The sequence below is a fragment of the Belliella buryatensis genome (assembly GCF_900188245.1).
Classification (GTDB): Bacteria; Bacteroidota; Bacteroidia; order Cytophagales; family Cyclobacteriaceae; genus Belliella; species Belliella buryatensis.
Genome location: NZ_FZOK01000001.1, coordinates 288358 through 346028, shown reverse-complemented (window position 1 = coordinate 346028; position 57671 = coordinate 288358). Strand labels below are relative to the sequence as shown.

Genomic DNA, 57671 nt, shown 5'->3' with positions numbered 1-57671 from the left:
GTTCTGGAATTGTCAAGGTTTTTAAAACAGCCTCAAACGGTAAGGAACAAATCATTCGGCTAGCTCAGAAGGGAGATTTTCTTGGATACTCGTCTATGCTTGGAGAAGAAGCTTATTCTAATACAGCCACAATTGTCGAGGATGCCAAAATATGTTTTGTTCCTAAGGAAGTCTTTTTGAAAGTCTTGGTAGAGGATAACAATTTCCATAGAAGATTGACAAAAGCACTCTGTAATGATCTCGGCATGATGGAAGAAAAACTAACTGATGCAACACAAAAAACAATCAGGGAGAGACTTGCTTTTACGCTTCTGAAACTCAGTGATACTTATGGTGTAGATGGAGGTGAAGGTGAAAAAATTGATGTAGTATTGACTAGAGAAGAGATAGCAGGCTTAGTTGGTACTGCTACAGAGACTGTCATCAGGTTGCTTTCTGAATTTAAGAAAGATAATTTGATTGAATTTGAAGGTAAAAAAATCATTGTCAATGATAAAAAAGGACTTGCTAGGCTAAGTGATTTTTATGGGTAATATTCATTGTCGTGTAGATAAGGGCATAAGTTGATTTAAACTTTTCCAAAGTTTGATTAAAGTTAAATTGAACTTATTTCACATACATAAACTTTGGAAATGTTATCCTAAATTAATATCATTTGTTGATGAGCAGCAATTAATTATACCATCAAGAAAGTCTCATGTCGATCACATACGAGGCTTTTGTTTTTTATTTTGGATTTGAACTTTAGGAAACCGCGAATGTTTGAGTAGTATGAAATTCATTTCCTCAGTATTTCTCTTGATTTTCACAACTTATACTATGGCCAATGCTCAGAGTTTTGCCTACAAGACCTTATTGAAGGGTGTGTATGATTCAGAATTCCCTGTTATTTATCCCGAGAATGACTCTCTGATCCGTAAAGCGGTTTTGTTGGATACACGAGAAAAGAGAGAGTATGAGGTGAGTCATTTAGAAAATGCCAAGTGGGTAGGTTACGAGACTTTTGATCTTGATTTGGTCAAAGATATCCCCAAGGATCAAGTAGTCATAGTCTACTGCTCCATAGGGGCAAGGAGCCAAGATATTGGCAAAAAACTTCAAGCATCAGGTTATTCTCAGGTGTACAATTTATATGGAGGGATTTTTCATTGGGTAAATGAAGGGAACAGGGTCTACAACCAAAATGGTCAGACCACAGATATTCATCCATACAGTAATACTTGGGGGATTTGGTTGAATAAAGGAGTAAAGCGATACTAAGCGAGCAATTGTCTTGTAAAATACAATAAACTTGGTTTCATCAAAGTGTCTTTCTAATCCGAATGCTATCTTAATTCGTTAATTGAGTAAAAAAATGAAAGTTTCAATCTTCCTTGCTTGTATTCTACTTTTTAATTTATCCTGTAATGCATCAGATTTGGGTACATTAGGTAGTAGTTCACCATCTCATGACATATTTGATCAATTGCTCAAGAAGCATGTCTCTAAAGAAGGAATGGTGGATTATCAAGGTTTTATTAAAGACAAAGCTAAGCTGAACCAGTATTGTGACTTATTAAGTAAAAATGCACCTGACAGAAAGACTTGGACTAAGGATGAGCAATTAGCCTACTGGATCAATGCTTATAATGCTTTTACTATCAAATTGATCGTGGATAATTATCCAGTCAAAAGTATTCAAGACTTGCATCCAAAAATCAAAATTCCGCTCATCAATACAGTATGGCACATTAAATTCTTCCAAATAGGAGGGCAAGACGCAAGCTTAGATGAGATTGAACACAAGATTTTAAGGAAGGAATTTGAAGAGCCACGCATTCACTTTGCCATCAATTGTGCATCATATTCCTGTCCACCACTGCTCAACGAGGCCTTTGTGCCAGCTAAGATTGATACTCAGTTAGATAAAGTAGCAATTACATTTATCAATGACTCAAAAAGAAATAAAATCAGTAAAGACAAGGTTGAGATTTCAAAGATTTTTTCATGGTTTAAGGGTGATTTTACAAAAAATGGGAACATTATTGACTATCTTAACCAATATTCCAAAGTAAAAATCAACCCAAAAGCCAAAGTCTCACACCTAGATTATGACTGGTCACTCAACGAAAAGTAAATCCAAGCATTTTGTAATCATTGGTAATGGAATCGCAGGAGTCACTTGTGCAAGACATTTGAGAAAGGCAGATCAAACCTGTCAAATCACAATTATTTCAGGAGAAAGCAAGCATTTTTTCTCAAGAACTGCCCTGATGTATATTTACATGGGACACATGAAGTACGAGCATACCAAGCCTTATGAAGATTGGTTTTGGGAGAAAAATAGGATAGCCCTCAAACAAGCTTGGGTAAGTCAGGTGGATACCGATAAAAAGACTTTGATTTTTTCAGATGATTCTACTTTTGATTATGATGTGTTGATCATTGCCTCAGGCTCAAAGCCAAATAAATTTGGGTGGAAAGGAGAAAATCTCCAAGGAGTTCAGGGACTCTACAGCATTCAGGATTTGGAATTGATGGAGAAAAATTCTCAAGCCGTAAAAAGAGCAGTGGTCGTGGGAGGGGGATTGATCGGGATCGAAATGGCAGAGATGTTTTCAAGCCGAAAGATTCCTGTGACTTTTTTGGTCAGAGAGAAGAATTTTTGGGATACTATTTTGCCAGAAGATGAAGCCAAATTGATCAATAGACATATCAAAGAACATCATATTGATTTGCGATTAGAGACCGAACTTGATGAAATCCTAGACGATGGAACAGGCCGAGTGAAAGCCATAAAAACCAAATCAGGTGACTTGATTGATTGTCAATTTGTAGGATTGACCGTAGGCGTGAGGCCAAATGTAGATTTTCTAAAGGAATCCAAAATTCAAATCAATCGGGGTGTTGTCATAGATGCATGTTTCAAAACAAATATGGAGGATGTCTATGCCATCGGAGACTGTGCGGAATTCCAAGAAGCACCGGCTGCTGATCGTAAAAACATCGAGCAGGTCTGGTACACGGGCAGAATGCACGGAGAGACACTCGCCTACAACCTGAGCAACTCCAAAAAAGTACCGTATCAGCCAGGAATCTGGTTCAACTCAGCCAAATTCTTTGACATCGAATATCAGACTTACGGATTTGTCCCACCGATTTGGGGAGAGGAGATAGAGAGTTTTTACTGGGAAGATTCCAAAGGGAAAATCGCCATCAGAATTCTCTATCAAAAATCAAATCAAGCGATAATCGGCGTGAATGCATTCGGGTGGAGACTTCGCCACGAATATTTCGATTCTGCCATTGAGAAAGGATATCACCTAGAAAAAGTGCTCGGAGAACTGGGTCAAGCGAGTTTCAATCCTGAGTTTTACAAATCCTTGCATAAAGAAGTTCTGAAGCAGTACAATCAGGAAAATAAGAGGTCTATCCAAATCAAAAAACAATCATTTCTCCAAAAGCTAATCGGTTCCCGCGCATGAAATTCATTCAAAAAATAGGCTTGGTAATTTTTATTTTGGCATTGGCTGGTTTCAGTCTTTTGCCATTTTATGGTTCTTATCAACTCGAAAAAGAATTAGTCATTTCGGAGACCAAGGATATTCACCAAGAAGCAATGGTAGACATCCTCCAACCGATGTATGGCAAAGTTTATACCTCCAATATCAAATTCATTGCTGACTTCAATAGGTATTTTGATGGGTACAATGATGAATTGAAAAGTGCTGAAGAATGGGATAAGGTGATTTGGGATGACTACACTTTTTCTTTGACCAAAGCCTCAGCTACAGGCCCTGTGAGTGAAAGTCCGAGTTTATTTCTTGCTGTGACCATTTTACTTGGAGCATTTGGCGCTTTATTGTACATCCTCCCGCTCTACCGAAATCAACCCAATGGAATCAAAAATGATGGAATCTATCATTCTTCTATGAAGTCGAGGGGGCTACTTGGAATGATCACAGGCTCTTGGTTGCTTCTATTCTACATTGTTCTCTATTGGTTTCCAGCCTATTTGACCAATCTGGTTCTGATGGTCGATCCCTTATCAATGGCGCTTTCGGGCAATCCTGCCTCACAGTGGTTTTTATATGGGTTGATCTACACCCTGGCCATTTTAGTCATGGGAATCAGGATGTTTAGGAAATATCGGGGCAATAATTACCAAACGATTCGAACGGCATCGGTGATGTTTTTCCAATTGGCTTTTGCTTTTATGCTTCCAGAAATCTTGGTTTTGTTCAATATGCCCTGGCATGATTTTAAGAATATCTGGCCATTGGACTACTCCTTTTTCTACGATTACAGACTAGAAGGAATGCTAGGTTCTGGAGCCTTGGGGATGTTTATGTTGGTTTGGGGGATAATTTTGATTGTGGTGGGTGTGCCGCTATTCACATATTTTTATGGAAAAAGATGGTATTGCAGTTGGGTCTGTGGATGTGGTGGATTGGCAGAGACTCTGGGTGATCCTTACCGTCAGCTTTCTGATAAGTCCCTGAAATCTTGGAAAATTGAGCGGTATTTGATCCATGGCGTATTGGTTTTTGCGGTGGTGATGACTGCAGTTACGCTGGCGAATTATTTTATGGAATTTGAGCTATTGGGTTACGCCACCAATGAATTGCATACGGTTTATGGCTTTTTGATTGGCTCTGCTTTTGCAGGAGTGATCGGAACTGGTTTCTATCCCTTGATGGGGAACAGAGTTTGGTGTAGATTTGGGTGTCCTTTGGCAGCATACCTAGGATTGGTACAGCGCTTCAAGTCCAGGTTCCGAATCACCACCAATGGCGGACAGTGTATCTCTTGCGGCAATTGCTCCACTTATTGCGAAATGGGAATCGATGTTCGCTGGTATGCGCAAAGAGGCCAAAACATCGTCAGGTCTTCTTGCGTGGGTTGTGGAGTTTGCTCTGCCGTATGCCCAAGAGGAGTCTTGAAATTAGAAAATGCAGGTGAAGAAGGCAGAATCAATGACATGCCCATCATCATCGGCAACAAATCCATAAGCATAAAATCTTAATGATCTTTATTTATATCATCATGGGCATTTACGCCCTAGCGATGCTGTTTATCCTCTTGTATAGCTTTGCTCAAGCAAATTTGCTCTATCATTTTTTTCAGTTTAGGAAAAACATCCCCAAGGCAAGTCCACCTGCTTGGGAAAAGCTTCCTTTTGTGACGATACAGCTCCCGATTTTCAACGAAAAATATGTAGTTGAGAGACTTATTGACGCTGCTGCCAAATTCAACTATCCAAAGAATAAACTTGAAATCCAGCTGCTGGATGACAGTACAGATGAAACGGCAGCTATTATCAAAAGCTATATTCAAAATTATCCTGAGATAGATTTTCAGTATATCCACAGAACAGATCGGAGAGGATTCAAAGCCGGTGCACTTAAATCGGGCTTGGAACAGGCAAAAGGTGAATTTATCGCTGTTTTTGATGCAGATTTTGTGCCTTATCCTGACTTTATTCTCCAGACTATTGGACATTTTGCGAATGAAAAAATCGGCATGGTACAAAGTCGCTGGACGCATCTGAATGAAGGCTATTCTATTCTGACAAGGCTTCAAGCTTTTGCTTTGGATGCCCATTTTATGGTGGAGCAGATGGGGAGAAATCATCAGCAAGCCTTTATCAATTTCAATGGAACGGGTGGGATTTGGAGAAAATCCTGTATCCTCGATGCGGGAAATTGGCATGATGATACCTTGACAGAGGATTTGGACTTAAGTTACAGAGCGCAACAAAAAGGTTGGGAATTCATCTACAGGCCAGATGTAAAATCACCTGCTGAGTTGCCGCCTGTGATGTCAGCCATCAAGTCTCAGCAGTTTCGCTGGACTAAGGGTGGTGCTGAGTGTGCAGCCAAACACCTGAAAAGTGTGTGGCTACAGCCCTTGGGCCTGAGAAAAAAATTGCATGCATCGGCACACTTACTAAATGCAGCGATTTTTATCGCGGTGGTGCTGGTGAGTTTGTGTAGTATCCCACTTTGGTGGGCTTTTCAGCAGGATATGATTCCTGGAGAGATTTTTAGAGGAGCAGCGGTTTTCTTGGTGGGTTTCGTGATTATCGCTTTGGTGTATTTCTTTGCCAACTTGAGCTTGGTGGAATTTTCTACCAAAGGAATATTGAGATTCCTGTGGGAATTGCCCTTGTTTCTCTCCGTGTCTATGGGACTTTCCATTCACAATGCCCAAGCGGTATGGGAAGGGTTGACGGGCAAGAAATCCCCTTTTATCCGCACGCCAAAATACAATCTGAGCGAGACAGAATCTTGGAAGAAAAATAGCTATCACCAACTCAAGGTTCCCATGACAACTTATCTAGAGGGAATAATGGCAGTAGTATTTTTCTTTATGGTTGTCATGTCTATTTATTTTCAGACCTACGAAATGCTTGTGTTTCATGCGATGCTGGCTTTAGGTTTTACGCTAGTCAGTATTGAATCTTTCAAAAGCTACAGGTTGAAATAATATCATTCAAACCCTTTCTTTTCACCAAATCAAAAATTTTGCAATTGAATCAGCCTATCATCGACGTCATTATTCCAGCTTTCAACGAGGAGGATTCCATTGGAAAAGTTATCCGAGATATTCCCACTATTGTCAGGCATGTGGTGGTGGCAAATAATGGTTCTTCAGATACCACAAAAAAAGTTGCTGAAGTAGCTGGCGCAATTGTTCTGGATGAACCGCAGAAAGGCTATGGCAAAGCTTGTCTGACAGCCATGGATTATTTATCGAAAGTTGAAGAACAGGCAGATATCGTCGTGTTTTTAGATGGAGATTATTCTGATTATCCCGAACAGCTGCTTGATCTAATAAAGCCGATTATAGAACAGGATTATGATATGGTCATTGGTTCTCGGGCTTTAGGGAAAAGAGAAGGCGGATCGATGACCTTGCCTCAAGTTTTTGGGAATTGGCTAGCGACGACGCTGATGCGCTGGATTTACAAGACCAACTATACCGACCTTGGCCCATTCAGAGCGATCAAGTGGAATCAATTGAAAGCCTTGGGAATGGTAGATGAAAACTATGGATGGACCATAGAAATGCAAATCAAAGCCGCCCAAGCAGGCCTCAAAACCACAGAAATCCCCGTAGATTACAGAAAGCGCATAGGCGTCTCAAAAGTAAGTGGTACGGTAAAAGGAGTATTCGGAGCAGGATATAAAATTCTTTGGACGATTTATAAGTATTGGTAAAAAATGTATGTATCTGCTATCACACTAGTAACCCTATTTAATCAGGTACATACTTTTGATTCAGCTGCTGTCGACTGTCATCCGTCGACGATTATCCGCTTGATACAATTGTTTTATTTAGTTCGGCCGTCATTACGGATAATCATAATAAAATGTCATTTTTAATCAAATATACCCTGTAGTAGGTATTTTTTTAAAGTGAAGAAGTTGGTAGTTTTAGTGGGGAACAGATTTGGGGAATTTTACTCAAACTCGATTTTAAACCTGTCTAATTCGATACCTTTAAAACGCTAGACTACGAAACATGAATTTACTGGACAATACATATAAGCATTGGCTAGAAAACATTAAGCACAAAATAAAAGCTGCACAGGTAAGGGCAGCGGTGAGTGTGAGTTCCCAAATGTTAGAAATGTATTGGCAATTGGCAGAAGAGATAGTTGCCAAACAAAAAACAGCCAATTGGGGTGAGGCTGTTTTGGAACAACTCTCTATTGACTTAAAGTTGAGTTTCCCTAATATAAATGGATTTTCTCGGAGAAACCTTTATGCTATTAGACAGTGGTATCTTTTTTATAGTACACAGCATGAATTTGTGCCACAAGCTGTGGCACAAATTCCTTGGGGGCACAATAGGCTGATAATTAGTAAAGTAAAAAATATTGAAGAGGCTATATTTTATTGTAAAGCCACTTTAGAAAACGGTTGGAACAGGGATAATTTAGCGTTAGCCATTAAAAATAAGTATTACGAAGCCAAAGGGAAATCAATTAGCAATTTCAAAAATACCTTGCCAGAGATACAATCAGAATTGGCACAAGAAACCCTCAAAAACCCCTTCAATTTTGATTTCTTAGGTTTAGAAGACGATGCTTTAGAAAGAGAAATCGAAAATGCTATGATGGAGCATATTACAAAATTCTTGATAGAATTGGGTAAGGGATTTGCTTTTGTAGGAAGACAGTATCAATTAATAGTGAGTGAAAACGAGTATTATATTGACTTGCTTTTTTACCATCTTCAACTGCGTTGCTTTGTTGTGGTTGAGTTAAAAGCAGGAAAGTTTAAACCAGAATATGCAGGCAAGCTCAATTTTTATCTTTCCGCAGTAGATAGCCAACTCAAACTTCCTAGCGATAATTCAAGCATTGGATTGATTTTGTGCAAGGATAAAGATAAAATAGAGGCAGAATATGCATTGCGGGATATTCAAAAACCCATTGGCATTAGCGAATACCTTTTAACACAAAACTTGCCTGAAAACTTCAAAAGCCAACTGCCCACCGTAGAGCAATTAGAGAATCAACTAAATGAAAACGATGATGAGGGATAATTATAAGTTATAAGACTATCAAGTGGGATCAATTGAAAGCCTTGGGCATGGTAGATGAAAACTATGGATGGACCATCGAGATGCAAATCAAAGCCGCCCAAGCAGGCCTCAAAACCACAGAAATCCCTGTAGATTACAGAAAGCGCATAGGCGTCTCAAAAGTAAGCGGCACGGTGAAAGGAGTCTTCGGGGCAGGCTATAAGATTCTTTGGACGATTTATAAATATTGGTAAAATGTCGTTTTTGATCAAATATACCCTGTAGTAGGTATTTTTTTAGAGTGAAGAAGTTGGTAGTTTTAGAGGAAGATAATTAAGAAATATCCGCCACTTACTTGCGCAAAGGATTCAATATGGAACAAATAGCGCAATGATTGCGGATATCAAACCGTTGGGCAACATTTAAATAAATGACATTGGAGACAGCAACATCAAAGGACAAAGAAATTCCCTTCGACAAGTTAGTAGCACTTGACGATGAAGTGCGTGCTTCAATCAATCTCATTCATTCTGGACTCGCTGAGCTACAAAACATCAACGGAGGTAATGACTTTTACTACCTTCCGTTCAACCTACTATCTAACGGCTTTGAGAAACTTCTAAAGCTCATCATTTGCTTTTATCATTGGGAGCAGTACGGACAATTCCCGACAATGGACGACTTCAAAAAGAGTAAAAAAGACAACGGACACAATCTCCTTTACTTGAAGGACAAAGTAACCGCTGACTACTTTGTTGCGAGTACTCCTGCACTCAAAGATGACCTGGACACATTAACAAACAACCCGACCCTCAATCAACTTGTTGATTTTTTGGGGGAGTTCGGACAATATTCGAGATACTACAACCTTGACGTAATCATATCCAATCCAAAGCAAAAAAGCAAGGATATCAAACAACTCTGGGAGCGACTGGAGACCGACTTATTGCTCGCAGACAAGGAGTTGTTTGATAAATTCAAGGACAACCACAAGGACATTGACAAGACCAAACTTGACGAGATAAGAAAGATAAACGACCAAGTTCGCACCAAGACAATTGTATTGCTTGAGATTTTCGCAAGAGCCCTGACAAGACAATTCACATTCGGTAAATTGGGACAAGCACAAAGGTTTACCGGGACAATTAGAACTTTCTTATTCCTCAACGACAGCGACCTTGGACAGAGAGATTACAGAGAATTAAAAAAATAAAAAAGAAAAACGTTGCCCAACAAAGGCTAAGAAAACATGCGGGCTGACAGGGTAAAATGAAATTTAGTACACGTTATGAAACTTGGTTCTCGGTTGACAAATACGTGTTCCAAAACCCGCACGTTTCTTAGCCAGGGCCAACGTAAAGTACCATTTACCAAGAATTGAAAATCCTTTGACCTAAGCAGATTTTCCATCATCAAATAGCTTCCCCAGCAATCTGTAAAATAATCTACATATCCGCTTTCACATCAGTAAGCAAACAAAATGGTGTACTTTAAATCATTTGATGCACTGATAACTGATCGACTGATACCTGTTAAACCTTATCCACAAGATTATTTGTGATATAATTGCATGCGGGTGTCATTGCGGAGAATCATATAATTATTAATCGTAAATTAGAGTGCGAATAAAAACTATATGTTATGAAAAAATCACTCACCATTCTTTTTTTGATTGCCACCATCAGCTTTTCTTGTTCAAAAGCGCCTCAGCGTGAAAATATTAATTTTGAGGAGTGGGGGAAGTATTGGTTTCAGGGGAAAGCCGAAATCAGCAGTTTTGACTTGGAGCAATATCGATATGGTGAAGCGAGAGCAGGAGAGGCGGTCTTGATATTTGTGACGGAAGATTTTTCTAGGAAGAAGCAAGTGAAGCTAGACAATCCACAGGAAGCCGGAAAGGATAAGATTTCTGTGTTGAAGATGAATCAGACGAGAGATTTTGTTACGGGGATCTATCCCTATCATATGATGCTGTCTGCTTTTACCCCGACGAAGGAGAAATCACAAGGACTCAAATTTACTTCATCTGTTCAGGAGTGGTGTGGGCAGAGTTTCACCCAACTTAATCTGAATGGGCAAGATTCCTATTCAGGAAAGTTATTCTCTTATTTTGAAAAGGAAGGAGATCAATCGATCAGTTTGACAGGCATGGCTGAGGATGATTTATGGAATTTGATTCGAATTTCACCCAATGAAATCCCTATTGGAGGGGTGACCATATTCCCATCTTTATTTTATCAACGCTTTTCCCATCAGGAATTGGCGGCGGAAGAAGCATTTATCAGAGTGCAAGACATCAGCAATGACCGCAAGCAGTTAGAATTGACTTACAGCTCAGGATCACGTGTATTGAAGATAGATTTCGAGAAAGATTTTCCACACGAAATCATGGCTTGGGAAGAAAGCCAAACCAAATCCAATGGTCAGAAAGAAGTTACCAAAGCACGGAGAAAAGCTGTGAAAGTGATTGATTATTGGACGAGAAACGGGGTGGAGGATGAGTTTTTGAGGGAAGAGTTGAAATTGAAGGAATGATTGAGGAGATGTGAGATATGAGATGTGAGATGTGAGACACAAGATATAAGATACAAGACGCAAGACAAAGGAGGAAGGTGGAGGGATGAAGATGAATGAGGGAGTATAAAGGATGAAGGATGAATGAGGGACGATGAAGTAAGAGTCGAGAATCAATGCCCTGAAGGGGCAAATGATACTAACATTGGGTTTCAACCCAATGCAATAATGAATATCTATGTGCTTTTGCCCTGAAGTGCCCGTCCCGAACATCGGGAGGCAATTGAATAGCTAAAAAAAATCAACAAAAAATTATCAACTATTCTTAAGGACGAGACAGAGTTGGTAATTAATATCATTAAGGCCAACTGTAAAAAATAATTCAAAACACTTTAAAAGCTTCTTTTTGAAAAACAGCATACAGTTCTACATGGTCATTTTGATCTACTCAATAGCGCTATTTTTTTTGGGCTACTGCTTAGATCGAAGTGACTTTTTCATTCAATTGACGCTTTATATGCTCTGTTTTGGAGTAAGTTTGATCATCTACCAAAATGCTGAAAAATGGGGAATTTCCTTAAAATTGGGATTGATGTATGCTTTTTTGTTGAGAATGATTCTGATAATTTCAGAACCTGTTCTTTCAGATGATTTTTATCGCTTTATTTTTGATGGGCAGCTGATTAGAAATGGAATCAACCCTTATCTGTATCTTCCTCAAGAAGCATTTGAATTGTTAAAAATTGGTGATTCCGAGTATTGGAATCAGCTCTTGACTCAAATGAATTCTAGTGGGTATTATTCAGTTTATCCACCTTTGCATCAGCTATTTTTCTGGTTAGCAGCATTGGGAGGGGAGCATTTGAGTATGAATATCCTGATTCTTCGACTTGCTGTTTTGCTTTTTGAAATCTTGAATTGTCTTTTATTAATTCAAATCCTAAAACAATGGAATCTTCCAAAGTCCAAAGTCCTTTTGTATGCCTTCAATCCACTTGTGATCTTGGAGCTGACAGGCAATCTTCATTTTGAAGGAATGGTGCTTTTTGGCTTACTGGGAATGGCGTACTTCCTAGGCAAAGTGAATCGAGCTTCAATATTTTGGACTTGGGCAGTGGGGGTGAAGTTAAGTCCTTTGATGCTGGGTCCTATTTTACTGAAGTTTTTTGGTGGAAAGAGTAGACTGGTTTTTCTTTTACTTTCTGCGCTCGTTATTGTGGTGTTATTTATCCCATTATTCTTCGAGGGAGCCTTTTTGAATTTTTGGCAGAGCTTCAGATTGTATCAAAGTAGTTTTGAGTTCAATGGGTCCATTTACTATTTACTCAGATGGATTTCTAGTTTTTGGTTGGATTATAACCCGATTAGAACCCTTGGTCCAGTGTTGAGCATGTTGTCTCTCGGTTTGATTTTATGGCTTAGTTTGGGCGTTAAAAAAGCCAATTTACCAGATTTAGTACAGCGCATCGTATGGGTTTATTTGGCCTACTTACTTTTTCAGACGACTGTTCACCCTTGGTATCTGATTCCTGCATTTGGTCTCGGGATTTTGGTGGGGGACAGAGTTTTCTTAGCATGGACTGCTTTGGTGTTTTTGTCTTATCATGCTTATAGGGAGTTTGGCGTAGATGAAAAATGGCCTATTCTTTTGTTTGAATACACTATTCTTTATTCAATGATATTTCTTGCATTTAAAAAGGTCCTAAAGCAGAATAGGAAGTCAAATTTTGGAAATATTATTAAAAATTGATTCTAATATTAGATTCTTATTTCGACTAATTCTAATTTTTGTATTGTCGATCATTTCTACAATGCCTCCATCAGTTTTCAATACTCTTTTGAGGTGGGTTGGATTTATTAAGTGAGAATGATGTATTCTGAGAAATCCGTTGCAGGTTAAAGCATTTTCAAGCTCTTTTAAGTTTTTAGAAACCAAAAATGATTTGGAGTTATCAGAAAGGTAGATGTGGCTGTAGTTTCTTTCAGCTTCACATCTGATTATTTTTCTTATTTCAATAATTTCATAGCCATCCATAGTTGGAACAGCCAACTGTTCTGGTTTTTTGTGTGGGGCATCAAAGAGCACGCGTAATAATTCAATTTGTATTGGGTCAATTTTTTGAATCTTTTTGTGTTTCCATTTTTCTAAACAGCCTAAAAAATCATCAATCATCAAGGGTTTTAGTAGATAGTCGATTGCGTTATGTCTAAATGCATCTAATGCAAAATCATCATAAGCTGTGAGAAACACAAGGTCAAAATTAAACGTGGAATTAATTTTTTTCATCTCCAGTAATAGCTGAATTCCATTCAAAGGGAACATCTCTATATCCAAAAAAAGTAAATCAAAACTTAATTCTCCTTGTTTCCATTCTTCCAAGAATAAGTCAGGTCTTTTGTATCTTTTGAAAAGTATAGCCCCACTTGTATTCTTTTCTATCATATACTGAAAAGTATCCAAGGAATGATCCTCATCATCAACATAAATAATTTTTATAGAATCTGTCATGTCTTCAAATTCAGTATGTTGTTTTGAATATGTGAAGTTACTTAAAAAAATATTTTTAAAAATACCCTCAACAGGGTATTTTATTGATTTTGAACAGTCAGTGTGGCATAGGTTTCAAAGTCATTTTCGGAACTATAGTTTTGATGGACTTCAAAATGTATTTGTTGTTGAAACTGTTCATTGAATAACCTCAATCTTTCTTCAATCAAACTTAGACCAAATGATTTTCTATTGGGTTCTGTTGTCAATTTTGATTTTAAACCCTTTTCATACCCTATACCGTTATCTTTAATTCTTATTTTCAAGCCATCTATTTCTTGGCAGACTGATATTTCGATCAGTTTAATCGGTTTGGCTGATGGTAGAAGTCCGTGTTTGATGGCGTTTTCTACAAGGGGTTGGAGAATTCTAGGGGGGATCTGAATTTGTTCAATGCAAAGTCCTTTTTCAATGATGATCTTGAAGTTAAAGTCATCATTGAATCTCAGTTGTTCAATTTCCAAATATAGCTCTGTGATTTTCAGTTCCTCTTGAAGGTCTATAGCTGGAAGTTTGTTATAAGAAAGTGTTTTTCTCAAAAGTGTTGCAAAAGCATTGATGTAATTCACTGCTTTGGTTTCTGAATGTTTCAGAACCAAATCTCTAAATGCACTAATGGCATTAAAAATAAAATGTGGGTCCATCTGAGCTTCGAGGGTTTGAAGTTTTAGGCTTTGAATTTTATTCTCGAAGACAGTTTTCATCAGCATCATTCTTTGTTCTTCTTTTTTTTGATGCTCTTTTTGAATGGTTTCTTTTGCTTCTTTGATAAGCTTTTCTAGCCTAATACTCTCTTCCTGAACGAGCTGCTTGTTTGTCTCTAGTTGTTTGATATAAAGGTTTTGATTTTGAATACTTTCTTTTTTTACTAAGCTGTTGTAGTAGGCTAGAATCATGGCATTGATCGTAATTTCTATAAAAATAGTAATGACTAAAATATCTCCATCATTGATGATAGCTCTCCCTATGGTGATACTTCTATCATGGAACATAGCCAGGTAAATTGCAGTAAAAGTGCCTATCAACATCACTCCTGCTGCCATTACAAAGTATTTTTTGACTGGGCTTTGTATAGTAGCTATGATATAGACAAGTAATCCAATATAAATTGGCATAATCAAAACCCTAAATCCATTATAGATTAGGGGTATTAATTGGTCATTTATACCCGAGATATTCAAAAACATAAATAGCAAGCTGTATAAAAAAAGTATCCAGCAGAGCCCGTTAAGTGTTTTTGCTAGCGTGATATTTTGTTTTTTGATTTCTAAAAGGTCTTTGATAAAAAGAATATAAAAGATATAAACCCAAATGGTAGAAGCTTCAAAGGTGTAATGCTTGAGAAATACCAGTCCATGAAAATAACCATAACTCACAAATGGGATATGCGCCCAAAATTGGAGAGAAAAAAACCAGCTAGATATTATATAAAGTAAATAAATGAAGTAGAGTCTTTGCCTATTGATTAAGGCATAAGCAAAAAAGAAAATAGCTGCAAAAGTAATCAGCCCCATGGAAATGGTATGAATCACTCTCACGAATTCAGCCTGATAATCTCTATGATAGAACTCCTCGTACGTAGCTAATCGATCTTTTACTGATAAGGATGCTCTTTTAGGATTTGATCTCAAAATATTGGCCTTGATAATAAAAGTAGTTGTATCATTTGCTGGTAAGGGTAGGAAAGTGATTTCAGGGAAATGTTTGAAATATGAATTTTTTGCTTGTACCCAAGTTCCAGCTGTATCTATTGGAACTAGCATACCTTTTTTATTGATATGAAGTGAATAGAGTAGGATTGGTTTTGGGTTTAGAAAAACAAAAGCTGTGTCATTCTCCTTGGGATTGTAAATGTCTATTTTGAACCAAACATGATTTCCTCTTTTTTCTTTTATTTGAATGACATCTGTAAGACTAGATTGCAACCATACAGTATCGGGTCGGTCTCCTTCATATCGTTCTAATTGAAGGATTGAAGGTTTATTAACAGAGGCTGGTGAGATCTCTTTAAACCCTTGTTGGGTTGGGAAGGTGGTTATATTAGTGATTAGTAAAAATATAAGTATCAACATATCTTCAATACTTTAGAGTATCTAGTGAGGGTTTGATCAAAATTGGTAAAGCGCTCAATAACTGATGCTTAACTATTGATAAATATAAGTAATTACTCAATCTGTTTATATTTAGATATTTAAAAAAGTTTTTCAAATACAAAAAAAGTTATTTTGTTTTCGGTAGTTGTACATTCAGATGGTGCAACCGTCCCTGAAAGTAGGTCTATTGTATATTCTATATTTTTCAAAAAGTATCCTATACCTAGCTTAGAACTTAATTATTTGAGTGATCAATTTCGATTCATTCGACTTTTTGATTCTACTCTCGTGCTTGGTACAGCTGAGGCTGTTTTGAATTTTAGATCCCATTTATTTACAAATCAAATGTTAAGTTTTATGAAAAATTTACAACACAACATCTTTAAGATTGCCAGTCTGGCAATTCTTTTTTCTACATTTTATGCCTGTCAAGATTTAACAGATATTCAGCAGGATGTGAATCAATTAAATCAACAAATCGAAATAGATATGTTGAGTAACAATTTTGAAGGGGAGTTGCCTCCTTCGATGGTTCCTTTAAAGGATTACATTTTTAAACAAAAGTCGAACGCCTTCATGTCAGAGTCAGGGAATAGTCTGGAGTCAGAAATTGAAGCTACCCTCAAACCTACAGAAAGTCATACTCAGACATTGACTGGTAAAATCAATGGGGCACCCTCATCGGGAGATGTGATGTTCATTTTGGATTTGACAGGAAGTATGGGGGGAGTTTTGAATACTGCCAAGGCAAATTCAATAAACATTATGAATTCCTTGCGGAGTTTGATTCCAGATACCAACTTCGGAGCTATCTCCCATATGGATTATAATGGAGTTTTTGGAGGTTGTGGATATGGACCAACAAATTACGGATCTGGAATTGACTATCCATATAGATTGGATGCAAATCTAAGTTCAGATTTATCTAATACAGCAAATGGGATTAATTCCATGGTATTAGGTTTTGGAAATGATGGTCCAGAGAATTTTACGAGACCTTTATGGGAATTATACAATGATGAAACTTTAAATTGGAGAGCTGGATCTAAGAAAATCGCGATATTTTGGTTGGACAATCTCCCTCACGATTGTAATGTTTATAGTCTTTTAGGAATCAATGGATTTACAACAGGTCCTGATCCAGGAAGAGATGAAATCGTAGGTACAGCTGATGATTTAGAGTTTGCAAAAACGATCAATGAATTGAAAGAAAATGGCATCACTTTAATTACATTATTTTCAGGTGGAACAAGTGGGAATCCATTTGCATTATGGAAAGCAGCTTCACAATTGACAGGAGGCGATGCTTTTCCTTTTAACTCCTCTAGTCCAGATGTGGCAGATTTTATTTCAGCGATTATTTCTGAAAATTTAAGTAAGATCGATAATTTGAGTATTACTTCTTGTGATCCCACTTTTGCTTCTTGGTTGACAGATGTAGATCCAAGCTCTTATGAAGATATTATATTGGATGAACCAATCGAGAGATTGTTTGATGTAACGATCACTGTTCCGGAGGGTACAGAACCAGGGGTATATACTTTTGATCTTTGCCTTGTAGGTGATGGAGCAGAATATGCCAAAACTTCGGTAACAATCACTGTTCCCGATCAAAATATAACTGTGGCATTTGATGTACATCCGGGAAGCTGTCCTAATCCAATTCAACTAAGAAGAAATGGAGTGATTCCTACTGCCATACTTGGGGCTGAGGGTTTTGATGTCAATGATATAGATGTTTCTTCTATCACACTTGAAGGCGTTTCCCCTATTGGTTTTGCTTACGATGATGTAGCTACTCCATATGAATCTTCTAATGGTGAATCTCTTGATGCCAATGCATGCCATACTTTAGGGGAAGATGGTTATACAGATTTGACACTTCGTTTTAATAGCTCAGATATTGTCAAAGCCTTAGGCAATGTTTCTTCTGGTGATGTTATTAAAGTTAAGATCACTGGTAAGTTGCTCGATGGTACTGATTTCGAAGGTGAAGACGTTATCATCATACGTTAAATAAGCCGATTTTTATTTTTTATAAAGGAGGTTGATCACTAATCAACCTCTTTTTCTTTTTAACTTTATCATCAAAGAAAACTAACACTGATGAACAAAGTCATTTATCTTATATTGTTTGCCTCTTTTCTGCTAAACTCTTGCTCCCCATCTCCAGAGAAGCAAGCTCAAGGTATTATCGATGCCTCTGTGCTATTTCATGATGCAGAGAGAAATTGGGGAGATACTGAATTGATCAAAGTCAATCGAGTTGTCAAAAACTATAACCAAGAAGCTGAGGAAATTCCTTCACAAGTATTCAATCTGGAATTTAGGCTGAAGCCTTTTTTTGAAGCGAAAAGCAATTGGGAAAAGGATAGCGTTTTGCATCGAGTTACTTTTGATGGCTTGAAAGTAAGCTATTGGATGGGACAGAATGAAGTGCTCAATGAAAGTTTTCTAGCCAACAAGAAGTCAGAGTTGGAGTCTTTTTATCATGATTTTACTTTTCCACTAAGCTTGGATGGAAATATAAGCTCAGCACATTATCAGAATAAAATTCAACTTTCCGATAATCGAGAGGCGGAAATAGTGCAAGTGGAACTTCAAAATGGTCAAAAGCTGGCATTATTCTTTTTACCAGAAAATCACCAATTCATTGGTTATAAAAGAGCCAATCGAGGGGAGTATGAAGTGATCAATACTGTAGAACTTCAAAATTACAAAGGACTTATTATTCCTGCCAAAAAGGAAGTATTTGCCGCTGATAGTTTAGGGAATCACCTCTTCCTCAAATCAATTATTACCTACCAATTGACAAATTGATTGCTTAACTTTCGGTCGTTCTTAATCTACCCTAAATATGAAATCTTATATACTTTACTTGCTTGGTGCGCTCTTGCTTTTCTCTTGCGATTCACGAACAGAGGCCGAAAAGTTGATAGACCAATCAATAATGGCTCATGGAGGAAAGAAATTTGAGTCTGCCAAGATTAGTTTTGACTTTAGAGATCGCTCATATCAAATATTCAAATCACCTACTGCTTTTGAATATATCAGAGCATTTTCAGACAGTACAGGTCAAGTAAAGGATGTTTTGAATAATACAGGATTCACGCGATTTGTCAATGGTAATGCCGTAGAATTGGATGAAAAAAGAGAGCGGGCATTTACTAACTCTGTCAATTCAGTAGCCTATTTTGCTTTTTTGCCTTATGGACTCAATGATCCGGCTGTATTTAAAACGTACATTGGTTCGACTGAAATTGATGGCAACAAGTATGATGTAATCAAGGTGACTTTTGCCGAAGAGGGTGGAGGAGAGGATTTTGATGATGAGTTTTTGTACTGGATCAATCAAGAGAACCATTTGATCGATTATCTAGCCTATTCATACCATACCGATGGTGGAGGTGTTCGATTCAGAAAAGCCATCAAAAGGCATGAAATAGGTGGCTTGATCTTACAAGATTATGAAAACTACAAGCCATCTGATAAATCCGCAAAACTTGAAGAGATGGAAGCATTGTATAAAGCAAGAAAATTGGAATTGCTCTCTGAGATCTTATTGGAGAATGTAGTAGTGGAATAGAGGTGTGATTGGAGGTCAAGAGGTTTAAGTGGGTATTTGTTTTTCTTAGCTTAATTTTGAAATTAGACTAATTACAGGTGTACCCGATAACTAATTAACTCAATAACTATCTAAAGCTCCTCAAATGCCGGTTTCATATTAGCCCAAAAAGCATCTAAGGCAATGATTCTAGGTTTAAGAAAAGAGATGATTTTTGGCCAATCATTTTGGTTCATCACATTGACATTGGGTAGTGTTTTTTGCGTGCGGGAAATGACTTTCCCCAACTCATCTATTTGATGCAGTTCCCAGTCCCAAATTTCTCCGACTTCTGAGTGAAGCATGCTTTTAAATTCCTCCAATTGTTCAAAAAATATCTGTTGTAGTTCGATATCCGAATGTGTAAGCTCGATGGCTATGGAAGCAAAGCCTTGTTCAGCTTTCATCTTAAAAAATAAATGCTTCACTCCTGTTTTATAATTAGGCCAATTTACTTTGGTACCTGATGTGGAAGGAACGGGCTTCATATATTGGCCAAAAGCTGTCCAAAAATCTTTCCTGATTTTGGATCTTTCTGCTTTACTGTACATGAATTAATAACTTTTTTGACTATCTGTTGGCAAAACTAAGATAAAATCAGCGATCCACTTTGAAGCTTCTTCCAACTTACTGATATCATTTTGCTCTACAGTTGCTATGGTTAATATTTTTACTTCTGGATATTCCTGTTTGACATACCATACGATCCCTTCATAATTATTGGAATGGTAGCTACCATTGATATGGTAGACTTTTTGCTTTTTTTCAATCGCATCAAAAAGTGAATATGCCATAGTAGCGTCTTTGATAGCTTGTGCCTCTACCATATAGTCAACATTCATTCCTGATCCATGCATCATGTTTTTCATACCTACATAGCCAGGAAGCTCTTTATCCACAACAATCGGCAAGGGAGCTATATATGCTTTTGCTTCTTTTGACAATTCTTCCAGAGCTCGCAATCCTTCTCTGCTGACTAAGGAAGCGTATTTCCTTGGTATATTAGAGGCTATAAAAGGAATGTTGTTTTGCTTTGCATATTGCATCAAAGGTTTGTAGTCAGTACTGTAATTGTTCCAGAGTTTAGCCTCTGCTTCAAAATTTTTGTCTGTAATTTTTCCTGCAAACCATTCATCAATATTCAATTGATCATCTCTTTCAAAAAACTCTCCACTTAAGACTAAATCAGCCCCTGACTGATTCAATGATTTCAAAAGTTGCAACTGCACCCAATGTGCCATGGAGTTGTTATGAAGCTCTCCGAAAAATATGAGCTCAGAAGATGAAGAAGCTTCCAATATTTGTTCAATCTTGACAGCCTTTCCTTCTTTGTCAAATACTTGATGTGTTAATATTTGCGCTTGAAGAAAATTTGCTAGGAATAACAAAAATGTCAGCATTGTGAAATTTCTAATCATAGTCTTCAGGGTAGTTAACAGTGATCACTGAGTAATTGACTACACCTCCTATAGAGGGGTTATGCTTTTTGATAGTGATGGAAATTTGCTTGGAAGCAGGGTATATTTTAAGAATATCCTTGATCATCAAGTGAGCGAGGTGTTCAAGTAGTTTTACTGGTTCCAGCATATGCGATTTGGCAATTTGATAGATTTTAGCATAATCTACCGTATCCTTCAAAGTGTCGTGTAGCATTGCTTGCCTGAAATCTGTTTCCACATGTATGTCTACAGTAAATCGGTTGCCAAGTTTATTTTCTTCCGAAAATACCCCATGATAAGCGTGGAATTCAATTCCTTCTAAAGACACTTTTCCCATTAACCTACTTCGTCAAAAAATGAATTTCCTTTATTTCCTTTGTTTTTATCTTCTTCGGCTTCTTCTTGAGTAAAATTCTCTGGATCTTCCTCAATTTCTTGTTTCGCAACTGTTTCTGAAATGTCTGAATTTTTTATTTCAGCTACATTTTCTTCTTCTAGCTCGTCATTACTTTCTATTGGTGGATTTTTTGTTTCCGATACTTCCTCTGAGGTCTCGATTGAAGGCGCTTCTATAGTCTCCAATGTCATTTCACTATGCTCAATGCTGTCTACATTAGCTATCGTAAAAGCCTCAGTTTTTGTCAATGTTTCGACCATCTCTAAGTGTGCATGCACATTGATTTTTTCAAGATTACCATTGGAAACACTGATGTTGTCTTGGATGTCATCTGAGAGACTTTTAAGATTTTTCAGGATCAATTCACGCTGCTGAACCAGTGTTTCATACCCTCGTACCAATGAGCTGACATCATTTTTAAGCTCTTCCATGATTTGCTTGGCCTTGGATTCAGCTGTTTCAATCAGGTTTTGAGATTTGGTTTTTGCATCATTGAGCATGGCATCAGCATTTTGATGCGCCTCTCTGACGATGTATTCAGCTGCTTCATTAGCCTCTTCGATGATACTAGCTCCAGTGTCTTCAGCTGTCTTTAAGGTTCTGAAAAGAGAAGCTTCTACTTCTTTCATTTTATTAGCTTCCTTGATGCTGTCGTCTAGCTTTTTCTGAAGTTCCTCTGTCGCATTGTTTACCTTTTCCCACTCTTCTGAAAGCTCTTTTAAGAAAGCATCAACTTCTTCTTTATCATAACCTCTGAAGTTTTTCTCAAAGGATTTTTTACGGATTTCTAAGGCTGTTATCTTCATATGGTTAAAATTCTACTTTCCAAATTGAAATACTTCTATCGTCACTGACTGAGATGATAGATTGGTCATAACTGCTCCACAATACCTTATTGATAGAGGTACCATGACCAGCATGCCGGGCTTTGTCTATCACTTTCAAGAGTTTATGACTCTCTGCATCCCATACTTTTAAGGACTTGTCCATGCTACAAGTCACAAAATACTTACCATCTTCTCTGAAGGACAGGTAATTGATGGCAAACATGTGCGCAACCACCTGATCTGAAATATCATAAGATTTAGTGTTCCAGATTTTTAAGTGAGCATCTCTACCCCCAGAGATCAATTTCTCCTCTATCGGGGAATAAGCCAAAGCAAATACAGAATTGCTATGGGACTCTAGATTGTGAAGTGCTTTGTAATCTTTAGTACTAATGATTTTAATGGTATGATCACTAAAACCCACAGCCAATGATTTTCTATCATTGTCAAATGCCATGACCCGAGCACTTTTTGAGCTTAATTTCAAATGCTTTTTGACTGCTTTTTGATCTACATCGACCACGATAACTACTCCATCGGCAGCTCCTACATAAAATTCCGTTCCCAATGATTTGATATCAAATATAGATTGATCAGTGAGCTTGAGAGACCATATCTCCCTGTTTTCATTCAAATCAATCACATGAATTCCTTCAAAATTGTGGCCAATGATCAAAAGGTTTCGCTCTCGATCTACTTCTAAAGCATAGACAGAATGTGGAAGCTTGGCGATGAGTTTGCCATCCTTTGGGTTATCCAAGTCCCACTCGACCACCATTCCATCACCAGACCCTGTATAGAAATACCTCGGGTTAGCTCCCTCTGCAAGAGCATAGATACAATCATTGTGTCCTGTTAGTGTATGAAGTTTATTAACTTGGATTTTTGACATATATTGCGTTTTATGCAAAACAAAACCCTCAATGGGCTATGCAAACAAAAATAGAAAAAATAAGTACTTTATCGGCCTTGGCTGTAAATAATATTCAGGAAGTCTGTTATCAAGAGGTTGATTTTTTGAGTTTTCGCGAGAAGTTGTCACTTGCAAACATTTCCAAAATAGAAAAAAGAGATGAATGGAAAGCAGCAAGATTGGCTATCAAAGCGGCTTTAGACTGCATTTCCTTACCTTATCCAGGGTTTTACAAGGATGAACACGGGAAGTCTCATGCTATGGATGGATATGGACATGTTTCATTGACCCATACCAAGGGAATAGCAGCAGCAATCTTCCATAAAGATATGCCAGTAGGAATAGATTTGGACTATACAAGAGAAAAAGTGGTGAGACTAGGGCCAAAGTTTCTTGATGCTTCAGAAATAGATTTTCTCAACAATGATCCATTACTATTTACAATGGCTTGGTCTGCTAAAGAATCGATCTATAAATGTCAAGGTAGAAGAGGCATCAGCTTAAAGGAGAATATTTTATTAAAACCTTTTGGAAAAAAAGATCAAGTTATTCATGGTAAGGTCTATGATTCAGAATTTTCTGATCATTTCTATACCGTGAAAGTTGAAGTTTCTGGTGAAATGGTACTTACTTATACAATTTGGTAGAGACTTTGTATATATTTAAATATTATTATCATTTAGATCCCGCAAACTATGAAAAGGCTCTCTATATTACTGCTAATAGGATTATTGTCTACTTCTACTGTATTTGCACAGCGAGTAGATAATTTCATCCTTGAAGATATTTTGACAGGTCAAAATTTTGAGCTTGATACGCATCAAGATGCAAAAGCAGTAGTGATAATTTTCACTACTTTATCTTGTCCTTTTTCAAAGCTTTATGAAAATAGGATTATCGAACTTTACGAAAATTTTAAAGCGGATGGTTTTGTATTTGCATTAGCCAATCCACACTTTGGTAACGACCCTGATGAAAATAAAAAAGCTGTAGAAGAAAGGTTCAAAGGAAGGGTAGAAGAGCTTCGAATTTTGAACGATGGTAATCAAAATTTAACCAGACAGCTGCAAGCAACCAAACTGCCCGAGGTAGTAGTGATTACGCCTAGCCCGACGGGATTTGCTATTGCTTATAGAGGTGCAATAGATAATAATCCACAAGTGCCAGAAAGTGCGAATATGCGATATTTAGTCTCAGCAATTCAAAGTATACAAAATAAAAGAAATCCTAGCCCTAGCACTAGCAGACCTGTGGGATGTAATATAAGAATGAAATAAAGAAAGGCCGATGCCTTTTTTTCAATCGATTATCTGTAAGAGTCCCTTTACTTCTTCTACTTTTTCAGTTTCTCCAAGTTTTTCAAAGGCAACAATCAAGTTTCGAATCATTCTGGTGACAATATCCTTGTTGCTACAAGGTTCAAAAAAAACTTCTCTAGGAGCTATTTTTAAATGCTCTAAGTAGTTGTGTATGTCTTGCTTATTGAATACCAGCCCTTTGTTGAATGCGTTGATATAAAAATTTACATCTGAGGATTTGTAGGTCAAAACAAAAAGGTTGGGCAAGTTCACACCATAAATGGGTAAGCCTAGCTTTTGAGCAACGAGTAGGTAAATAGCACATAGACTAATTGGATTGCCTTTTCTGTTTTCTAAGACATTGCTTAGCATACTATTTCCAGGGGAATGGAAATTTTTGGTATTTGCCGAAAACCTCAGGTTACTAAAAAGCACATGATTGATTGCTTTGATTTGTTCATGAGGGAGTAGGTCATTTTTGAATCCTGTCCAAACTTCAAAATAAATTTGATGCATATCAGCATTGAGTTTATCAAATTCTAAGTCTGGATACTGATAAGTATTGATGATCCAAAGTCCAGTCAATAAGTCTTGATCTGGTGAAGCAATCCAATCTTGAAGTCTTTCTTTGAGTTGTGACAGTTGTAACTTGTGGACGAGGTCTTCGATTTCTTTTTGAATCTCTGGATTGAAACTATCTTCCCATTTTTTTTCTAGAAAAGGAATAATACCATGTCCCAAAGAGATGATTCTGTCCTGTACATGTGACTTGACTTCTTGATCTTGATCGTCAAGAAGAGAAACCAAAGCATGCAATTCTTTGTCTGTCAATTCTTCCATGAAGTTTTCCCATTGTGCTCTTACTAAAATACGGGTTTTTAATTTTTTTGCTCAAAATTTCTTCAAGAAGTTTTCTTTGTAATAATGATAGCGCACGATGGATTTCTCCCATGTGCGCTATTATAAAAGTTTAATTTTTAATTTCTGATCAATCTACTAGCCATAGATAATCACCATATCCTTCGCTCTCCATATCTTTTTTGGCTATAAATCGCATGGCTGCTGAGTTCATACAATACCTCAATTGAGTGGGTTTAGGACCATCAAAAAAGACGTGACCCAAGTGAGAATCTCCAAGTTTGCTTCTAACTTCAACCCTTACCATCCCATATTCATAATCCAAAGGCTTATCAATTAGTCTAGCATCAATAGGTTTTGTAAAGCTTGGCCAGCCAGAATAGGATTCATATTTGTCTTTGGAGCTAAAGAGAGGTGCGCCAGAAACTATACATACATATATTCCTTCTTCCTTGTTTTCGTTGTATTTATTATTGAATGCCATCTCTGTTTCATTATTGATAGCTACTTCATATTGCAATGGTTCCAATAATTTCTTCAATTCTTCTTTAGAAGGGCTTCTATATTGTTTTTCCAAGTCAGAGGGCCAGTGTTTGGTAATAAAGGCATCTCTACCCGAACCCCTTCTGTAAGCATAATACTCATCCGGATTTTTTTTATAATAGTCTTGATGATAGGCTTCTGCTTCATAAAAACTGGTGTATTTCACAATCGGAGTTACAATGGGCTTATTAAACTTGCCTGACCTCCCCAATCTTTTTTTAGATTCTTCGGCTACTTGTTTTTGGATGTTGTTGTGATAGAAAATTGCTGACTCGTATTGAGTACCTCTATCATAGAATGATCCGCCAGCATCTGTTGGATCAAATTGCTGCCAGAAGATGTCTAGTAATTCTGAATAACTGATAACTTCGGGATTATAAGTGATTTGAACAGCTTCTTTGTGACTGGTCTTGCCAGAACTCACATCTGAATATGTTGGATTTTTTTCTTTTCCACCGGAGTAGCCTGATACTACCGAAACTACCCCTTGAATTCCTTCAAATGGTGCCTCAATGCACCAAAAGCATCCTCCTGCAAAAGTCGCTAGTTCAGTTGGACCATCATAATTGAGTCCTTCCTCTGAGGTTTCTATTGATTCCTCCTTGTTATTAGCTTGAGAGCATGCAATCATTCCGAAACTAAAAACCTGAATTAATACCAGTGAAAGGGTGAATTTTAAATTTTTCATAATGCTTTTTACTAATAGTTATATTGGAGTGATTTAAAGGGCACGATTTTAGATAATTTGAGATTTATCATTTATCAACAGTTAAAACAACACAGGACTCAGATTGTTCTCTGCAAGGTTTTAACTTGATTGAAATCAAATACGATTTAATATCTAATTCAGATTGGATTTGCAAGATCAAAGAATTCTAACTTAATTGGTGAGATTTTGATCAATCAAAATTCTGAAAAAAAAGAGCTTTAACTTAATCGCCCAATGAAAAAGCTAGTTCAGATTACATTAGTCCTGATAAGTATGCTATTTTTCAGCACTGAAATCAATGCCCAGTCTAAGACAGGTTGGGGTATAAAAGGAGGACTTAATTATAATTCCAATGGAAAGTATTTCAGAGACGCTGAACTTGTATTGAGTGACCCCTTGAATAATTGGGGATACAATGTAGGCCTTTTTGGTAAGATAGAAGTAGGGCCACTATTTGTGAGACCCGAACTAGCTTATACGCAACTTAACTCTGAAATCAATTCTACTCAGTTAAGAACAGAACGATTGGATATGCCCCTTTTGGTAGGCCTGAATGTGTTAGGTCCTGTAGTTTCTTTTTTTGGAGGGCCAGCGCTTCATTATACCATTCAAGACGACCTCAAGTCTCTGGAATATGACAAATACAATATGGGGTATCAGTTTGGGATAGGATTAAATTTCAATAATCTTGGGCTTGATATCCGATATGAACGGGAGCTTAATGATCAAAAAATTAATATTGATAATGTTTTTACAGGTCAAGGAGATTTCAAATATCAGCAGATTACTTTGAACATGAGTATCAAGTTTTAATCCAAAGAAGGAAATAAGATTATCCGCAATGACTTCAGCATGCAAATTTGTTCACAAATGATCTAGAGGATAATCGTTATTGGTTTTTAGTTGACTTGTTTTCAATTTATTAATTGTATTAGGACATACCACTATTTTTTGGCTACTGAGGTGGAAGTGAAAATGTGTGGAATGAAAAAACTTTATTCTTTTGAAATTAGCTTTTAGGTATATCCGCTTTCGCACCAGTAACCATATTTTATTACGCACACACCTTAAATTCAGATGTTGTCGACTGTCGACCGTCGTCCGTTGACGATTATCCGCTTGATCCTTTCGTTTTATTGAATTACTGGTGTCATTGCGGATAATCATATTAGCTTTTATTTGAAATTCACTTTTTAGCTATTTATTCCACTTTTCCGTTGAAAAATAACGATATTTAGAATTAACCGTTTTTTAAATTAAGATTTTAAACTTAAACCGATTCTAATTATGTCACAGAACCCTTTTGACGCTAAAAAAACCCTAAACTCCTCCAAAGGATCTTTTACTTACTGGAGCTTAACTGCTTTGCAAGAAGCTGGATTTAAAATTGATCAACTACCCTTCTCTATAAGAATTCTATTAGAAAACGCACTAAGGAATTATGATGATTTTGCTATTACTAAGGAACATATTGAAACACTTGCCAACTGGTCTCCAGAGCCCTCTGATAAGGATATCCCTTTCAAGCCCGCCAGAGTCTTGATGCAAGACTTTACAGGAGTGCCAGCTGTAGTAGATATTGCATCTTTGAGAGCAGAAGCTGTTAGGAAAGGCAAAGACCCCAAAAAAATCAACCCCCTGATACCAGTTGATCTAGTCATAGACCATTCTGTGCAAGTGGATTATTTTGGTACCAATTATTCTTATCAGAAAAATGTAGATGTAGAATATGAACGGAATGGTGAGCGCTACCAATTTCTGAAATGGGCTCAAAAAGCATTTGATAACTTTTCTGTTGTTCCTCCAGGAATGGGAATTTGCCATCAGGTTAATTTAGAATACTTAGCCCAGGGAGTGATTGCTAGAGATGGGAATGTTTTTCCAGATACACTTGTGGGAACAGATTCCCATACTCCTATGGTGAATGGGATAGGTGTAGTGGCTTGGGGAGTCGGTGGTATCGAAGCAGAAGCAGCTATACTTGGTCAACCAATTTATTTTATTATGCCAGAGGTAGTAGGTTTAAAACTTACTGGAAAGCTTCCTCTAGGGACTACTGCTACTGATATGGTGCTTACAATTACACAATTGCTTAGACAGCATGGTGTGGTAGGTAAGTTTGTAGAAGTATTCGGTTCCGGTCTTGATCATTTGACAGTTCCAGATAGAGCTACAATTTCTAATATGTCACCTGAGTTTGGTTGCACAGTGACCTATTTTCCCATAGATGATCGCACGCTGGATTACATGGATAAAACCAATCGAGCCAAAGATCAAATTCAATTAGTAGAAGATTATACCAAAGCAAATATGCTTTGGAGAGCTGATGAAGATAAAATCAAGTACAGTTCCGTAGTAGAATTAGATCTAAGTACAGTTGAACCAACTGTTTCAGGTCCAAAGCGGCCGCAGGATAAAATTCTTGTTCGTGAGTTCAAGCAAAAGTTCGGGGAACTTCTCGAAGAAGTGCATGGAAGAGCTTATATTCCAATAGATAAAAGAGACGAGGGACGCTGGTATGCTGAAGGAGGTAGTCAGCCTTCAGATCGAGAGGGAAGTAATGTAGCCGAAGTAGAATATGAGACAAAAGTAAAAAACGGACTTAAAACCGTTGTCGTCAAACTCCATAATGAAAAGTTTGCATTGCACGATGGTTCCATTGTGATCGCCGCAATAACTTCTTGTACCAATACATCCAATCCTTCAGTCATGATAGGAGCAGGATTGGTAGCTCGTAAGGCAAGAGAAAGAGGATTAGATGTCAAGCCTTGGGTAAAAACATCATTGGCGCCAGGATCCAAAGTAGTAACTGATTATTTGGAGACTGCTGGGCTTTTGGATGACTTAGAGGCTTTGAGGTTTCACGTAGTGGGTTATGGGTGCACTTCTTGTATTGGGAATTCAGGTCCACTTCCTAGGCATATTGCTAAGGCTGTAGAAGAGAATGATCTGGTAGTGAGTTCTGTTTTATCAGGAAATAGAAATTTCGAAGCTAGGGTTCACCCTCAAGTAAAAATGAACTACCTAATGTCACCTATGCTCGTTGTAGCCTATGCTTTGGCAGGTAGGGTAGATGTCGATTTGAATGAAGAGCCACTTGGCTACGATCCAAATTTGGAGCCTGTTTATTTAAAAGATATTTGGCCAAGCAATGATGAGATTTTTGAGGTGATGAGTAAAGTGCTTTCTCCTGCTGATTTCGAAAAAAGCTATGGAGAGATCTTTGAAGGAAATGAGCAGTGGAAAAAACTAGAAGCGCCCAAGGATGAAATTTATCAATGGTCTGATCAAAGCACTTATATCAAAGAAGCCCCATTTTTTGAAGGACTATCTGAAAATGTGCTTGAACCCAATGACATTTTAGAAGCAAAAGTGCTTTTGAAGTTAGGAGATAGTATCACTACAGATCATATTTCACCAGCAGGATCATTTGCAGAACACAGTCCTGCAGGTCAATATTTGGTTAGTCGTGGAGTAGAAAAAAAGGATTTTAATTCATACGGCTCCAGAAGAGGTAATGATGAGGTAATGGTGAGGGGAACTTTTGCCAATGTTCGTATCAAAAATCAACTTGCTACAAAAGAGGGTGGATATACCATTCATGTGCCAAGTGGTAACGAGATGAGTGTTTATGATGCAGCTATCAAATACAGGGAGGCAAACACCCCCCTGATTGTATTAGCAGGTAAGGAATATGGGAGCGGTTCGTCAAGAGACTGGGCGGCCAAAGGTACCAACCTTTTAGGAATCAAGGCCGTTTTGGCTGAGAGCTACGAGAGGATTCATAGAAGTAATCTTGTAGGAATGGGTGTACTTCCTTTACAATATATGCCGGAAGATACTGCAGATAGTCTTGGGCTGACTGGTAAAGAGAGTTTCAGTATCAAAGGAATCTCAGAGGGACTATCGCCTCTTAAAAAACTGGTAGTAGAAGCTAACCTCAATGATGAGAGATCAACGAGTTTTGAAGTGATATGTCGCTTAGATTCAGCGATTGAGATTGAATACTTTAAAAATGGCGGAATCTTACATTATGTGTTGAGAGATTTCCTTAAAAAATAGAGCATAGATCTAAAATAAGACAAAATAGTTATGAGTCTATGGGCTGGCAAAGTGTTTTTCATATTAAAATACTTTACTAGCCCATTCGATTTCTGATTTTTATTCAATTTCTAATCTTAGACATTTTTTCTATATTTAAGCTCTTAGATCACTCCTACTTATGAAATATATAAGTTTTGCTTTAGCCTTGATTATTACCATTTCACTTGGCGTAGCACTTTCCCTTCAATTTGGCAGCATTCCACCACTTGGCAAGTTATTAGATCCAAATCATGGATTTTGGCAGAATTCCTATTCAGAAGATCAGCTTGTAAAGGAAGAAATTAGGCTTACTGGACTAACTTCACCTGTGACCATACAGTATGATGAGAACTTGATTCCCCACATTTTTGCTCAAAATGAAATAGATCTATACAGAGCTCAGGGGTATGTCACAGCTCAAAACCGCCTATGGCAAATGGAGTTTCAGACTATGGCTGCCGCAGGTAGAATCTCTGAAATTGTGGGTCCAATAGCTATTGATTTGGACAGGATGACAAGAAGAAAGGGTATGCCATTTGCAGCTGAGCAAGGGATACAGTTTTTGGAAAATAATGATCCTGAGACTTTCAAACTTGTGCAGGCCTACTCTGAAGGAGTCAATCAGTACATTGATGGACTTACTGTCGCAAGAATGCCGATTGAATACAAGATACTCAATTACAAACCCGAAAGATGGTCGCCTTACAAATCTCTTCTTTTGCTGAAGTACATGGCAGATATGTTAGTTGGAGATCGAGACCTAGAATATACCAACTTGAGAACTATTCTTGGGCCTGAATTGCTAGAAAAGCTATTCCCCCTATTTCCAGAGGAAAATGATCCAGTAATTGAAGCTGAAAAGCTTTGGGATTTTACACCTTTGGAAGTCTCCAAGCCAGAAGGAATTAATTACCCCAATGATTCGATTTTTGTAAAAACCATGCCTCAACCTGAGCCTGGTGTAGGTTCAAATAACTGGGCAGTATCAGGAAGTAAAACTGCATCAGGCAGAACAATCCTAGCGAATGACCCACATTTGAGTTTAAATTTGCCTTCACTCTGGTATGCAATGCAATTGACTACTCCTAATCATTCGGTCAAGGGTGCTACCCTTCCTGGGGCGTTGGGGATCATTTCGGGATTCAATGAAAATATTGCTTGGGGTGTGACCAATGCCACCCGAGATACCAGAGATTGGTATGCAATTACTTTTAAAAACGATGATCGTACAGAGTACCTATACAACGATCAATGGATCCAAAGTACTTTTAGAATTGAAGAAATCAAAGTTAAGGGAGAGGCATCTTATCTCGATACTGTAGTTTATACCCATCATGGCCCCGTGGTATATGACCAATCTTTCAGGGCAGAAAGACAAGATGTGAATTTTGCACTGAAATGGACTGCACATTTACCTTCCAACGAGCAGAAGACTTTTATTTTATTGAATAAAGGAAAATCTCATGATGATTACATCGCAGCATTAGAATACTATACCTCGCCAGCCCAGAATTTTGTTTTTGCATCCAAATCAGGCGATATAGCCATGAAAGTACAAGGCAGGTTTCCGCTAAAATGGGAGGATCAGGGCAGATTTTTGATGGATGGAAATGATCCTAGAATGGAATGGAAGGACTTTATTCCAAATGAACACCATGCAGCAACTCTAAATCCAGCGAGAGGGTTTGTTGCTTCTGCAAATCAACACTCCGTAGACCCTTCTTATCCGTATTATGTTTTCGATAATAGTTTTGAGCATTATAGAAATAGAAGATTGAATCAGCGTTTGAGTGAAATGAATCAAATCACTGTTGGTGATATGATGGAACTTCAGTTTGATAATTTTCATCTTCATGCATACGAAGCACTGCCGATCATGATGAATTACATCAAAGCTGACTCTTTGATCAATGCTGGTGCGGAAAATGTAGCTTATTTGAAGGATCTGGCTGATTGGAATTTCTTTACCTTTCCTAATCAAACTGCACCGACTTTATTTCACCTTTGGTGGAGGTATTTGCATCGAAGCATATGGGAAGATTTGAGAAAATCAGACCTTCCAGTTGTACTTCCTAACAATTATCAAACGGTCAAATTACTAACCAATGAGCCAACTTCCTTTCTCTTTGATAAAAAAACTACAGCGCAAATTGAGTCAGCCAAGGATCATGTTTTAGCAAGTTTTGATTCCATGATTGTACAGGTGAAGAAATTGAAGGAGGAAAAAGGTGATTATACTTGGGTGAATCATAAAAATACTACTATTCAACATTTGGTGCCCAATTTCAAATCTTTCTCTTTTGAAGGTATTTATACTGGTGGAGGGGCAGGAATTCTCAATGCAACTTCTGAGCGCCATGGAGCGAGTTGGAGAATGGTGGTAGAACTTGGGGACGAACCTGAAGCTTTTGGGATCTATCCAGGAGGACAATCTGGAAACCCTGGTAGCAAATATTATGATTCATTCCTAAAAAAATGGGCAAACGGAGAATATGTGAACTTCAAGCTCCAGAAGATCCAGGATTCTCAAAGCACCCTTTTTTCAACAACATTAAAGCCATAGAAATTATGAAGTTCACAGCCTTATTAATCTTAACAGCTATATTAGTTTTATTTTTAGGACCATACTTTAGCTATCCCTATTTGATGGGAATCATTGTAGTTTTGTCTTACTTGATGTCATCAAGTGGGGCATCCTCTTTTTTTGCGGCAGGTTTGGGAATGGGTTTGGTTTGGCTCGGTAAAGCGATTTTTATTAGTATTGATACAAGTTCTTCACTTCCCGATAAGATGGCTGATTTGATGGGAATGGAACAAAGTAATCTACTTTGGATAGCCACTGGAGTTTTAGGAGTATTACTTGGCGGATTTAGCGGATTAACTGGCGCATTGCTAAGAAATCTATCCAAGCCAAAAAGATCGCAAGGAATGTACAGGTATTAATTTAATTCTTTGTAATTGAGCCAATAATTGAATTTGTTACTTCAACTATTGAGAGAAACTGCCAGTCTACTGACAACAGTTCGCAGAGAACTATACAATTGCTAAAAACTTTAGTTATATATCGCCTAATGCTAATTAAGGTCGAAATGGGAATACAAAATAAAAAAGTCAGCAGATCAATTTGCTGACTTTTTTATTTTTTGTCTTCAAATATGAATTAAGTTTGAATCACACCTACGTTGAATTTTTCAGTGATAGGAGCGTGATTGGCTGCTTCGATACCCATACTGATGACTTTTCTAGTTTCAAGCGGATCGATGACACCATCTACCCAAAGCCTAGAAGCGGCATAATAAGGACTTAATTCTTCATTGTATTTGGCAGTGATCTCTTCTAGTAGTTTCTTTTCATCTTCAGGTGTAATTGTCTCTCCTGATTTTTTCAGAGAGGCTACTTTGATTTGGAGCAAAGTTTTGGCGGCAGAAGCTCCCGACATTACCGCCATTTGTGCTGTTGGCCAAGAGTAAATTAGCCGTGGGTCATAAGCTTTGCCACACATCGCGTAATTTCCTGCACCATAGGAGTTTCCAATCACAATGGTGAATTTAGGGACTACTGAATTTGCCATCGCATTGACCATCTTTGCACCATCTTTGATGATTCCACCATGTTCGGCCTTACTGCCAACCATAAACCCGGATACATCTTGTATGAAAAGAAGGGGGATTTTTCGCTGATTACAATTCATTATGAATCTAGCAGCTTTGTCAGCAGAGTCAGAGTAGATAACGCCACCCATCTGCATTTCTCCTTTCTTATTTTTGACAATCTTTCGCTGATTTGCGATGATTCCTACTGCCCATCCTTCAATTCTTGCTGTACCACAGAGCAAGGTTTTGCCATAATCTTTTTTGTATTCATCAAATTCTGATTCATCCACTAAACGCTCGATAATTTCTCGCATATCATAGGGCTTTACTCTATCAGATGGAAAAACTCCATAAAGTTCAGTTTCATCTTTTTTAGGCTTTGCGGCTTCTTTTCTATCAAACCCAGCCTTTTCGTAAGCACCTATTTTGTCAAAAATATTCCTTATGGCATCAAGACATTCTTGATCAGTATCATATTTATTATCGGTGACTCCTGATATTTCACAATGTGTAGTAGCACCTCCAAGTGTTTCGTTATCTACACTTTCTCCAATAGCAGCTTTGACCAGATAAGAACCAGCCAGGAAAATAGAGCCAGTCTTGTCTACAATCATGGCCTCATCTGACATGATAGGTAGATATGCTCCCCCAGCAACACAGCTACCCATGATAGCGGCAACTTGAATGATACCCATGGAAGACATCTTTGCATTATTTCTAAACTGTCTTCCAAAATGCTCTTTGTCAGGGAATATCTCGTTTTGCATGGGCAGAAATACTCCAGCACTATCTACCAAGTAGATGATAGGTAGTCTGTTTTCCATAGCTATCTCTTGAGCTCTAAGGTTCTTTTTTGCGGTCATTGGAAACCATGCTCCTGCTTTGACTGTCGCGTCATTGGCAACAATCATACACATGCGACCTTTTACATATCCGATTCCAGTCACCACCCCAGCAGAAGGACACCCCCCTTCTTCTTCATACATTCCGTCAGCGGTAAGCGCACCAATTTCCAAAAAATCTGAATCAGTGTCTCTCAAGTAATCAATTCTTTCTCTTGCAGTCAATTTGCCTTTTTCATGCTCTTTGGCAATTCTCTTTTCCCCACCACCTAATTTGACTTTCTCTATTTTTTTGCGCAGCTGAAAAAGTAGTTGTTTGTTTTGATCTTCGTTTTTATTGAATTCAATATCCATAAAGTTATTCGGGTTTAATTTTCAAAGCTAAAATAAGGTAATATGTTGATAAGTTTCAAAATAGCATGGGAGTTTTGATATGTGGGACTTAATAAAAGCAAATCGCCTTCACAAAACGAGTTTGTGAAGGCGACAATAGAAAGTTTTATGTTTTGGACAAGGCAACGATCATAGAGACTCTATTTCCTCTTTGTATGCTTTTACCGAACGATAGATGGCGGATGCTAAATAGGTTTGTCCATCTTTACTGTTGAGATATCTTTCTTCATTTGGATTGGATATAAAACCTAGCTCCACCAAAACGGATGGCATGCTCGTGGTCCACAGAACGTAGAGGGGTGCTTGTTTTACACCCCGACTATGGCGATTAACTCTGCTAGTAAAATCATTTTCAATCTTCGAGGCGAGAGAAAGGCTATTGGAAAGGAAAGCTTTCTGCATGATGTTGAACATGATATAAGATTCTGGTGAAGTAGGATCGAATCCTTCGTAATTTTCTTCGTAGTTGTCCTCGAGTAGGATTACGGAGTTTTCTCTTTTCACGATATCGAAATTTGCCTCAAAGTTTTTGGTACCCATCACGAAAGTTTCTGTCCCATAAGCAGATCGATTAGCGGCTGCGTTGCAATGAATAGAAATAAAAAGATCTGCCCTGTTTCTATTAGCTATATTAGGCCTTTCCTTCAAGTCCACGGCTACATCAGATTGCCGGGTATATATGACCTTCACATCTGGTAAATATTCTTCTATATATTTCCCTACTTGTAAAGCTACTTTTAGTGTGATGTCTTTTTCCTTACTGAAAGCGCCTAGTGCACCCGGGTCCCTGCCACCATGTCCAGCATCGATTACAACAGTCCTCAATTTGAACTCTGGAGCCTTTTCTCCTGTGGGTTGGAAACCCATGAAAAGAAAGGAAAATGTAATTAAAGTAATTGCAAGAATATTTTTAACTTGAAGTCGTTTCATAAGCACTAAATACCATTAACTTTGCTCGTTCGAAATTTAGAAATTTTTAAACAAATTTGATTCAATCGGTGCGGAATAACAGGCTCCACTTCATAATATTCCTACTATTTTGGGTAATTCCCCAACTTGTGTTCTCTCAAGAGCGAAGAACAAGGAGGGTGGAAAATCCAATTGTTGCTCCTGATTCTATTCTAAGAGCACCAGCACAGACGCTTCCAGAAGTGGAATTACCAGAAATTTATCTACCTGACAGCCTTCCAGAAAATGACTCTACAAAGGTAGTGCCTAAAGGAGATATAGAAACCATTATCAATTATTATGGGGAAGATAGTATCATCACTGATTTTGCACAAAATAAAATTTATCTTCATAAAGAAGCTTGGTTTGAATACGGGAATATTAGACTTGATGCAGACCTGATTATCATTGATTGGGATAAGAGTGAGCTTTTTGCTTCTGGCGTGACAGATTCATTGGGAAACATTAATGGAAACCCCATTTTCAAAGAGGGTAACTCCACTTATGAAATCCGAAAAGAGATGCGTTATAATTTCAAAACGCAAAAGGCAATTATCAAAGACGTAGTGACAGAGCAGCAAGATGGATTGCTGAGAGGAGAGACGATCAAGAAGACCACGGATGGCAGCATTTACATGGATAAGGGGTATTACACTACCTGTAATTTGGCAGAACCTCACTTCCATATTTCAGCAGCCAAGATCAAATCTATACGTGGCAAGCAAGTTGTGACAGGGCCATTTAATCTTTATTTTAATAATATACCTACTCCATTAGGGCTGCCTTTCGGGATTATACCTGATACACCAGAAGAAAAGGCATCAGGAATTGTTTTTCCCTCTTATGGGCAAGAGCAGCGACGAGGCCTCTTTTTGAGAGATTTCGGATACTACTTTGCTTTCAATGATTTTATCCATACCCGATTGACCGGGGATATTTACTCCAATGGAGGATGGGGAGCCAAAGCTGCTTCTATTTACAAGAAACGCTATCGGTACAATGGTAGCTTTAATGTGGATTATCAAAGTTTTAGAAGTCCTGAAACAGAGCTCAATCCTCTAGACTTCACATCTGTATGGGTGAGTTGGCAGCACACACCAGAATCTAGAGGTAATTCTAGATTTTCTGCATCGGTTAATGCAGGTACGCAGAATTATAATAATTTGGTCATTAACCCTAATAACTTTGCAAACAATGTTAGAGCAGATTTCACATCTAATATTGCCTACAGCAAAACTTTTGCGGGAACGCCCTTTAGTATGTCGGCCAATTTGAGACATTCTCAAAACATCAATACAGATGAAGTCAATCTGACGCTTCCTGATGTAGCTGTCAATATGAATCGACAAAATCCCTTTCAGAATTTAACAAGGTTTGAGCCTCTGAAGACACTAAATATTGCTTGGAACTTCAACCTTCAAAATCAAATCACCAATAGAATAACCCCTGCACTAGGTGTGCAAAATCAAAATTTTCAACAGGATTTTGGGTTTGGAGAAGAATTTCAACAAGCACCTGATGTTTTAGCCTTTACTTTTGCGAATCTACCTCAACTCTTGAGAGATGCAAATAATGGCGCTAGGAGTACTGTCCCAATTTCTTCAAATTTCACCTTATTCAAATATTTTACTGGAACGGCCTCTGCAAACTATACAGAACTTTGGTATTTAGAAAGAATCAATTATTTCTACAATGATGTAGAAAATAGAGTAGATAGAATTCTTGAAAATGGCTTCAATAGAGTAGGCTTCTATACTACTTCTTTCAATATGAATACCAACGTTTATGGTTTTTACACTTTTAAAAATAGCAAAAAGATTGAAGCTATCCGTCACCACATGCAGCCTTCATTTGGTTTTAATTTTACGCCTGATTTTTCTGACCCAAGATTCGGGTATTATCAACAAGTCCAAGTGGACAGTGCTGGAAGAACACAGTTTTTCTCCAGACATCAAGGTTTTATCTTTCAAGGAGCTCCATTGGGTGAATCTAGGGCATTAAGTATTTCCATCAGAAATGTACTTGAAGCAAAGATCAAAACTGAAAGTGATACAGCAGAGGTCAAAACTAAAAAGATTCCATTGCTTCAAACTTTGAACGTAACGACTAACTATAATTTTGCAGCTGATTCCTTTCAATTGGCTCCTGTGAATATGAATACGAGGACTTCGTTCTTTGACAACAAGCTTTCTGTCAACCTTTCTGCTACTTTAGATCCATACGCAACTGGGGTGACAAGAACAGCACAAGGACAAGAAGTAGGGAGAAGAATCAATGATTTTGCATGGAGAAGAGGGCAGGGGATTGGAAGTATTCGAAATGCCTCGATCAATCTCAATGGTAGTCTTAATCCTAGTAAATCCGAGCGCTCACCTGGTGAGGTGAGAGATGAAATCACCAACAATTTTCTCCAGCAAGGTGGTCAAATGAATGAATTTGTAGAGAATGAAATCAATCGAATCGTCAATGATCCAAGTCAATATATAGATTGGAGTATTCCTTGGAACCTTGGCTTTGGCTACAACCTCTCATACAATAACAGACCCGGGGGACAATCTAATGTTACTCAAGCATTGAATATCAATGGAGATGTTAGTTTGACGGATAAGTGGAAAGTCAATTTCAATACAGGTTATGATTTCTCTACAGCCAAAATCACCCAAACCATGATCTCTATTGCTAGAGATTTACACTGTTGGCAGATGAATGTGTCTTGGATACCTTTTGGAACCTTTACTTCTTATAGTGTAGATATCAGAGTCAAATCAGCTATTTTACAAGATCTTAAGGTCAATAGAAGAAGGTCATTCTTTGATAGATAGTTTTTGATTTAAGATTTTAGAAGGTAGGTCTAGACTGACCCTCCATCTCTTTGTGTCAAGAATCAAACACAAAGATGAAGGGCTGATTTAAGTCATGAGTAAGCCAACTTTAAAACTTTTCAACTTTCTATCATTACAGCTTAATTTTCAAATCTTAGCTCTACTCAAAGGCATAGTCATACATCTTGGGCCGCCAAGGCCTCGGGATAGTTCTGATGAAGGTATTTCCAGAACTTCCACACCTAGATTTCTCAATGCGCTATTGGTGTGTTTGTTTCTATTATAAGATATCACCCTTCTTGGACCTATTGCAAATACATTGGCTCCATCAAACCACTGTTCGCGTAAGGCGTAATCAGGGTTGCCATCTGCCGTATGGAGGATTTCCAAGTATGGAATTTCTTTTTCTAAAACTGTAAGCAATGATTCATTTAAGACCTCTCTTTTGATATGCACTTTATCCTCCTTGATTTCCTTGAGTGTATAAAGAGATGTTTGAAGTACTGCATTCAATGCATCTGGATAGGTCAATACCAAGTTTTCATCCAATATGGTGAATACGGTATCGAGGTGCATGTAATTTCTTTTTTGAGGAAGATGAACTTCATAGATTCTTTCCACCGTGCCCTCAGCTAGTAAGGACTTGGCTATATGATAAATCGCTTTTTCGTCTGTCCGTTCTGAATTACCTATGGCTACCGCTTTTTTGGATAGAATAATGATATCTCCACCTTCTATACTTGCTGGATTATTGTGACCATTAATTGGGTAGATACAGTTGATATTGTCTTTGAAATCAGGATGATTTTCAAAGATACTCCTCAGTAAGTCGGCTTCTCTCTGCCTTCCTTCCATTTTCATACTAGAAAAAACTATCCCCCCAGGTGTCACAGCCATGGGATCTCTTTGGAAATAAAGATTTGGACTTGGAGGAATGATGAAAGCATAGTCCATCAATTCTCCTGCTGATAAATTTGGGATTTTTCTTTTGAGCTCATGTACTTTGATGCCAGCCATCAAGGCCACAGCACATTCTGCTGTAGATAATCTCCCCATGATTTGCTCTGCTAAATGGGTCATATGAGATTTGCTGAGTGCTTGCTTCATCAATTTGAAGAGTAATTGTTCGTCAGATAGCACTTGAATCAACAGTTCCTGTAATCTATATATCGTAGCGCCGGTAGTCTGTTTGATCAAATCAGTAAAATAATCATGTTCTTTTTGCATTGCCTCCAAATACGGTACATCTTCAAAAAGTAAGAAGTCCTTATTGTATGGAGTTAATCGATCAATTTCCTTACCTGGTCGATGCATCAATACAGCCTTCAATGTTCCAAATTCTGAGTTTAATCTTAAATTCATGATTGTTTTTTAACTTATTTTTATAAAAATAGTGTAAAAAATATATAATATGCATCTATAATGAACCTATTATCATTTTTAGGTCTGAATTCATTAAATTATTTGGGAAATCCAAAAGCAAAACGTAATCAATATTGGATTTAGGTATTCAGTTTGCCTTCTTAAAGACAGATTTTCACTTCCAATACAAAAACACACAATTCCCATCTCTGCAACTTTGAATTATCTCAGAGCTTTCTTTTGTATCTTATCTCCTCAAGCACCTCTTTAACCAATCCTCAACTTTCTTAGCGCAGCTCTGCTCCTTTGAGATCTTTGAGAGATCCCTATCTCATATCTCACGTCTCAAAAAGAATACCTCACCTGACTACCTTTCTCTGCATCCAACTCAATTTTCGCATAGACTTCGATTTCTTGTTGGAGTTCTTCGACGTGGGAGATGATACCGACAACTCTATTTTCATGGCGTAGGGCTTTGAGGGTTTCGAAGACGACTCGAAGGGCATTTCTATCCAAGGCACCAAAACCTTCATCTAAAAAGAAGAAACTCTGATCTGCCTCATTGAGAGATTTGACTTTCTCTGCCAAAGCCAAAGCCAAACATAATGATGCTTGAAATGTCTGACCACCGGAAAGGGTTTTGAGGAGCCTTTTTTTGCCACCATTGAGGTAATCTATCACCCAGAAGGTGTTGTTATCATCAATTTCCAAGCTTAGGCTGTTTTTCGTGAGTTTATTGAATCTGATGTTGGCTGTATTACAGAGTTCCTTGAGGTAAATGGAACTCACGTATTTTACAAATCCACTGCCTTTAAAGAGCTTTTCTAACTCTTTGAGATTGCTTTCTCTGTTTTCGAGTTTGCCGTAGATCGTGCGAACTTCTTTTTTCTCTTTGAGCTTTTCTCGGCTGTCTTTGATTTCTCGATCGAGTAAGGTAAATTCCTTTTTGATTTCTTCTAAGGCTTTGAATTTAACTTGTAGAGAATCCTTCAGGCTTTCAAAGTTCTCTTGGCTAAAGTTGCTTATCCCATCGGTCTTTTTGATTTCCTGGATGCGTGATTCTACCAAATGTGCTCTTTGCTCAAAGTTCTTGATTTCTATCTCCACCTTGTCCGCATCCATATTGTTGTGATAGAGTTCCTGAAGCTGTGATTCGTCCGTAAAATGATATTCCTCTTTGCGCTGAGCATAAAGGGTGTTCAGTTCTTCAATTTTGTTTTGCGCTTCTTTCAAGGCTTTTTTTGAATTTTCCAGATTTGCCAAATTAGTAGCTTGCTTTGCTCTGAGTTCTACCATGACCTTCTGAATTCCGCTCAGCAGATCAGCAGTTCTGTCGATGTCATCTTGAACCTTTTGGATTGTTTGACGGATATTTTCTGCATCTTTTGTAAAAAATGGCTGACAAAAACCTAAATCCTTGATGTCATCTCTTTTGGTATTTTGTGTTGCTTGGAGCATTCTTAGCCCCTGCTCCAAGTTTCGGAGTTTCTGATCTTCTTCTTCTAGTTTTACTTTCCCTTCTTGCAAGTTTTTCCTCCATTCTTTGAGTTGTTTGCTTTGATGCTCACTTTTCAGAATAGCCTCATCGGTGGTTTGAAGGAAAGCCTTTACTGCATCTATATTTTCAAAATTCTGCTCTTTGAGTGAAGATTCTAGATTTGTTAATTGATTCTCAATCGCAGTCAAATCAGTTTTTTTGGATTCGTATTGTTGAGTCAGAGTGTCTTTTTTGAAGGTGACTTCTGATAGTTTTTTGGAGGAATCAAAGATACTTTCTAGCGTAGCCTTTGTCTTTTCGATATTGGATTCGATTTCCAACAAGAATTTGTTTTCCTCTTCTCCTTGGAGTGGATTGGGATGATCGATCGCGCCACAAAGTGGACAAGGGTTACCATCTTCCAATAGATGTATATGTGCACTCAATCCACTTTTTTGGATCAATTTATCTCTGTCTGACTCGAGAGCTTTGATTTGGTTTTTCAGTGTAAAGGCCCAAGAATCAAATGAAGTTTCATTAGTAGGGATACGCTCTTGAAGTGTTGCAATATCTTTTTCACTTTGATCGATAGACTCCTTTAGTACCTTGATTTCTGTATTCAGATTTTTCTTTGAAGAAGTCCAAGCTTCCCAATCTTTCACTGCGCTTTTCAGCTCAGCCAACTGATTGGCATTGGGTATTTGGTTTGCTTCTAGGTCATCTTCAAGTAATTTGATTTTCGATTCTAGAGTTTGTTGAGCTGATTTTTTGCTTTCAAGATGAGGTTGGGTAACTTCGATTTCTTTGTTTGCATCTTGGATTTTCTGTTGCAGCTCTTGGATTTCTTTGACCTTCTCTAAGTCTCTGATTTTGGATTCTCTCTCTGATTTCTTATTCGCTTTTTCTTTGAGGTCTGTTTCTTCAGCTTCTTTTTTGGAGATTTCTGTAACAAAATTCTCCTTAAATCTTTCGCAATCAGTGAAGCTTACCTGATGCTTTTCTATTTCCTGCTTCTTTTCATGGATTTGATCATAGATAGGTTTGAGGTAAGTTTTAGCAGTTAGAAAATCCTTGTAAATGGCTTTCTGATTTTCAATCGCAGGCTTTTTCAATTGCAGTTCTTCCCATTCTTTCTCAAAATTCTGGAGAGATTGGAATAGTGCCTGAATCTGTTCTTGCTTTTTGTAGCTAGCTTCTGTTTTTTGAAAATCTGTTTCCAAATCACCTGCTTGATGGGCGATTTGATCTAATTGCTTTTCTTTTTTCTCTAAAATTTCGTCAGAATAGAGTTCTAAGCTTGCCAGCTGTGTTTCCAGTCTGATTTTTTCATCTTTGACAGATCGGAGCAGTCCAGCAGTTTTGTAGCTCAAATCAAATCTTTCTAAGCCAAACAACTCCTTCATCATCTCGGCTCTCGGCCCAGGTGTGAGGTCGATAAATTCCTTGAATTTTCCCTGAGGAATGATGACAGTCTGCTTGAAATGCTCTTTTTTCATCCCCAAAATCTCCTCACCTCGAAGTGTCAATGGCTGAAGTTCTGTTGCTGTCTTAAGATAGAAGCTGTGCTCAGCAGGTTTAACATCATCAAAATTCTTAGGATTTCGCTTTGCGGCATATCTGCCTAGGTAGGTATTGCTGTTGTTTTTCCCTGCTTTGAATTCAAAATTGATCAGCAACTCTTCACTTTGCAGATTGACCATGCTGTTTTTTTCTCCACGGTCTGAAAGTCGCTCGGTGCTTCCATAGAGTGCAAGCAGGACAGCTTCTAATATAGATGATTTTCCACTTCCTACCGCACCAAAAATCCCAAAAAGTCCAGCTGCTGTCAGTTGATCAAATTCGATGACTTGCTTTTCCTTGTAGGAATAAAGCCCTTGTATTTCTAGTCTAATTGGGATCATAAATCTTCGTTTTGGCTGATTACTTCATTAAAAATATCGATCAACTCCCCATTGGGCTCTTGACCTTTTTCGCTTTTGTAATACACCTTGAAAAGTGTCACCATATCTTTTCCCAAATCCTCTACTTTGAGGCTTAAGCTTTCCTGACCTTTGATATGCAGAATCTCTGGGATCAAGTTGACTATTCCATCGTGAGCTTTCATGATGGCTTTTCTCGTCGCTGCGTCAATGGCATGCTCGGTGGCAAATGTGATTTCTACAAAACAGTAAGGATTCTCTTCCAGCCAAGCCAAGGTATCAGCTAAATTTTCAAAGCGTTTTCTGAATAGAGGTCTGCCTTCTTTGAGGGGGATAGCTTCGTAGGAAACTTCTTTATTAGCTTCTGCCTGTATGATCACGACTCTTTTTTCCTGATCCGCTTCGCTAAAAGAGTAGGCTAGGGGAGAACTTGAATATACCACTGGAAAAGGAGATTTGCTCACCGCATGATAGCGGTGTAAGTGTCCCAAGGCAGCATATTGAATTTGTGTAGGAATATTGGACGTATAAAGTGCCTGTGCTCCGCCAACATGTAGGATGGGCCGTTCACTTTCAGGTTCTGGCTCTGGTTTTTCACCTTCTTTGATAAAGAAAAAATGCCCTGCAAATAGGTTGATGCCACTCTCGTCACAATAACGGTCAGCAAGATTATGCCATTTTGCTTCAAGGATATTCCTCAATTCCGCTTCTCTGTCTTCTTCGCCAAGATAGGTTTTGAGTAGGACTTCATTGGCATAAGGAGCTAAAATGATGCGGATAGGTTCAGCATGTTTTGGGAGTTTGATTTCTATAAATCCTGATTCTGAATTGAGAATTTCTATACCATTGTCTAGTTTTCCTATTGGCATGACCGAGTCGTATCTGCTGTAGAAGAAAATGCCCATTTCCCTAGCTAAAGGATCCGGAGCTTCGACAAACTGCGTGCTATCGTGATTTCCTGAGATGGCGATGATCGGTCTTTCTCCATTTTTAGACAGTCTTCGTAAGGTTTTGTATAGCAACTCTACCGCTTCGTGGCTAGGGTTGAAACTGTCAAAAATATCACCTGCTAGCAAAATCAGATCAACTTCTTGATCATCTGCGATTTGAATGATTTCTTCTAGGACGAGTTTTTGTTCTTCCATTCTGGAAAAATCCTGCAATCTTTTGCCCAAATGCCAGTCTGCTGTATGAAGGATTTTGATCATAGCTGAAAAGTCTTCTTTAGATTTAAATGAAAATAGTTTAACTTTATTCGATAGGGAATTTAAAGTTATCAGCTTGGGACATCCTTTCCAAGTGAGATTTTAATTAATGACAGCAATTGGCATATAAATTGTCAAAGGTTCGCAGATGAAAAAAATCAGCTTAATCATAGGTCTATTTTTATTCTTTGGCTTGACGAGCGTTCAAGCTCAGGATGAGATCATTCAATTAGAGAATGTCCATGTTGCAGATTCTACTTTTTTGATTGAAGAAGGTGTGGCGAGTTATTATGGGACGAGATTCCATCTGCGGAAAACAGCCAATGGGGAAGTTTATGATATGGAGGAGCTAACTGCCGCACACAAGCACTTGCCTTTTGGGACCATGCTCAGAGTGGTGAATCTAAAAAATGAAAAAGAAGTTTGGGTCCGCGTCAATGATCGCTTACCGAAATCTTCCAAAAGAGTGATTGATCTTTCCAAAGGTGCTGCCAGAGAATTAGAAATGATTAGAGATGGGGTTGTTCCTGTAAGATTGGAAGTTCCCGATCAAGAAACCATCGTCTCGTTAATTGATTATTATCAAGAAAATAAACCTGAGGGGATGCGTTTAAGATTATATCCCGAGCCCATAGAATTTTTAAGACCCAACATAGAGATGCTTGAGTTGATGCTCAACCTTCCCTCGGAAATGCTTCTATCTAGAAATAATTGAATCAAAACGGTCATCGTGATTTAGGGAAGTACATTTATTACAAAGTACCATGTGCAAAGCAATCCAACCCCATACCCTAATCCCCCAATAACTAAATCCCTTAATCATCTAAATAAAAAATCCGCGCATTTACCTCCCTCAATGAGGATCCCCGTAATCTGTGCGAGCCCCCAACTTTCCAACTTTCCAACTCCAATCCCCCAATCCCCCAGTGACTAAATCCCCCAATCATCAACATAAAAAAATCCGCGTAATCTGTGTAATCTGTGAGAGCCCCCAACTTTCCAACCCCAATCCCCATTCCCCCAATCAACCAATAACCAATAACTAACTCCCCCCTCGCTTTCATCACATTTTTTCATTTTTTAACACTATGATATTTTGATATTGTTTAATTTGTTAGTTTATTGATGCCCCAATACTTTAATTCAATTATTTATGAGTCATCGAAAATTGTTTTTTATGGCTGCCTTGCTTTTGGGCAGTACATTTTCTTGTGAAGAAGAGAAAAAAGAAAATGAAGAAATCCCTAAGGATTCTTTTAGAGCCGAAGTAGCAGCCACTCCAGTAAGAGTCGCCAATGCCGAACAGCGCACATTCGACTACCTAATCAACGCCACAGGTAAAATCGACGCTGTTGATCAAGTGAAGGTCGTGATCCAAAGACAAGGTATCCTCAGCGAACTTAATGTCAAGGAAGGTGATTTTGTGGAAAAGGGAGCTGTTTTAGCCCGATTAGATGACTCTGAGGCAAATTTCAGAATGGAAAAAGCTCGCATACAACTCAAAAATGCGCAAGCCAACTATGAATCTGAAATCCTCAGCTTTGGGACCATCATGAGTTCTGATGATGAAGAGCGTAAAGGAAGCATTACTGATCAAATTAAAGCAAAAAGTGGTCTTTTTGCCGCAGAGATAGACTTGAAAGAAGCACAACTCGAAATAGAAAAATCAGTTGTCAAAGCCCCAACTTCCGGCAGAGTAGCAGACCTTCAGATCAAAAAAGGCAGCTTGGTTTCTAATGGAGCCGAGTTTATGGAGATCATCAATACCAATTCCCTCGAACTAAGAGTAAAAGTGCTGGAGTCAGATATCAATCTAATCTCTCTCGGGCAGAAAGCGGAAGTATATCCAGTCTCTGGTTCTGCTGAGCCATTTTCTGGGACGGTTCGCAGCATCAATCCCAAGGTAGATGAAAATGGCTTGGTCCAAGTCAGTATTTTGGTCAATAATGGCAAAGGCCTTCTTCCAGGCATGAATGCCCGAGCAATCATAAGAGCCCCACAAAACAACAGTATCGTAGTACCAAAACAAGCACTTGTGTACAGATCTAGCAGAGCGGTGGTATTTACTATCGAAAACAATGAGTCCAAATGGAATTACGTAGAAGTTGGCAAAGACAATGGCAAAGAAGTGGAGATTCTCTCAGGAATAGAACCAGGCAGTACAGTGATTACCACCAATAATTTGCAGCTCGCCCATCAGGCACCAGTGCAAATTGTAAAAGATTAATCGCTATGGTTAGATTTTTACTAGCGAGACCCATTGCCGTATTGATGACTTTTGTTGCACTGATGGTGTTCAGTGTGATTGTGTTCAGAACATTGCCGATTTCGCTGCTACCACCCATCGATGTACCGCAGATAGTCATCAAAGTCAACTATCCCAATGCTTCACCAGAGGCAATTGAGCAAAATGTCCTTGCCAATATCAGAGCAGAATTGATGACGCTCAATGGACTTGAAGAAGTAGACAGTAAGGCGGGTAGTGAAGTAGGTACCATTCGACTCACTTTTGATTATGGTACCAAGATGGAACTGGCCTATATCGATGTTAATGAAAAAATAGACAGGATCACCAATAGCCTTCCTGCTGGATTGGCTCGCCCCCAAGTGATTCGAATCAACACGAATGATATTCCCGTCATTCGGGTGCAAGTGATCCCAAAACCAGGAATCGATTATGCAGAAGTCAGCTTGTTGGCTGAAAATGTTCTAAAAAAGCGACTGGAACAACTCCAAGGAGTTTCCCTAGTGGATATCAACGGCAAAAAGGAAAGAGGCATTACTGTCACCCCAGACAAAGCAGGACTCAGAGCGCTTGGAATGACAGAAGAAAATGTCATTCGAGCCATCCGCTTTGGCAATGAAGAACTTCCTGGGATCAGTGTAGAAGATGGCCAATTCAGATATTACCTTCGCATGGCTACGCGAGTAGATACTCCAGATGACATCATGCGATTGCCTGTTACCAATGACAAAGGACTTACCGTAGAACTAGGTCGAGTAGCAGAAGTAAGGTATGAAAATAAAGATGTCCTAGGGTATCACTATTTTGGAACACAAGAAGGCTTGGTCATCACGGTTCACAAGCAAGCTTCCGCCAAAATGAATGAAATGATGCCTTTGATCTATGAATCATTGGATTATTTCAGAGCAGATTATCCTCAGGTGGATTTTGATGTCACTCAGGATCAATCTACCCTGCTAAATGCCGGAATCAGTAACCTTCAAACCTCCCTGCTTTTTGGGGGAATGTTCGCTTTTGGAGTGTTATTCATCTTCATGGGGAACTACAGGACTCCAGTCATCATTGGGATTTCTTTACCTTCTTCTTTGATCATCAGCTTTTTAGTCTTTTACTTCTTCGAAATTTCTATCAATGTGATTTCCTTAAGTGGTTTAGCACTAGGCTTAGGGATGTTGATTGATAACTCCATCATTGTTTTGGATAATATTACCCGAAAAAGGAAAGAGGGCCTACCGATATTTGAGGCTTGTGTCCAAGGAGTGAATGAAGTCATGTCGGCTTTGATCAGTTCTGTCTTGACAACCTTGGCTGTATTTATTCCGCTGGTATTCCTAAGTGGAATATCTGGAGCCCTATTTTATGATCAAGCAGTATCAGTGGCAGCGATTCTATTTGTATCGCTTTTGGTTGCCTTCATCTTATTACCAATGCTTTACCATTTCTTCTTTAGAAATAAATCTGTGGAGGAGTTGGCCAAGGAGGATAGTAAGTTTTTCCGTGCAGTGCTTAGAGGGTACAAAGCCTTGTATCAAAAGATTTTCCTGAGAAGAGGACTGAGCTTTACCGTTTTCATGCTCTTTATTCCTTTAGCCCTTTTGGTCAGTCAATTATTGAAAACAGAAGGCTTACCACCAATCGAGAAGTTTGACGCTTTGGTGGAAATTGATTGGAACGAACCTATAGGCGTGGAGCAAAATAGAGATAGGTTGCTCAGTAGCCTAAAAGCGCTAGGAGAGGGCTACCTCAAGGCAGAATCAGACATTGGAGTAAGACAGTTCCTGCTTTTTGATGGAGAAAATTCCATTCAGCAAGCTAGCGTATATTTCCTTTTTGAATCTCAGGAGAGTAAAAATGAGATGACACAACGATTCAGACAATTAGTAACGAGCAACTTCCCAACGGCCGAAATCAGTGTCATGGATGCACCCAATGCTTTCGATCAATTGTTTTCTTCCAATATTCCTTATTATGAAGTTCGCTGGAAGGATTTGGCGACAAAAAGACCAGTGGATGAAGCAAAAATGGATGAATGGTTGGAGACTTTCCCAACACCTGAATACGATAGAGGTCCAGGATTACAAAAAGAAGCTTCGGTAGTTTTCAGTTTGGATGCACCCAAAATGACCACTTACGGGGTAACAGTTTCAGGTATCCAAGATCAAATCAATAAGTTGTTTGGGAATTTCACCATTACCGAAATCAAACGATTTGGTGAAATCACACCGATCCGCATGAAAGGGGAACAGGCAGATTTTGAACAATTGCTGCGATCCAGCTTCGTAGCTGGGCAAGATGGCAATGAATATGCTTTAAGTAATTTCATTCGCTTCGATTATGTGAATCACTACAAATTTGTCACGGCAGACAAAGGAGGCATCTATCAGTCTGTAAATCTCAACGCAGATAATCCCACCCAATATGATTCTCCGATCAATGAATGGGCCGCAGACAAGAATCTTGGGGTTTCCTTTTTTGGCCAATACTTCAAGGATCGAGATACCATCAGTCAGCTGATTGGTATTCTTATGGTAGCTGTTTTACTCTTGTATTTTATCCTTTCGGCTCAGTTTGAGAGTTTTGTGCAGCCATTGATTGTGATTTTCACCTTGCCACTGGGAATCGGAGGAGCATTTATTGTACTTTTCCTCACTGGTACATCTCTGAATGTCATGTCAGCCATCGGACTTGTGGTGATGCTAGGTATCATGGTGAATGATGCCATCTTGAAGATCGATACAATCAATAGACTTCGCATCAAGTACAGAGAAACCACAGCGCTATCCGCAAGGGAAATTCTCGATAGAGCCCTTTATGAAGCTGGTGAAATTCGTTTGAAACCGATTTTGATGACTTCTGTTACGACGATTCTAGCCTTATTGCCCGTGGTATTTAGTGCTGGCTTAGGAGCGGATTTACAGAGACCACTGGTTTTCTCTGTGATAGGTGGTCTGACGATTGGAACATTTACAGCCTTGTATTTTGTGCCATTGGCTTACTGGTTTATTGGAGGTAAGATTACTGTGAAGGAATCAGAACGGATTACAGTGTAGGAGATAGCTTATGACACCTTTTAGAATCATTATATCATTTATTGTCTTAGCTGTCATTGGCTTTGCATTGGTACCCAAACTCTCGGTGGATTTGAATCCAAGAGACAAGGAACCCATACTCACAGTCAGCTACGGAGTAAGGCAGGCATCTCCTGACTTGGTCGAAAAATTGGCCACTTCTCCTTTGGAAGGAGCTTTATCTCAGCTTGCAGAATTAAAGAAAATCAGGTCTGTATCTCGATACAATGGAGGTAATGTCACCCTGACATTTGACAAGGAGACAGACATGGAGTTCAAGAAATTTGAAGTGGCCTCCATCATCAGACAGGTCTACCCATCCTTGGATGAAAATGTCAGCTATCCATTGGTGACACAGACCGCGGAGCGTAGAGCCAATGTCAAAAATCCCATTTTGATATACAGTATCAATGGTCCCTTTGCTGCTTTTGAAATCAAGAAAATCACTGAGGATGTCCTAAAGACCTCCCTCAATAGGTTTGAAGAAATAGAGGAAATCAATGTCAGAGGAGCCACAGATTTGCAGCTTTTTGTAGATTATGACATCAAAAAACTACAAGCACTCAAGCTTTCAAGGTCGGATGTGACGTCTGCGATCAACGGTGCCTTTGGAAGAAATTATCCAGGAGCATTGACCAATACCAGGGGAGAGACGCTTTTTATCCAAGTGGATCGATCACTCCAGCAAATGTCCCAAGTAGAAAACCTACTGATCACAACTCGCGAAGGAAAGGAAGTCTACCTCAAAGACATTGCAAAGCTCACCATCCAAGAAGCCGAAGCAAGTTCCTATTACAGAATCAATGGCAATAACTCCGTCAGCCTATCCATCATCAATCGTGATGGAGTCAACAAGGTGATCCTTGCGAAAGAAATCAAAGCTGCCATCGAAGAAGCCAAGCCATTGCTTCCAGCGGGTTTTGAGGTTCGGCTAGAAACAGACGATACAGAGTTTTTGGAAAAGGAGCTCAACAAAATCTACAAGCGCTCGGGCCTGTCTATTTTGATCTTGATTGTCTTTATTTTCCTGATCAACAGAAACCTCAAGTACCTTAGCATTTTATTCTTGGGTATTGTTGTCAATTTGAGTATCACGGGGATTGTTCTCTATTTGCTCAAAGTAGACATCCACTTGTATTCCCTAGCAGGGCTGACTATTTCCTTTGGATTGATCGTGGACAATGCAATTATCATGATCGATCACCTGCATAAGCATAAGAACAGGAAGGTGTTTCTCGCTTTGCTAGCTGCATCATTGACGACTATTGCGGCTCTGATGATAGTCTTCTTTTTACCTGAGGATGAGCGGAAAAACCTCACGGAATTTTCCATTGTAGTGGCAACAATGCTAGGAGTATCTCTAGTAGTGGCATTGCTTTTTACCCCAGCCATGTACTCCTTACTATTTGGAGGACAAAAGGTTAAAGGGAGACAACTCACCTTAGCTCAATTGAGAAAAAGAGTGAAAGCTTTCAGGCTATACAACAATACAATCAGCTTCACGGCAAAATACAGAAAGACCTTTGTGACCATGTTATTGCTGCTTTTTGGCTTACCAGTGTTTTTCATGCCTGCCAAGTGGGAAGGACAAGAATGGTATAACAAAACCATTGGCTCCACGCTTTATCAAGAAGAAATCAGACCTTATGTCGACAAAGCACTAGGAGGATCCTTGAGGATGTTTGTACGTGGGGTGTATGAAAAATCAGGCTATAGAGAAGCAGAGAAAACTAGGCTGAATGTGCAAGCTAGGTTACCTTTTGGCAATACCCTAGATCAGATGGATTTCATTATGAGGGAATTTGAGGGATACCTCAAAGGTGTAGAAGGTATAGATCAGTTTATCACCAATGTACAATCAGGCCAGTTTGCAAGCATTTCAATCACCTTCAAAGAAGCATACGAAAAGTCAGCGCTTCCTTATCAACTCAAAGGTAGACTTTCGGTCAAATCCACAGACTGGTCAGGTGCAAGATGGAATATTTTTGGAGTAGGGCAGGGGTTCTACACTGGCGGTGGGGGTGAAGGGATTCCTTCCTTTCAAGTGACTATGAAAGGTTACAATTACGACGAACTTGAGAGACAGTCGGAAGTGCTTGCGGAAAAACTACTCAAACATAAAAGAATCCAAGAAGTCAATACTAATGAGCGTGTTAGTTATAATGAAGCCAAAACAGAGGAGTATGTCTTGCGCTTAGATCAGAGAAACCTAGCACTTGGTGGAATCAATCAATACCAATTGATCAACTCTCTGAACGACGTGTCCAAACCAACGGGGACTTCTGGTAGCCTAACTTTGGACGAGAAAAACTATGGCGTAGTCGTCCGAGAAAATCAATCTGAAAGATTCTCTAAATTCGACTTGGAAGAGACGAGCTTAATTACTGGAGAGGACAATATCTTCAAAGTGAGCAATTTCGGAACTTTGGCCAAAGAGTTTACGACGAACTCCCTCTACAAAGAGGATCGACAATACATCCGCTCGGTGGCTTTTGAATACATGGGTTCGAGGAAGTTTGGTGATGAATACCTTACGGAAGTGTTGAATGAGATGAAACTAGCTATGCCCATTGGCTATACAGCTACCAAGCAAACTTGGTCTTGGGACTATGGCAAAGCCAAACGACAGTATGGTTTGATGGCAGTCTTGATTGTAGGCGTGTTTTTTATTACCGCGGTGTTGTTTGAGAACCTGAGACAACCCTTTTACATCATAGCGATTATTCCACTCTCCTTTATTGGCTTGTTTTTGATCTTCTCTTTGGGCAATTTCTACTATGACCAAGGAGGTTGGGCAGCTTTTGTCATGTTGGGAGGACTGGCAGTCAATGCAGCTATCTTTATTGTCAATGACCTCAACAATAGGAAGTCAGGTGGCCCTGTGAATTATAATAGAAATGTCATCAAGGCTGCTGCAGGCAAATCCATCCCGATCATGCTCACCATCATGTCCACCTGTTTTGGTTTGATTCCATTCATCATGGAAGGGCAAAATGAAATATTCTGGTTTTCCTTAGCCATAGGAACCATTGGGGGATTAGTATTCAGCATTGTAGGCGTGTTTATAGGATTGCCAGTATTCTTATGGAGAAAGGTAAAAAGGACCTGATATTTTATAAATAAAGCTGCTTATTATCCATGGCAAACATGTCATATATAATTGAATAATCGACACTAATGTAAGTACATATTAAACTTAGATTTTATGAAATACACTTACAAAACGATTGTAACAGCTACAATTTTTAACTTGATCATTTTAAGTTGCAGCCAAAGTAATGAAGAAAGTATCAGCAGCCCCATTGACCTTGTTGAACTTGAACTGATCGATTCCTTGGTTATCGATGAATTATCAATTCTTAGAATACAAGACATTGATGTGGATGCTGGAAAGGTACTTTTGGTTTCTAATAATAAGAATCTCTTCCTAACTGACTTACAAGGAGAAAAGCTACAATCCTATGAATTAAATAATGATGGACCTGATGGATTGGGAAGAAATGGTGCATTTGGCTACAAATTTTTGGATAAAGATAAATTTGTAGCTCAAGGCTTAATGACCTCCTATTTTATCTATGATTTGTCGGGTAAGCAACTCAAGAAAGTGCCATACAATGCAAAGGAACTCTATAGAATAACCATCTACAATAATAGAACGACTTTTCATCCCTACATGAAGGATGGTCAAATGATGATGATAGGTGAAGAGTTAAACTTCTTTTCCGCAGAAGAAAGTGATCCCAAAACTTTGGGTGTAGGCTATTACGAAAAAATCAGTAATGTTTATAGATATAATCTAGATACAGAAGAAAATGAAATATTGGAATCCTATCCTGCCAGCTGGGAGCCAAGAGCAAATCAGAGATTTGTAGGAATCAATCTATCTTTTGTAACCTTACATGATACCAAAAAATCCTACGCTTTATTACCCTTAACTGGATCACAGCTTTTCATCTATGATTTAGGAGAAGAAATATCACTGCGTACAGAAGTTCAACTCCAGCATCCCGAAAGACCGGGTTTGCCGCCTACAATTTCTCCAGACAATTCAGGTAAGTACAGTGATTACCCTGCTTTTGGCAATGTACTATATGCTGGGGATTATTGCTTGATTCAATTTAATTCAAGGATTCCTGAATCCCAAATGAATGAATTGCGAGCCCTTTCCGAGCAATATTGGAACTCGGATGAATACAAAGAGGCTGCAAAGAAATTCATCAAACCTTACTATATCCTTGTCAAAAATGGGAAGCAAATAGGTATAATCAATGAAATGCCAGTCAATGGAACTGTTGAGTTTCTTGACAAAAATGGGATCATCTATATCAATGACAATACAAACCCAGAAGAAGAACGAGATTACAATGTGTTCTACAAAGTGAAGATTGTGGATTGAATAATCCATCTTTAGCATGAAGACTAAAGCATAAAAAAACAGCCGTGGAATTTCTCCTTCGGCTGTTTTTTTATTGTTATAGTTGGTTTAGTATTGTAATAGCAACATTTCAAACTCTATGCCAAAAGGCTAATCAACGTAAAAACTAATCCCTATCGAAGGCTGAATCATATTCAACGAAGACTTGCGGGTGAAATATTCAAACTCCCCATTCACCCTACCATCTGGGTCTGGACGAAATCGAACATCTCCTTTTGTCAAATATTCCAATCTACCGGTGTTCTGATACATCAATTTGATTTCAAGATTCCCATTCACACTTTTTCCAAAGGGGATCAGTAAGCCACCTCCCAATTGATTCATCCTAGCCCAATTACCCATATCTCGACCCTCTTCTATGGGTTCTGTAGTAGCAGTTTCTCTAATCTTAAACCTAGAGTAAGCATATACAGCTCCCAACTGTGCTTCGAAAAAAGGAAAGGCTTTGCCATAAACCTGTGGGAAAAAGCGAAACATACCTGCAGCGCTGAATAAATTATTATTCCTCCTAAGACGTAATTCATCATTAAAACCCACATACAAATCCCGACGCTTTTCGAGTTGTGTACCATAGATTCCATAGCCCAAGCTTAAGCCTATCTCTACAGGAATCTTTGGAATTTGATAGGTAGAAAAAAACACAAATTCAGGAACCTGCACATTTCCCGATTCAGCCTTGAAATCCTGTACTGCTATCCCATGCTTATATTGCAATCCCCACAAGAAATCCTGCGCCAAGGCACCATTTGAAATCAAGAAAACAAAAATCAAGAATTTTTTCATTGAAGTTAATTTAGATTCCTTTAAAAGTACGCACTGCTACGCCGATTGTTGATCTGCAATGACTTATTTAACGTTAATCTACAACATTTATGTTGCTTCATCCCCACGAGATTCTAAAATCGTTAATACCGTTCATCGTTAACCGTTCAAACGCAGAAGTCCTTACCATTCACACAAACTCCCACGTTTACCGCGCAGCCGCAGGCAAGCATTAACGTTTAAAGCTCTTTTCGTTCACCGTTAAATGTTAATCGTTTAAACGTAAAAGTCCTTACCATTCACACATACTCCCATGTTTAACGCGCAGCCGCATGCAAGCATTACCGTTTAACGCTTAACGCTCTTTCCGTTCACCGTTAAATGTTAACCGTTCAAACGCAGAAGTCCTTACCATTCACACACTCCCACGTTTAACGCGCAGCCGCAGGCAAGCATTACCGTTTAACGCTTAACGCTCTTTCCTTTCACCGTTAAATGTTAATCGTTCAAACGCAGAAGTCCTTACCATTCACACAAACTCCCACGTTTACCGCGCAGCCGCAGGTAAGCATTAACGTTTAAAGCTTAACGACAACCCCGTCGCAGGCAAGCATTAACGCTTAACCTCCTAAACAGTTAACCAACCCCGACCCCTCGGGGCAGTTAAGCAAATAACCAACTCCCCAATCAACTAACCTCAAATCACTTATTCCCAAACGACTTATCCGGATATGCTGGAGGACTCGGTACAGGACGTGGATCCTTATTGATCAATTCCTTCAAATGCTCAATAGCAGCTTCCAATTGTGCATCTTTCCCCTCAAAGGTCGCCTTAGGTAAATTGATGATTTCTATATCTGGGATAAATCCTTCACCCTCAATCAACCATTCACCCTCTTCTCCATATACCCCCATCATTGGAGCACGAGCAACGCCATTGTCACTTAAGGTATTGGATCCGCTCAACCAAACTTCCCCTCCCCAAGTGCGTGCACCTATAGATTCACCCATTTTCAACCTCCTAAAGCCTTCCGCAAAAGCTTCTCCATCAGATGCCGTAAATTCATCCACCAACAATACCAAGTGCCCTCTAAATGCATATTGCATATTCCAATAGGGCTCACCTTCTCTGTTTTTCCAGTAGAAAAATGCCTCTCGCATCAATTTTTCCAAAATAAAGGAGTCAATATTCCCACCTCTATTGTGACGCACATCTACGATCAACCCCGATTTCTTAAACTGAGGATAAAAATCTCTGTACCACTGAGAAATATCACTTGTAGTCATTGCACGCAAATGCACATATCCGATCTCTCCTTCAGATGCAGCATCTGTAGCCAACATTCTAGTATATTCCCAATCATTATATCGCAGATTAGACTCTGTCCTCGAGTTCATCGGGATCAGTATTTGATCGGTTAACTTATTTCCATTGGCCGACACCATACCCAATCTCACTTGCTTCCCCGCCTTATCTCTCAAATAATAATTCAAATCAGGCGCTTGAATCACTGCTTCCCCATCCACATGGGTAATCACCGTGCCCACAGGTATGTTGATATCAGGATGGGAGAGGGGTGAAGCCTCGTCAGGATAATCTGGGTCTGATTTATAAATATAATCGATTTGAAAACCTTTTAGTTGGTCGTTTTTGCTCAACCTTGCCCCCAAGAAACCCATACTGATATTATCAGAACCTCTTCTCAAATCACCTCCACCAACACTTGTGTGCAACACAGATAATTCTCCAATCAACTCACCAATTACATCGGACAACTCTGCCCTCGTAGTCACTCGCTCAGCTAGAGGTAAATATTTTTCATACATCTTGTCCCAATTCACCCCATGCATACCTGGATCGTAATAATAATCCCGTTCCATCCTCCAAGCATCGGTGTACAGTTGCTTCCAGTCCTCTTTTGGATCAATGGAGAAATTCCACTTGCTTAAATCCAAACGCATTTCCGAAAGGTTACTGATCGGTGAAGTCTTCAATTCAACCACGTGATGATTGCTGCCCACAGTGACCAGCATGTACTTATTGTTTGCAGATGTCACAAATCTTCTCACGTTGTCTATAAAAGTCTTTTGCTCTGCCTTGGAATCAATCAGCGTCATGGTAATCGCATTTTTTCCATTATCATCAGCATCATTGAGGTAGTACAAAGCCTTGTCAGTGACGATCAAATTGCGATAGTTGCCCGCAGGGACAGGAACTTCTCTCAATCTATTGAGCAAACCTTCTTCCTCTATGATCACC

Annotated in this window: 42 protein-coding genes and 1 pseudogene (2 of these 43 only partly in view); 27 read left to right on the top strand and 16 right to left on the bottom strand. The window is 38.6% G+C overall.

Annotation, left to right across the window (positions count from 1 at the left end):
• The 12 genes and pseudogenes from CHB66_RS01405 to CHB66_RS01350 form a co-directional block, all read left to right on the top strand.
• Positions 1-533, top strand: partial view of a Crp/Fnr family transcriptional regulator gene (locus tag CHB66_RS01405; protein WP_089237199.1) — the 3' portion only. The gene continues 178 nt to the left of window position 1, outside the view; the window shows 533 of its 711 coding nt (coding positions 179-711); its start codon lies off the left edge, out of view; its stop codon occupies positions 531-533.
• Positions 534-771: 238 nt separating this feature from the next.
• Entirely contained in the window at positions 772-1260 is a 489-nt protein-coding gene (locus CHB66_RS01400; protein WP_170932404.1) for a rhodanese-like domain-containing protein, read from the top strand.
• Positions 1261-1354: 94 nt separating this feature from the next.
• On the top strand, positions 1355-2116 hold the full coding sequence (locus tag CHB66_RS01395; RefSeq protein WP_089237197.1) for a DUF547 domain-containing protein: 762 nt from the start codon (positions 1355-1357) through the stop codon (positions 2114-2116).
• Positions 2091-3464 (top strand): NAD(P)/FAD-dependent oxidoreductase, encoded by a 1374-nt coding sequence (locus CHB66_RS01390; protein WP_089237195.1) that lies wholly within the window; start codon positions 2091-2093, stop codon positions 3462-3464. Before CHB66_RS01395 ends, CHB66_RS01390 begins: the two co-directional genes overlap by 26 nt.
• Positions 3461-5005 (top strand): 4Fe-4S binding protein, encoded by a 1545-nt coding sequence (locus tag CHB66_RS01385; protein WP_089237193.1) that lies wholly within the window; start codon positions 3461-3463, stop codon positions 5003-5005. The genes CHB66_RS01390 and CHB66_RS01385 overlap by 4 nt, the downstream gene beginning before the upstream one ends.
• The gene (locus CHB66_RS01380) at positions 5005-6468 is read left to right on the top strand and encodes a cellulose synthase family protein (RefSeq protein WP_089237191.1); all 1464 of its coding nucleotides are present in this window, start codon (positions 5005-5007) and stop codon (positions 6466-6468) included. The genes CHB66_RS01385 and CHB66_RS01380 overlap by 1 nt, the downstream gene beginning before the upstream one ends.
• A 44-nt stretch (positions 6469-6512) precedes the next feature.
• A complete protein-coding gene (locus CHB66_RS01375; RefSeq protein ID WP_089237440.1) occupies positions 6513-7202 on the top strand; it encodes a glycosyltransferase family 2 protein in 690 nt (229 codons plus the stop codon).
• 304 nt (positions 7203-7506) lie between these two features.
• Complete coding sequence (locus CHB66_RS01370; protein ID WP_089237189.1) at positions 7507-8535, top strand: PDDEXK nuclease domain-containing protein; 1029 nt, start codon at positions 7507-7509, stop codon at positions 8533-8535.
• 23 nt (positions 8536-8558) lie between these two features.
• A pseudogene (locus CHB66_RS01365) lies at positions 8559-8768 on the top strand (glycosyltransferase family 2 protein); the annotation flags it as partial.
• Between the two features lie 176 nt (positions 8769-8944).
• Positions 8945-9727 (top strand): hypothetical protein, encoded by a 783-nt coding sequence (locus tag CHB66_RS01360; RefSeq protein WP_089237187.1) that lies wholly within the window; start codon positions 8945-8947, stop codon positions 9725-9727.
• A 428-nt stretch (positions 9728-10155) separates the two neighbouring features.
• Entirely contained in the window at positions 10156-11049 is an 894-nt protein-coding gene (locus CHB66_RS01355; RefSeq protein WP_089237185.1) for a hypothetical protein, read from the top strand.
• 385 nt (positions 11050-11434) lie between these two features.
• A complete protein-coding gene (locus tag CHB66_RS01350) occupies positions 11435-12778 on the top strand; it encodes a carotene biosynthesis protein (RefSeq protein ID WP_245812641.1) in 1344 nt (447 codons plus the stop codon).
• On the opposite strand, the gene CHB66_RS01345 is transcribed toward CHB66_RS01350, so the two are convergent.
• Positions 12749-13537 (bottom strand): LytR/AlgR family response regulator transcription factor, encoded by a 789-nt coding sequence (locus tag CHB66_RS01345; protein WP_089237181.1) that lies wholly within the window; start codon positions 13535-13537, stop codon positions 12749-12751. The genes CHB66_RS01350 and CHB66_RS01345 overlap by 30 nt on opposite strands.
• A gap of 80 nt (positions 13538-13617) precedes the next feature.
• The gene (locus CHB66_RS01340) at positions 13618-15648 is read right to left on the bottom strand and encodes a sensor histidine kinase (protein WP_089237179.1); all 2031 of its coding nucleotides are present in this window, start codon (positions 15646-15648) and stop codon (positions 13618-13620) included.
• Positions 15649-16026: 378 nt separating this feature from the next.
• On the opposite strand from CHB66_RS01340, the gene CHB66_RS01335 reads away from it, so the two are divergent.
• From CHB66_RS01335 to CHB66_RS01325, 3 genes are all read left to right on the top strand, one after another.
• Complete coding sequence (locus tag CHB66_RS01335) at positions 16027-17685, top strand: vWA domain-containing protein (RefSeq protein ID WP_141107349.1); 1659 nt, start codon at positions 16027-16029, stop codon at positions 17683-17685.
• A gap of 90 nt (positions 17686-17775) precedes the next feature.
• Entirely contained in the window at positions 17776-18489 is a 714-nt protein-coding gene (locus CHB66_RS01330) for a hypothetical protein (protein ID WP_089237174.1), read from the top strand.
• A 37-nt stretch (positions 18490-18526) separates the two neighbouring features.
• On the top strand, positions 18527-19255 hold the full coding sequence (locus tag CHB66_RS01325; RefSeq protein ID WP_089237172.1) for a DUF6503 family protein: 729 nt from the start codon (positions 18527-18529) through the stop codon (positions 19253-19255).
• A gap of 110 nt (positions 19256-19365) precedes the next feature.
• Here CHB66_RS01325 and CHB66_RS01320 read toward each other — a convergent pair whose 3' ends face one another.
• From CHB66_RS01320 to CHB66_RS01300, 5 genes are read right to left on the bottom strand one after another with little or no spacing between them, the layout of a single operon-like run.
• Entirely contained in the window at positions 19366-19824 is a 459-nt protein-coding gene (locus CHB66_RS01320; RefSeq protein WP_089237170.1) for a DUF4268 domain-containing protein, read from the bottom strand.
• A gap of 3 nt (positions 19825-19827) precedes the next feature.
• A complete protein-coding gene (locus CHB66_RS01315; protein ID WP_089237168.1) occupies positions 19828-20691 on the bottom strand; it encodes a ChaN family lipoprotein in 864 nt (287 codons plus the stop codon).
• Positions 20684-21049 carry a dihydroneopterin aldolase gene (gene folB, locus CHB66_RS01310; RefSeq protein WP_089237166.1) on the bottom strand — a complete coding sequence of 122 codons (366 nt, stop codon included), beginning with the start codon at positions 21047-21049 and terminating at the stop codon, positions 20684-20686. The genes CHB66_RS01315 and folB overlap by 8 nt, the downstream gene beginning before the upstream one ends.
• Positions 21049-21915 carry a DivIVA domain-containing protein gene (locus CHB66_RS01305; RefSeq protein ID WP_089237164.1) on the bottom strand — a complete coding sequence of 289 codons (867 nt, stop codon included), beginning with the start codon at positions 21913-21915 and terminating at the stop codon, positions 21049-21051. The genes folB and CHB66_RS01305 overlap by 1 nt, the downstream gene beginning before the upstream one ends.
• A gap of 4 nt (positions 21916-21919) precedes the next feature.
• Positions 21920-22828 (bottom strand): WD40 repeat domain-containing protein, encoded by a 909-nt coding sequence (locus CHB66_RS01300; protein ID WP_089237162.1) that lies wholly within the window; start codon positions 22826-22828, stop codon positions 21920-21922.
• A 38-nt stretch (positions 22829-22866) separates the two neighbouring features.
• On the opposite strand from CHB66_RS01300, the gene CHB66_RS01295 reads away from it, so the two are divergent.
• Entirely contained in the window at positions 22867-23496 is a 630-nt protein-coding gene (locus CHB66_RS01295) for a 4'-phosphopantetheinyl transferase family protein (RefSeq protein WP_089237160.1), read from the top strand.
• Between the two features lie 48 nt (positions 23497-23544).
• Positions 23545-24126 (top strand): thioredoxin domain-containing protein, encoded by a 582-nt coding sequence (locus CHB66_RS01290; RefSeq protein ID WP_089237158.1) that lies wholly within the window; start codon positions 23545-23547, stop codon positions 24124-24126.
• Between the two features lie 21 nt (positions 24127-24147).
• On the opposite strand, the gene CHB66_RS01285 is transcribed toward CHB66_RS01290, so the two are convergent.
• Positions 24148-24987 (bottom strand): transglutaminase-like domain-containing protein, encoded by an 840-nt coding sequence (locus CHB66_RS01285; protein ID WP_089237156.1) that lies wholly within the window; start codon positions 24985-24987, stop codon positions 24148-24150.
• Between the two features lie 148 nt (positions 24988-25135).
• Positions 25136-26236, bottom strand: a complete 1101-nt coding sequence (gene msrA, locus CHB66_RS01280) for a peptide-methionine (S)-S-oxide reductase MsrA (RefSeq protein WP_089237154.1) — start codon at positions 26234-26236, stop codon at positions 25136-25138.
• 255 nt (positions 26237-26491) lie between these two features.
• Here msrA and CHB66_RS01275 point away from each other — a divergent pair, with 255 nt between their 5' ends.
• From CHB66_RS01275 to CHB66_RS01260, 4 genes are all read left to right on the top strand, one after another.
• The gene (locus CHB66_RS01275; protein ID WP_089237152.1) at positions 26492-27070 is read left to right on the top strand and encodes an outer membrane beta-barrel protein; all 579 of its coding nucleotides are present in this window, start codon (positions 26492-26494) and stop codon (positions 27068-27070) included.
• A 474-nt stretch (positions 27071-27544) separates the two neighbouring features.
• Complete coding sequence (gene acnA, locus CHB66_RS01270) at positions 27545-30319, top strand: aconitate hydratase AcnA (protein WP_089237150.1); 2775 nt, start codon at positions 27545-27547, stop codon at positions 30317-30319.
• A gap of 160 nt (positions 30320-30479) precedes the next feature.
• Complete coding sequence (locus tag CHB66_RS01265) at positions 30480-32903, top strand: penicillin acylase family protein (RefSeq protein WP_089237148.1); 2424 nt, start codon at positions 30480-30482, stop codon at positions 32901-32903.
• A 5-nt stretch (positions 32904-32908) separates the two neighbouring features.
• The gene (locus tag CHB66_RS01260; RefSeq protein ID WP_245812640.1) at positions 32909-33283 is read left to right on the top strand and encodes a hypothetical protein; all 375 of its coding nucleotides are present in this window, start codon (positions 32909-32911) and stop codon (positions 33281-33283) included.
• A 217-nt stretch (positions 33284-33500) separates the two neighbouring features.
• Here the strand turns inward: CHB66_RS01260 and CHB66_RS01255 are convergent, their stop codons facing one another.
• Together CHB66_RS01255 and CHB66_RS01250 are read right to left on the bottom strand one after the other, a co-directional pair.
• On the bottom strand, positions 33501-35129 hold the full coding sequence (locus CHB66_RS01255; protein WP_089237146.1) for an acyl-CoA carboxylase subunit beta: 1629 nt from the start codon (positions 35127-35129) through the stop codon (positions 33501-33503).
• Between the two features lie 168 nt (positions 35130-35297).
• Positions 35298-36098, bottom strand: a complete 801-nt coding sequence (locus CHB66_RS01250) for an N-acetylmuramoyl-L-alanine amidase family protein (RefSeq protein WP_089237144.1) — start codon at positions 36096-36098, stop codon at positions 35298-35300.
• A 68-nt stretch (positions 36099-36166) separates the two neighbouring features.
• Between CHB66_RS01250 and CHB66_RS01245 the strand changes: the two genes are divergently transcribed.
• On the top strand, positions 36167-38938 hold the full coding sequence (locus tag CHB66_RS01245; protein ID WP_089237142.1) for a putative LPS assembly protein LptD: 2772 nt from the start codon (positions 36167-36169) through the stop codon (positions 38936-38938).
• 147 nt (positions 38939-39085) lie between these two features.
• Here the strand turns inward: CHB66_RS01245 and CHB66_RS01240 are convergent, their stop codons facing one another.
• The 3 genes from CHB66_RS01240 to CHB66_RS01230 form a co-directional block, all read right to left on the bottom strand.
• Positions 39086-40300, bottom strand: coding sequence for an arginine deiminase (locus tag CHB66_RS01240; RefSeq protein ID WP_089237140.1), 1215 nt, complete (start codon positions 40298-40300; stop codon positions 39086-39088).
• 345 nt (positions 40301-40645) lie between these two features.
• The gene (locus CHB66_RS01235; protein ID WP_089237138.1) at positions 40646-43678 is read right to left on the bottom strand and encodes an AAA family ATPase; all 3033 of its coding nucleotides are present in this window, start codon (positions 43676-43678) and stop codon (positions 40646-40648) included.
• Positions 43675-44904: a metallophosphoesterase family protein gene (locus CHB66_RS01230; RefSeq protein ID WP_170932402.1), complete on the bottom strand. Its 1230-nt coding sequence runs from the start codon at positions 44902-44904 to the stop codon at positions 43675-43677. Before CHB66_RS01230 ends, CHB66_RS01235 begins: the two co-directional genes overlap by 4 nt.
• 145 nt (positions 44905-45049) lie before the next feature.
• On the opposite strand from CHB66_RS01230, the gene CHB66_RS01225 reads away from it, so the two are divergent.
• The 5 genes from CHB66_RS01225 (at position 45050) to CHB66_RS01200 (ending at position 54610) form a co-directional block, all read left to right on the top strand.
• On the top strand, positions 45050-45616 hold the full coding sequence (locus CHB66_RS01225) for a septal ring lytic transglycosylase RlpA family protein (protein ID WP_089237136.1): 567 nt from the start codon (positions 45050-45052) through the stop codon (positions 45614-45616).
• Between the two features lie 438 nt (positions 45617-46054).
• Positions 46055-47128, top strand: a complete 1074-nt coding sequence (locus CHB66_RS01215) for an efflux RND transporter periplasmic adaptor subunit (protein WP_089237132.1) — start codon at positions 46055-46057, stop codon at positions 47126-47128.
• Positions 47129-47133: 5 nt separating this feature from the next.
• Positions 47134-50196: an efflux RND transporter permease subunit gene (locus tag CHB66_RS01210; RefSeq protein WP_089237130.1), complete on the top strand. Its 3063-nt coding sequence runs from the start codon at positions 47134-47136 to the stop codon at positions 50194-50196.
• 10 nt (positions 50197-50206) lie between these two features.
• Positions 50207-53323 carry an efflux RND transporter permease subunit gene (locus tag CHB66_RS01205; protein WP_089237128.1) on the top strand — a complete coding sequence of 1039 codons (3117 nt, stop codon included), beginning with the start codon at positions 50207-50209 and terminating at the stop codon, positions 53321-53323.
• Between the two features lie 96 nt (positions 53324-53419).
• Positions 53420-54610 carry a hypothetical protein gene (locus CHB66_RS01200; RefSeq protein WP_089237126.1) on the top strand — a complete coding sequence of 397 codons (1191 nt, stop codon included), beginning with the start codon at positions 53420-53422 and terminating at the stop codon, positions 54608-54610.
• A 129-nt stretch (positions 54611-54739) separates the two neighbouring features.
• Here the strand turns inward: CHB66_RS01200 and CHB66_RS01195 are convergent, their stop codons facing one another.
• Both CHB66_RS01195 and CHB66_RS01190 read right to left on the bottom strand, forming a co-directional pair.
• Positions 54740-55432 carry a hypothetical protein gene (locus tag CHB66_RS01195; protein ID WP_089237124.1) on the bottom strand — a complete coding sequence of 231 codons (693 nt, stop codon included), beginning with the start codon at positions 55430-55432 and terminating at the stop codon, positions 54740-54742.
• 681 nt (positions 55433-56113) lie between these two features.
• A protein-coding gene (locus CHB66_RS01190; protein ID WP_089237122.1) for a S41 family peptidase crosses the window boundary here: on the bottom strand, positions 56114-57671 show its end. It continues 1667 nt past the right edge of the window; 1558 of the gene's 3225 nt are visible here — the last part of the coding sequence; the start codon falls outside the window, past its right edge; it ends in the stop codon at positions 56114-56116.

What these genes read in the sequence shown, in the direction of transcription:
- CHB66_RS01320 (WP_089237170.1), bottom strand. Translation starts at nt 19,824, where the DNA reads ATGTACAGTAAAGCAGAAAGATCCAAAATCAGGAAAGATTTTTGGACA.
- acnA (WP_089237150.1), top strand. Translation starts at nt 27,545, where the DNA reads ATGTCACAGAACCCTTTTGACGCTAAAAAAACCCTAAACTCCTCCAAA.
- CHB66_RS01240 (WP_089237140.1), bottom strand. Translation starts at nt 40,300, where the DNA reads ATGAATTTAAGATTAAACTCAGAATTTGGAACATTGAAGGCTGTATTG.
- CHB66_RS01210 (WP_089237130.1), top strand. Translation starts at nt 47,134, where the DNA reads ATGGTTAGATTTTTACTAGCGAGACCCATTGCCGTATTGATGACTTTT.
- CHB66_RS01345 (WP_089237181.1), bottom strand. Translation starts at nt 13,537, where the DNA reads ATGACAGATTCTATAAAAATTATTTATGTTGATGATGAGGATCATTCC.
- CHB66_RS01400 (WP_170932404.1), top strand. Translation starts at nt 772, where the DNA reads ATGAAATTCATTTCCTCAGTATTTCTCTTGATTTTCACAACTTATACT.
- CHB66_RS01305 (WP_089237164.1), bottom strand. Translation starts at nt 21,915, where the DNA reads ATGAAGATAACAGCCTTAGAAATCCGTAAAAAATCCTTTGAGAAAAAC.
- CHB66_RS01215 (WP_089237132.1), top strand. Translation starts at nt 46,055, where the DNA reads ATGAGTCATCGAAAATTGTTTTTTATGGCTGCCTTGCTTTTGGGCAGT.
- CHB66_RS01385 (WP_089237193.1), top strand. Translation starts at nt 3,461, where the DNA reads ATGAAATTCATTCAAAAAATAGGCTTGGTAATTTTTATTTTGGCATTG.
- CHB66_RS01265 (WP_089237148.1), top strand. Translation starts at nt 30,480, where the DNA reads ATGAAATATATAAGTTTTGCTTTAGCCTTGATTATTACCATTTCACTT.
- CHB66_RS01335 (WP_141107349.1), top strand. Translation starts at nt 16,027, where the DNA reads ATGAAAAATTTACAACACAACATCTTTAAGATTGCCAGTCTGGCAATT.
- CHB66_RS01340 (WP_089237179.1), bottom strand. Translation starts at nt 15,648, where the DNA reads ATGTTGATACTTATATTTTTACTAATCACTAATATAACCACCTTCCCA.
- CHB66_RS01290 (WP_089237158.1), top strand. Translation starts at nt 23,545, where the DNA reads ATGAAAAGGCTCTCTATATTACTGCTAATAGGATTATTGTCTACTTCT.
- msrA (WP_089237154.1), bottom strand. Translation starts at nt 26,236, where the DNA reads ATGAAAAATTTAAAATTCACCCTTTCACTGGTATTAATTCAGGTTTTT.
- CHB66_RS01380 (WP_089237191.1), top strand. Translation starts at nt 5,005, where the DNA reads ATGATCTTTATTTATATCATCATGGGCATTTACGCCCTAGCGATGCTG.
- CHB66_RS01260 (WP_245812640.1), top strand. Translation starts at nt 32,909, where the DNA reads ATGAAGTTCACAGCCTTATTAATCTTAACAGCTATATTAGTTTTATTT.
- CHB66_RS01235 (WP_089237138.1), bottom strand. Translation starts at nt 43,678, where the DNA reads ATGATCCCAATTAGACTAGAAATACAAGGGCTTTATTCCTACAAGGAA.
- CHB66_RS01395 (WP_089237197.1), top strand. Translation starts at nt 1,355, where the DNA reads ATGAAAGTTTCAATCTTCCTTGCTTGTATTCTACTTTTTAATTTATCC.
- CHB66_RS01205 (WP_089237128.1), top strand. Translation starts at nt 50,207, where the DNA reads ATGACACCTTTTAGAATCATTATATCATTTATTGTCTTAGCTGTCATT.
- CHB66_RS01230 (WP_170932402.1), bottom strand. Translation starts at nt 44,904, where the DNA reads ATGATCAAAATCCTTCATACAGCAGACTGGCATTTGGGCAAAAGATTG.
- CHB66_RS01330 (WP_089237174.1), top strand. Translation starts at nt 17,776, where the DNA reads ATGAACAAAGTCATTTATCTTATATTGTTTGCCTCTTTTCTGCTAAAC.
- CHB66_RS01360 (WP_089237187.1), top strand. Translation starts at nt 8,945, where the DNA reads ATGACATTGGAGACAGCAACATCAAAGGACAAAGAAATTCCCTTCGAC.
- CHB66_RS01195 (WP_089237124.1), bottom strand. Translation starts at nt 55,432, where the DNA reads ATGAAAAAATTCTTGATTTTTGTTTTCTTGATTTCAAATGGTGCCTTG.
- folB (WP_089237166.1), bottom strand. Translation starts at nt 21,049, where the DNA reads ATGGGAAAAGTGTCTTTAGAAGGAATTGAATTCCACGCTTATCATGGG.
- CHB66_RS01315 (WP_089237168.1), bottom strand. Translation starts at nt 20,691, where the DNA reads ATGATTAGAAATTTCACAATGCTGACATTTTTGTTATTCCTAGCAAAT.
- CHB66_RS01250 (WP_089237144.1), bottom strand. Translation starts at nt 36,098, where the DNA reads ATGAAACGACTTCAAGTTAAAAATATTCTTGCAATTACTTTAATTACA.
- CHB66_RS01325 (WP_089237172.1), top strand. Translation starts at nt 18,527, where the DNA reads ATGAAATCTTATATACTTTACTTGCTTGGTGCGCTCTTGCTTTTCTCT.
- CHB66_RS01275 (WP_089237152.1), top strand. Translation starts at nt 26,492, where the DNA reads ATGAAAAAGCTAGTTCAGATTACATTAGTCCTGATAAGTATGCTATTT.
- CHB66_RS01390 (WP_089237195.1), top strand. Translation starts at nt 2,091, where the DNA reads ATGACTGGTCACTCAACGAAAAGTAAATCCAAGCATTTTGTAATCATT.
- CHB66_RS01285 (WP_089237156.1), bottom strand. Translation starts at nt 24,987, where the DNA reads ATGGAAGAATTGACAGACAAAGAATTGCATGCTTTGGTTTCTCTTCTT.
- CHB66_RS01370 (WP_089237189.1), top strand. Translation starts at nt 7,507, where the DNA reads ATGAATTTACTGGACAATACATATAAGCATTGGCTAGAAAACATTAAG.
- CHB66_RS01295 (WP_089237160.1), top strand. Translation starts at nt 22,867, where the DNA reads ATGCAAACAAAAATAGAAAAAATAAGTACTTTATCGGCCTTGGCTGTA.
- CHB66_RS01225 (WP_089237136.1), top strand. Translation starts at nt 45,050, where the DNA reads ATGAAAAAAATCAGCTTAATCATAGGTCTATTTTTATTCTTTGGCTTG.
- CHB66_RS01255 (WP_089237146.1), bottom strand. Translation starts at nt 35,129, where the DNA reads ATGGATATTGAATTCAATAAAAACGAAGATCAAAACAAACAACTACTT.
- CHB66_RS01355 (WP_089237185.1), top strand. Translation starts at nt 10,156, where the DNA reads ATGAAAAAATCACTCACCATTCTTTTTTTGATTGCCACCATCAGCTTT.
- CHB66_RS01200 (WP_089237126.1), top strand. Translation starts at nt 53,420, where the DNA reads ATGAAATACACTTACAAAACGATTGTAACAGCTACAATTTTTAACTTG.
- CHB66_RS01300 (WP_089237162.1), bottom strand. Translation starts at nt 22,828, where the DNA reads ATGTCAAAAATCCAAGTTAATAAACTTCATACACTAACAGGACACAAT.